Origin of the sequence: Acinetobacter sp. YH12063 (assembly GCF_013419715.1) — a bacterium.
GTDB lineage: Bacteria > Pseudomonadota > Gammaproteobacteria > Pseudomonadales > Moraxellaceae > Acinetobacter > Acinetobacter amyesii.
The window spans coordinates 57672-115342 of sequence record NZ_VOZO01000010.1; the positions used below are offsets into that span (position 1 = coordinate 57672).

The 57671-nt window shown below is 40.3% G+C and carries 48 protein-coding genes, 1 pseudogene and 1 riboswitch (2 of these 50 cut by a window edge); of the genes and pseudogenes, 29 read left to right on the forward strand and 20 right to left on the reverse strand.

Annotated features, from left to right (window positions below):
• The 7 genes from glnE to FTU12_RS11930 all read left to right on the forward strand — a co-directional run.
• Positions 1-918: the 3' portion of a bifunctional [glutamate--ammonia ligase]-adenylyl-L-tyrosine phosphorylase/[glutamate--ammonia-ligase] adenylyltransferase gene (gene glnE / locus FTU12_RS11900; RefSeq protein ID WP_180114446.1), read on the forward strand. It extends 1842 nt beyond the left edge of the window; only the last 918 of its 2760 coding nucleotides appear in the window; its start codon lies off the left edge, out of view; it ends in the stop codon at positions 916-918.
• An 18-nt stretch (positions 919-936) separates the two neighbouring features.
• Positions 937-1863 carry a branched-chain amino acid transaminase gene (locus FTU12_RS11905; RefSeq protein ID WP_078191262.1) on the forward strand — a complete coding sequence of 309 codons (927 nt, stop codon included), beginning with the start codon at positions 937-939 and terminating at the stop codon, positions 1861-1863.
• A gap of 83 nt (positions 1864-1946) precedes the next feature.
• Positions 1947-2840, forward strand: coding sequence for a mitochondrial fission ELM1 family protein (locus FTU12_RS11910; RefSeq protein ID WP_180114447.1), 894 nt, complete (start codon positions 1947-1949; stop codon positions 2838-2840).
• Positions 2841-2927: 87 nt separating this feature from the next.
• Positions 2928-4406 (forward strand): phosphoethanolamine transferase, encoded by a 1479-nt coding sequence (locus FTU12_RS11915; protein WP_180114448.1) that lies wholly within the window; start codon positions 2928-2930, stop codon positions 4404-4406.
• Positions 4407-4577: 171 nt separating this feature from the next.
• Positions 4578-5597, forward strand: a complete 1020-nt coding sequence (locus FTU12_RS11920; RefSeq protein WP_168378742.1) for a glycosyltransferase — start codon at positions 4578-4580, stop codon at positions 5595-5597.
• Positions 5581-6234, forward strand: a complete 654-nt coding sequence (locus tag FTU12_RS11925; RefSeq protein WP_168378743.1) for a YrbL family protein — start codon at positions 5581-5583, stop codon at positions 6232-6234. The genes FTU12_RS11920 and FTU12_RS11925 overlap by 17 nt, the downstream gene beginning before the upstream one ends.
• A 2-nt stretch (positions 6235-6236) precedes the next feature.
• Positions 6237-7229 (forward strand): glycosyltransferase, encoded by a 993-nt coding sequence (locus FTU12_RS11930; protein WP_168378744.1) that lies wholly within the window; start codon positions 6237-6239, stop codon positions 7227-7229.
• Between the two features lies 1 nt (position 7230).
• Here the strand turns inward: FTU12_RS11930 and FTU12_RS11935 are convergent, their stop codons facing one another.
• On the reverse strand, positions 7231-8115 hold the full coding sequence (locus FTU12_RS11935; protein WP_180078744.1) for a hypothetical protein: 885 nt from the start codon (positions 8113-8115) through the stop codon (positions 7231-7233).
• A gap of 101 nt (positions 8116-8216) precedes the next feature.
• On the opposite strand from FTU12_RS11935, the gene FTU12_RS11940 reads away from it, so the two are divergent.
• Entirely contained in the window at positions 8217-8972 is a 756-nt protein-coding gene (locus tag FTU12_RS11940) for a glycosyltransferase family 25 protein (RefSeq protein WP_180022427.1), read from the forward strand.
• Between the two features lie 154 nt (positions 8973-9126).
• On the opposite strand, the gene FTU12_RS11945 is transcribed toward FTU12_RS11940, so the two are convergent.
• The 4 genes from FTU12_RS11945 to FTU12_RS11960 all read right to left on the reverse strand — a co-directional run bounded on the left by FTU12_RS11945 (position 9127) and on the right by FTU12_RS11960 (position 13380).
• Positions 9127-9348, reverse strand: a complete 222-nt coding sequence (locus FTU12_RS11945) for a hypothetical protein (protein ID WP_180022426.1) — start codon at positions 9346-9348, stop codon at positions 9127-9129.
• Positions 9349-9473: 125 nt separating this feature from the next.
• Positions 9474-10340 carry a lysophospholipid acyltransferase family protein gene (locus FTU12_RS11950; protein ID WP_180114449.1) on the reverse strand — a complete coding sequence of 289 codons (867 nt, stop codon included), beginning with the start codon at positions 10338-10340 and terminating at the stop codon, positions 9474-9476.
• A 315-nt stretch (positions 10341-10655) separates the two neighbouring features.
• Positions 10656-12440, reverse strand: a complete 1785-nt coding sequence (aspS, locus tag FTU12_RS11955) for an aspartate--tRNA ligase (protein WP_180114450.1) — start codon at positions 12438-12440, stop codon at positions 10656-10658.
• Between the two features lie 160 nt (positions 12441-12600).
• A complete protein-coding gene (locus FTU12_RS11960) occupies positions 12601-13380 on the reverse strand; it encodes a DUF4184 family protein (protein WP_180114451.1) in 780 nt (259 codons plus the stop codon).
• Positions 13381-13527: 147 nt separating this feature from the next.
• Between FTU12_RS11960 and znuD the strand changes: the two genes are divergently transcribed.
• Positions 13528-15612, forward strand: coding sequence for a zinc piracy TonB-dependent receptor ZnuD (gene znuD / locus FTU12_RS11965; protein WP_180114452.1), 2085 nt, complete (start codon positions 13528-13530; stop codon positions 15610-15612).
• Between the two features lie 109 nt (positions 15613-15721).
• Entirely contained in the window at positions 15722-17188 is a 1467-nt protein-coding gene (locus tag FTU12_RS11970) for a phospholipase D family protein (RefSeq protein ID WP_180114453.1), read from the forward strand.
• Positions 17189-17291: 103 nt separating this feature from the next.
• Here the strand turns inward: FTU12_RS11970 and FTU12_RS11975 are convergent, their stop codons facing one another.
• Positions 17292-17750, reverse strand: a complete 459-nt coding sequence (locus FTU12_RS11975; protein WP_180005494.1) for a hypothetical protein — start codon at positions 17748-17750, stop codon at positions 17292-17294.
• A 183-nt stretch (positions 17751-17933) separates the two neighbouring features.
• On the opposite strand from FTU12_RS11975, the gene FTU12_RS11980 reads away from it, so the two are divergent.
• Complete coding sequence (locus FTU12_RS11980) at positions 17934-18386, forward strand: RcnB family protein (protein ID WP_373684163.1); 453 nt, start codon at positions 17934-17936, stop codon at positions 18384-18386.
• A gap of 68 nt (positions 18387-18454) precedes the next feature.
• Here FTU12_RS11980 and FTU12_RS11985 read toward each other — a convergent pair whose 3' ends face one another.
• A complete protein-coding gene (locus FTU12_RS11985; RefSeq protein ID WP_180059425.1) occupies positions 18455-18952 on the reverse strand; it encodes a phosphate-starvation-inducible protein PsiE in 498 nt (165 codons plus the stop codon).
• Positions 18953-19122: 170 nt separating this feature from the next.
• Here FTU12_RS11985 and FTU12_RS11990 point away from each other — a divergent pair, with 170 nt between their 5' ends.
• Positions 19123-19755 (forward strand): FMN-binding negative transcriptional regulator, encoded by a 633-nt coding sequence (locus FTU12_RS11990; RefSeq protein WP_180114476.1) that lies wholly within the window; start codon positions 19123-19125, stop codon positions 19753-19755.
• Positions 19756-19769: 14 nt separating this feature from the next.
• On the forward strand, positions 19770-20303 hold the full coding sequence (locus FTU12_RS11995) for a GNAT family N-acetyltransferase (protein WP_180114454.1): 534 nt from the start codon (positions 19770-19772) through the stop codon (positions 20301-20303).
• 123 nt (positions 20304-20426) lie between these two features.
• On the opposite strand, the gene FTU12_RS12000 is transcribed toward FTU12_RS11995, so the two are convergent.
• The 3 genes from FTU12_RS12000 to FTU12_RS12010 all read right to left on the reverse strand — a co-directional run bounded on the left by FTU12_RS12000 (position 20427) and on the right by FTU12_RS12010 (position 25130).
• Positions 20427-22208, reverse strand: a complete 1782-nt coding sequence (locus tag FTU12_RS12000) for an acyl-CoA dehydrogenase C-terminal domain-containing protein (RefSeq protein WP_078194153.1) — start codon at positions 22206-22208, stop codon at positions 20427-20429.
• Between the two features lie 193 nt (positions 22209-22401).
• A complete protein-coding gene (locus tag FTU12_RS12005) occupies positions 22402-24204 on the reverse strand; it encodes an acyl-CoA dehydrogenase C-terminal domain-containing protein (protein WP_078194152.1) in 1803 nt (600 codons plus the stop codon).
• Positions 24205-24521: 317 nt separating this feature from the next.
• Positions 24522-25130 (reverse strand): hypothetical protein, encoded by a 609-nt coding sequence (locus FTU12_RS12010; RefSeq protein WP_180114455.1) that lies wholly within the window; start codon positions 25128-25130, stop codon positions 24522-24524.
• A 134-nt stretch (positions 25131-25264) separates the two neighbouring features.
• On the opposite strand from FTU12_RS12010, the gene baeS reads away from it, so the two are divergent.
• The 6 genes from baeS to FTU12_RS12040 all read left to right on the forward strand — a co-directional run bounded on the left by baeS (position 25265) and on the right by FTU12_RS12040 (position 34385).
• On the forward strand, positions 25265-26935 hold the full coding sequence (gene baeS, locus FTU12_RS12015) for a sensor histidine kinase efflux regulator BaeS (RefSeq protein WP_180114456.1): 1671 nt from the start codon (positions 25265-25267) through the stop codon (positions 26933-26935).
• Between the two features lie 12 nt (positions 26936-26947).
• Positions 26948-27634: a response regulator gene (locus tag FTU12_RS12020; RefSeq protein ID WP_180114457.1), complete on the forward strand. Its 687-nt coding sequence runs from the start codon at positions 26948-26950 to the stop codon at positions 27632-27634.
• Positions 27635-27720: 86 nt separating this feature from the next.
• Entirely contained in the window at positions 27721-29127 is a 1407-nt protein-coding gene (locus FTU12_RS12025; protein ID WP_218946169.1) for a hypothetical protein, read from the forward strand.
• A gap of 26 nt (positions 29128-29153) precedes the next feature.
• The gene (locus FTU12_RS12030; protein ID WP_257222989.1) at positions 29154-30245 is read left to right on the forward strand and encodes a hypothetical protein; all 1092 of its coding nucleotides are present in this window, start codon (positions 29154-29156) and stop codon (positions 30243-30245) included.
• 438 nt (positions 30246-30683) lie between these two features.
• Positions 30684-32381: a carboxypeptidase regulatory-like domain-containing protein gene (locus tag FTU12_RS12035; RefSeq protein ID WP_180114458.1), complete on the forward strand. Its 1698-nt coding sequence runs from the start codon at positions 30684-30686 to the stop codon at positions 32379-32381.
• A 648-nt stretch (positions 32382-33029) separates the two neighbouring features.
• Entirely contained in the window at positions 33030-34385 is a 1356-nt protein-coding gene (locus tag FTU12_RS12040; RefSeq protein WP_180022415.1) for an amino acid permease, read from the forward strand.
• 642 nt (positions 34386-35027) lie between these two features.
• Here FTU12_RS12040 and FTU12_RS12050 read toward each other — a convergent pair.
• The 5 genes from FTU12_RS12050 to FTU12_RS12070 form a co-directional block, all read right to left on the reverse strand.
• A complete protein-coding gene (locus tag FTU12_RS12050; RefSeq protein WP_180114459.1) occupies positions 35028-36947 on the reverse strand; it encodes an acyltransferase family protein in 1920 nt (639 codons plus the stop codon).
• 196 nt (positions 36948-37143) lie between these two features.
• Positions 37144-37515 (reverse strand): MmcQ/YjbR family DNA-binding protein, encoded by a 372-nt coding sequence (locus FTU12_RS12055; RefSeq protein ID WP_218955947.1) that lies wholly within the window; start codon positions 37513-37515, stop codon positions 37144-37146.
• A 36-nt stretch (positions 37516-37551) separates the two neighbouring features.
• A complete protein-coding gene (locus FTU12_RS12060; protein ID WP_180109262.1) occupies positions 37552-38157 on the reverse strand; it encodes a murein L,D-transpeptidase family protein in 606 nt (201 codons plus the stop codon).
• A 112-nt stretch (positions 38158-38269) separates the two neighbouring features.
• On the reverse strand, positions 38270-39715 hold the full coding sequence (locus tag FTU12_RS12065) for a YdiU family protein (RefSeq protein WP_180114460.1): 1446 nt from the start codon (positions 39713-39715) through the stop codon (positions 38270-38272).
• A 120-nt stretch (positions 39716-39835) separates the two neighbouring features.
• Positions 39836-40996: an acyl-CoA desaturase gene (locus tag FTU12_RS12070; protein WP_180114461.1), complete on the reverse strand. Its 1161-nt coding sequence runs from the start codon at positions 40994-40996 to the stop codon at positions 39836-39838.
• Positions 40997-41186: 190 nt separating this feature from the next.
• Here FTU12_RS12070 and FTU12_RS12075 point away from each other — a divergent pair, with 190 nt between their 5' ends.
• Positions 41187-41720, forward strand: coding sequence for an META domain-containing protein (locus tag FTU12_RS12075; protein ID WP_180114462.1), 534 nt, complete (start codon positions 41187-41189; stop codon positions 41718-41720).
• Positions 41721-41786: 66 nt separating this feature from the next.
• Here FTU12_RS12075 and FTU12_RS12080 read toward each other — a convergent pair whose 3' ends face one another.
• The 3 genes from FTU12_RS12080 to FTU12_RS12090 all read right to left on the reverse strand — a co-directional run bounded on the left by FTU12_RS12080 (position 41787) and on the right by FTU12_RS12090 (position 45171).
• Entirely contained in the window at positions 41787-42500 is a 714-nt protein-coding gene (locus tag FTU12_RS12080; RefSeq protein ID WP_180005543.1) for a glycerophosphodiester phosphodiesterase, read from the reverse strand.
• 185 nt (positions 42501-42685) lie between these two features.
• Positions 42686-43270 carry a cob(I)yrinic acid a,c-diamide adenosyltransferase gene (locus FTU12_RS12085; protein ID WP_180114463.1) on the reverse strand — a complete coding sequence of 195 codons (585 nt, stop codon included), beginning with the start codon at positions 43268-43270 and terminating at the stop codon, positions 42686-42688.
• 47 nt (positions 43271-43317) lie between these two features.
• Positions 43318-45171 (reverse strand): TonB-dependent siderophore receptor, encoded by a 1854-nt coding sequence (locus FTU12_RS12090; protein ID WP_180114464.1) that lies wholly within the window; start codon positions 45169-45171, stop codon positions 43318-43320.
• Positions 45172-45407: 236 nt separating this feature from the next.
• Positions 45408-45564: riboswitch (cobalamin riboswitch) on the forward strand.
• Positions 45565-45692: 128 nt separating this feature from the next.
• Here FTU12_RS12090 and FTU12_RS12095 point away from each other — a divergent pair.
• From FTU12_RS12095 to FTU12_RS12120, 6 genes and pseudogenes are all read left to right on the forward strand, one after another.
• Positions 45693-47561: a TonB-dependent receptor domain-containing protein gene (locus FTU12_RS12095; RefSeq protein WP_180114465.1), complete on the forward strand. Its 1869-nt coding sequence runs from the start codon at positions 45693-45695 to the stop codon at positions 47559-47561.
• A 160-nt stretch (positions 47562-47721) separates the two neighbouring features.
• The gene (locus FTU12_RS12100; protein ID WP_180114466.1) at positions 47722-48363 is read left to right on the forward strand and encodes a phosphoribosylanthranilate isomerase; all 642 of its coding nucleotides are present in this window, start codon (positions 47722-47724) and stop codon (positions 48361-48363) included.
• Positions 48347-49573, forward strand: coding sequence for a tryptophan synthase subunit beta (gene trpB / locus FTU12_RS12105; protein ID WP_111885382.1), 1227 nt, complete (start codon positions 48347-48349; stop codon positions 49571-49573). The genes FTU12_RS12100 and trpB overlap by 17 nt, the downstream gene beginning before the upstream one ends.
• Positions 49574-49793: 220 nt before the next feature.
• Positions 49794-50519, forward strand: a pseudogene (locus FTU12_RS16595) (CPBP family intramembrane glutamic endopeptidase).
• 23 nt (positions 50520-50542) lie between these two features.
• Positions 50543-51061 (forward strand): DUF1543 domain-containing protein, encoded by a 519-nt coding sequence (locus FTU12_RS12115; RefSeq protein WP_180114467.1) that lies wholly within the window; start codon positions 50543-50545, stop codon positions 51059-51061.
• A gap of 145 nt (positions 51062-51206) precedes the next feature.
• Positions 51207-52199, forward strand: coding sequence for a DUF2804 domain-containing protein (locus FTU12_RS12120; RefSeq protein WP_180109267.1), 993 nt, complete (start codon positions 51207-51209; stop codon positions 52197-52199).
• 51 nt (positions 52200-52250) lie between these two features.
• Here FTU12_RS12120 and FTU12_RS12125 read toward each other — a convergent pair whose 3' ends face one another.
• Positions 52251-53126 (reverse strand): metal-dependent hydrolase, encoded by an 876-nt coding sequence (locus FTU12_RS12125; protein WP_078191325.1) that lies wholly within the window; start codon positions 53124-53126, stop codon positions 52251-52253.
• Between the two features lie 145 nt (positions 53127-53271).
• Between FTU12_RS12125 and FTU12_RS12130 the strand changes: the two genes are divergently transcribed.
• Positions 53272-54300 carry an AraC family transcriptional regulator gene (locus FTU12_RS12130; RefSeq protein ID WP_180114468.1) on the forward strand — a complete coding sequence of 343 codons (1029 nt, stop codon included), beginning with the start codon at positions 53272-53274 and terminating at the stop codon, positions 54298-54300.
• 84 nt (positions 54301-54384) lie between these two features.
• Here the strand turns inward: FTU12_RS12130 and FTU12_RS12135 are convergent, their stop codons facing one another.
• On the reverse strand, positions 54385-55719 hold the full coding sequence (locus FTU12_RS12135; RefSeq protein ID WP_180114469.1) for a Na+/H+ antiporter NhaC family protein: 1335 nt from the start codon (positions 55717-55719) through the stop codon (positions 54385-54387).
• Positions 55720-56082: 363 nt separating this feature from the next.
• Between FTU12_RS12135 and trpA the strand changes: the two genes are divergently transcribed.
• The gene (gene trpA / locus FTU12_RS12140) at positions 56083-56886 is read left to right on the forward strand and encodes a tryptophan synthase subunit alpha (RefSeq protein WP_078191221.1); all 804 of its coding nucleotides are present in this window, start codon (positions 56083-56085) and stop codon (positions 56884-56886) included.
• On the forward strand, positions 56883-57671 hold the 5' portion of the coding sequence (gene accD, locus FTU12_RS12145; protein ID WP_111885388.1) for an acetyl-CoA carboxylase, carboxyltransferase subunit beta. The gene runs 108 nt beyond the window's last position; the window shows 789 of its 897 coding nt (coding positions 1-789); the start codon lies at positions 56883-56885; its stop codon lies beyond the right edge, outside the window. Before trpA ends, accD begins: the two co-directional genes overlap by 4 nt.

Sequence of the window (57671 nt, forward strand, 5' to 3'; positions counted from 1 at the left end):
GCATATCAAATTGTTGCCAAAAAACATGGCTATCCAATCGATGCAGAAGGGCAACGTTGTTCGATTGATCACACGGCTTTTGCGGTAATTGGCTATGGCAAGGTGGGTGGCATCGAGCTGGGTTATGGTTCGGACTTGGATTTGGTGTTTATTCACTATATGGATGAACAAGCCGATACTGATGGACAGAAACCAATTAGTGGCTTTGAATTTGCCATGCGGGTTGCACAAAAATTTATGTCCTTAATGACCACGCAAACCCTAGATGGCCGAGTGTATGAAGTGGATACACGTTTACGACCTTCGGGAGAGGCGGGGTTATTGGTGACTAGCTTAAAAGCTTTTGAGCAATATCAACATAAAAATGCTTGGGTCTGGGAGCATCAAGCTTTGGTACGTGCCAGAACGATTGCAGGTGAGCACAGTTTGCGGATTGAAATTGAAAACTTGCGTTGCAATATTTTGACTCAGCCACGAGATGAGAACAATGTTCGTGCAGAAGTGCTCAAAATGCGCAAAAAAATGAAAGACCATCTAGGTTCTTCTAAAGAGCAGCAAAAAGAAGGAATTTTTCATTTAAAACAAGATGCAGGTGGTATCGTTGACATCGAATTTATGGCACAGTATGCAGTATTAGCATGGAGTGGGTCGAATCCCGATCTCGCCCATTACTCTGACAACGTACGAATCCTTGAGGATGCCGCAAGAACGGATTGCTTATCCAGCGCCGATGCGACAGCATTGATTCAAGCTTATCTCCGTGAACGAGCCGAGAGCCACCGTTTAGCACTTGCGAATCAATCCATGCAAGTTTCAGCTGACGATTGGCACGATACCCGAGTGGTCGTTTGCAAGCTATGGCAAAGATTAATTGATCCAACTGCAACGTTTGCATTGGATAAAAATGACTGTGTATAAAAATTTGGAGTGTGTGCCATGAACTTGGCTGATCGTGATGGTTTTATTTGGCAAGATGGACAATTGGTTGACTGGCGTGAGGCAAAAACTCACGTATTAACACATACATTGCATTACAGCATGGGTGTGTTTGAAGGCGTCCGTGCTTATGAAACTCCGAATGGAACGGCTATTTTCCGTTTAAAAGAACACACTAAGCGTTTATTGAATTCTGCAAAAATTTATCAAATGAAAGTCCCATTTGATCATGCAGCATTAGAACAAGCTCAAATTGATGTGGTTCGTGAAAACAAATTGGCTTCTTGCTACCTACGTCCAATTATTTTTATTGGTTCAGAAAAATTAGGTATCGCAGCAACTGACAATACCATTCATGCCGTTGTTGCTGCATGGAGCTGGGGTGCTTACCTTGGTGATGAAGCTATGGCGAAGGGTATTCGTGTTAAAACGTCTTCATTTACGCACCATCATCCAAACGTGACCATGTGTAAAGCAAAAGCATCTGGTAACTATACTTTGTCCATTCTTGCACACCAAGAAGTGGCACATGCTGGCTATGACGAAGCAATGTTACTCGACCCACAAGGTTATGTATGTCAAGGTTCAGGCGAAAACGTATTCTTAGTTCGTGATGGCGTGATTCATACTCCTGACATCGCGGGTGGTGCACTTGATGGTATTACCCGTCAAACCATTATTACGATTGCGAAAGACCTTGGTTTTGAAGTGGTTGAACGTCGTATTACACGTGACGAATTCTATATCGCTGATGAAGCATTCTTCACAGGTACTGCTGCTGAAGTGACGCCAATCCGTGAATATGATGACCGTCAAATTGGTGAAGGTTGTCGTGGTCCAATCACTGAGCAAATCCAAACTGCATTCTTTAATGCGGTTCAGGGTAAAGACCCTAAATATGCGCACTGGTTAACTTACGTAAAATAAGCTGATCGGTTAAGATGAAAAGGCGAAACTAAGTTTCGCCTTTTTTATTGGCTTGAAGACATTGAATTTTTGGGAAAGTGACTATGCATATTGTTTATGTCAGTGATGGTAAAGCAGGACATCGCTCACAAGCTTTGGGTTTATTTAAAGCCATGCAGCGCCAATCTCAGGAAGCAGTCACATTTCAAGAAATTTCAATTGATGATTTGCCTATAGTGACACTTATTTCTGCGCTATTTAGCCATCAGCTTCATGCCGTAGAACACGAGCCAACTTATATTTTTGGCGTCGGCAGCCATACACATTTTCGAGTATGGCTGTTAGGCAAAGTGTATAACAAAGCCAAAACTATTATTTTAATGAAGCCAAGCTTGCCGTTTGCATGGTTTGATTATGCAGTAATTCCACAGCACGATGGTATTCAGGCATCAAATAAAGTACTGACCACACAGGGTGCGTTAAATCCTATTGTGAATGAGGAGCGGCATCAGCATGGTCGAATCCTGATCGCTTTGGGTGGCTCGTCAAAACGCCATCAGTGGAATGCAGCTAAAGTACTTCATGCAATTGAACAGATAGTCGAGCAGAATCCAAATTCAGAAATCATTTTGACCACTTCACGGCGCACACCACAAGCGTTTTTAGCAGAATTAAAACAGTTAAAGAATATTGAAAAAGTACAGATTTTCCCAGTTGAAGACACCCCGCAAGGTTGGATTTTTGAAGAAATGCAAAAAGCCGAAGCGGTTTGGGTAACTGAAGATAGTGTTTCAATGATTTACGAGGCTCTCACCGCGGGTTGTAAAGTCGGGGTGATTGAAGTGGATCGGTTGAAGGAAGATCGGATTACCAAGTCTGTAGATGAAATTTTAAAACAAGGTTTGGTGTCGTTACAGACCACTTTAACTGATTTGAATCTCGCTACCGAATTTAAAGAAACTGACCGTATCGCCAAAAAGATTGTACTCGGTCCCTAAAGTATAGATAATACCCGACGAAAAATTTCTACCAACATTTCAGTCTAACTAGACAATGTTTGAATAATATTAAAGGGTTGTCAGGTCATGCTAAAAACCTATTTGTTTCCGCTTTTACTTTCGATTGGGTTTTGTATTGGCTTAGGTTTTTGGGACTATTTATCTGAAATCAAAGATGCTCCTTTATTCTTTGTTTTGGTTCTTTCGAGTACGTTTTTTTTCATTGCTGTAAAACAATTACATAGTCGTATTTTTAAGTACATTTTCCTTGCGCTGTTTTTTGTCATTAGCTTGTATATTGCAAGTGGGACGGGGTTCTTACAAGGGCACATGTCTTTGGGAATCGTGGCATCGATGTTCCAAAGCAATACCAATGAAGCCTTTGAATTTTTATCTGTAGTTAATCCTAAATATATTGTTTTTGCCTTAATTATTTTTTTAAGTCTCTGTTTTTATATTTTATTTTTTAATCAAGCTAATCAGGGAAATTATCGCAAGCTGATTTTGGCACTTATCTTTATTGCTAACGGCGTCAGTGTGTTTGGTGTTCAAACTGCACTGGCGACGGTTAAATATAAACAAGAAGAGGCCAAGCTCCTTGAAGATAATGTGCAAGATGTCGATTGGCAAATTCAGCAGGTGAATGCTAGCTATGATAATCAAGTGATTATCATTGGTGAGAGTGTTCAGCGAGATCATTTATCACTTTACGGTGCGAAAGAAGATACCACGCCTTTTTTAAATCAGATGCCACTAGATGTTGTAGATCATTACATCGCGACAGCACCAAATACGGTAACCAGTCTGACTCGAACGCTGACTTTGGTCGATCAAAACCGTGAACCTCAAATTGCAAAAAATGTGGTGACGCTTGCAAAACAAGCTGGCTATAACACCATGTGGATTTCAAATCAGGGATTTATGGGGAAAAATGATACGGCAATTTCTAAAATTGCGATTCATGCCGATCATCAGTTTTTTCTGAAAAGTGGTAACTATATGTCGAGTAATATTGATGACGACAAATTGGTCGAAATATTACAGGCCCAGTTAAAAAAATATGCTAATCAAAAAAATGTAATTTTTATTCATATGATGGGTTCACATCCGGATGCTTGTGAACGTCTGTTTAAGGCACCACGTATGTATGCGAATAAACCTGAAACGATTAATTGTTATTTATCTTCGATCAATAAGTTGGATCACTTTATAGAACAGATATATACCTCTTTGAAGGCTGATCAGCGTAGTTTCAGTGTGACCTATTTTTCTGATCATGGTATGACCGTGGATGAAGATTCATATCATGTAGATAATGAATTTAAAGATAATTATCAGGTTCCATTTTTTGTATTACGTAGCGATGCGCAGGCCAAAAACCACTATAACAAGACTGTGAGTGCCTATGATTATATGCATATTTATGCAGATTTATTGGGGGTGAAAACACCATTATTAGATCCTAAAAAATCGTTGGCGAATATCGAAGACAATCAAAATGTCACCGTTTTTGATTGGGATGATTATGTGCCATATAAAAAATTAAATGAAAGCGAAGCGCAATGATTTACAGCAAAAAATAAAAATGAATTGATTTTTTTTGTTTTATTTGTAAGTCTTAGCAGAATTGATAAATCACTTTTAATTTGTTGTTAGAGGTTATTTATAATTGAATTACCCAGGTAAGATTAAGAAAGAAATTTTAATTATGTTAAAATATGATTGCAGAGTTAACTTATGAAAATATTACATATCAATAATTTTGCTTTTAAAAAATCTGGGGCTGAATTTTATAATACAGACAGAAAAATTTCGGCAGGTTTGATTTTAAATGGTCATCATGTTTATGACTTCTCTTTTCATGATATGGCTTATTATGGCACCATTTGGCGCACTAAAAAAGTTGGTAAAAAATGGGCAAATCAAGAAGTATTAAAAGTTGTAAAAAATTTTGAACCAGATTTAATCCTAATAGGCCATTCATCATTATTGAGTACGGAAACGTTAAAACAAGTTAAAGCACAATATCCCAAAACGAAAGTAGCATTTTGGTATGTTGATTGGATTTGCGTAGATAAGAAAGCGAATTTTATTAAAGAATGGTCGCCTTATTTAGATTGTATTTTTGTCACCACAAGTGGTGAGTTATTAAAGACTTTAGGAAATGGCAATAAAGTGGCTTATATGCCAAATATGAGTCTGGATGCTGTTGATAGTCTAAAAAATTTTGAAAAAAATGAATTTGTGAATGAATTGGTCTTTTGTGGTTCATCTTCTGATGTGGAACGTACTCAATTTATTCGTAGTTTGCAACAAAAAATTAAACATATTCCTACACGTTATTGCGGTTTTGATGAAGATCCAAAAGTTTTTGGTGCGGAATATTTTAAAGTTTTAAGTCAATCCCGTATGGGCTTAAACTATTCACGTGCGAATTCATTAGATTTATATACATCAGATCGTATTACACAACTGACAGGTAATGGGTTATTGACCTTCACACCTCATATTCCTGGATTTGAGACGTTATTTTCAGATAAAGAAGTGGTGTATTTTAGTGATGTTGATGATTTAGCAAATAAGGTTCAATATTATGTGAATCATCCCGAGGAAGCAAAAGTGATTGCTGAAGCTGGTTGGAACAGAACGCATTCTAGCTATAGTTCAAAACGTGTCACAAAGTTCATGTTAGAGACTATTTTCTCACAGCCTTATACCGAAGACTATGAATGGAAGGATCATGTTTTCAGTTGCTAAGTTAGAGTCAGCAGAGTATTTGGGGGCGGGAGCAAATCGTTATTGCGTGATTTCACCTTCCGATCCTCAGGTGTGTTTAAAAATAGATTTACCTCCAGAACAACGTCAAATTAAGAATTTTCGCCAAAAAATCCAACGCTTTTTAAGCGCTCATTTTTATCGGTTTAATGAAAATTACATTGAATGGAGTGCATATCAGCGTTTAAAAAGACGTATTGATGAGCATGAATTACATCAATTTATTGCCTCTTGTTTGAAGTTAGAAGTTGTTCATGCACAACTAATTCTTAGTTGTGAGTTAATTCGGGATGAGCAAGGTGAGGTATCGCTTAGTCTTCATCATTATCTCAAGCATCAAATACCATTGAATATAGAGGCTGTATGTCACTCGATTGATCAGTTAACGGATTGGCTAATTCAACATAATATTCCACTATTTGATTTAAACTCGGGTAATTTAGTTGTTCAACATCATCGAGGTGGACTTAGATTAAAATGTATTGATGTTAAATCAACATTAAAGAGTAAGGAGATTATTCCATGGTCTTATTGGTCTGATTTCTTAATGCATAAAAAACTTCGTCGCCGTGCAGAGCGTCTCAAGCAGTTGATACAAAAAAATATGAAGTCGGAGTAATCATGAAAATTGTACAGGTCATGGCAACGAATGGTGGTATGGGGGGGTTGGAAAAACATACATTAGATTTATGTCGTGGATTGGCGCAAAGTCATGAAGTTCATTTAATTGCAGATCGTTCCTATCAACAAAAACTAAGTGGTCATATCACACTACATCCATTTGATTTTTCTAGAAGTCGCTGGAATCCGTTTCTCATTTATGCGTTAGTTAAACAAATAAAGCAACTTCAACCAGACGTTTTACATGTTCAGGCAAGTAAAGCAGCAAGTATTTTAGCACCGTGGTTAAAGCAGTTTTCTTGTAAAAAGATTGTCACCGTACATGGGATGAAAAGTAATTTAAAACCATTCATGGCGTTTGATGACATCATTGCTGTGAGTGGGAAAATTAAAGCAAAATTTCCGATTTCAAAATCAGTTCATGTGATTTGGAATGGTGTAGATCAAGATATTAATCAAATTAATAATAAAGTGAAATGTGAAAATCAGCCTACCATTGCCTTGGCGATTGGTAGATTGGAAACAGTGAAAGGCTTTCATATCCTGATTGATGCTTGGAAAAATATCAATGCTGAATTATGGATTGTAGGGGATGGGACTCAGTACCAATCGCTGAAAACTCAGATCGACCAACTTAACTTAAATGATCGTGTAAAACTATTGGGTTTTCGGTCAGATATTTCTGATTTACTTGCTCAGGTAGATTGCTTCGTAATTTCTTCTTTAAAAGAAGGTGGTCCTATTACTTTGGCTGAAGCTCTATTGAGTCACGTACCAACTCTATCGACTGATGTTGGGATGGTGCCTGACTTTATTGATGGGCAGTTTATCTGTGAACCGAATTCGAGTGAACAGATGGCGAACTTGATATCGAGGGAATTAAAACCTAGAGCTGAAATGCTCCCTCTATTCGAAGCAGCATTTATAAAAGCAGAGCAAAACCTAAAATTTGAATCAATGTTGCAGCAAACTGAAAATTTGTATCAAAATTAAGTTAAAGTTTTTTAGGGGTTTCACGAATTGCGTCTATCACAATATGTTGGTTAAAAATATTAAAGGTATGACAGCCATTATCATTCGGGTGCCACTCACTATCTAATTTCATCCAAAATTTCTCTTCGTAGTGTTCTGGAGAAAGTTTTGTAACTTCATTGAGGTCTAAGCTGCCACCATAGCGTTTCAGAGAGTCCTGTGATGGGCGGACTAATTTATTGTTGATCATGCTCAAGTGACCACCTGGGCGATATTGCACAATGCCTTTTTTAACTGGGTTTTGAGGATGTGGTTGCCAATCACTACTCAGTAGATTCTCACTGTAAAAAATATGGAGTTCATTACCATATTTTTTTGATTTTTGATTTTTAATCGCGGTAAATAGATACCACATTCCATTTTGATAATACGGTGTAGTATCTGCAGCATTTATATGACTTATTAATGTACGATCAAATTCCCAAGAATATGGAAAATTTGTACATTTCCATAACTCGATACTTTGGTTGGCTGCACTTTCAGGAATCATGTACCAAATATCTTCATGTTTGAATATACAAGGATAAGAAAGGTGATAAGAGCACTGAATAATTGGAGTAGGTGGACTGTATTGACCGTCCTGAAAAACTTCCATGACAGATAAATAACCAACAGGATGCTCAGGTGAAACTTCTTCAATAAAAATATATGTACGTCCATTTTCTTCTACAATAAATGGATCGGCATAAACGTGCCCTTCAGGTGCATGAATTTCATGTAAGGATAGAATTTGCTGGGGTTCAAAAGGCAACTGTAGTTGGCCAAAGCGTAGGTACCATCTAGAGTTAAATTTTAACTCTCTTTTTTTTTGTAGAAATGAAAACCATTTTTTAACAATAAACCGCATATATAACTCTATTTTTAATTAAGATTCTCTAACAATTGAATAGTTAGACATACAAATGATATGATTTAGCTATCAATTTAGCATTTATTTTTAATCAGTTCATGAAAAAATATGTGATTTCTATCGAGAAAGAAAATAGTGAACGACTAGTAGATTTTTTTAAGCAAAGAATATTTAGAAATTCAAGTTCATTTAATAAAATTGGGGTAGTTGGTAAAAAATTAACAGTTGATGAGTATTTTCATTTGGGGGTATTAGGAAAAAGTAGACCTTTAACGCCAGGTGAATTAGGTTGTACACTGTCTCATTTAAAAGCTTATCAAGACTTTTTAGATACAGATGCTAATTTGGCATTTGTATTTGAAGATGATGCAATTTCACTATTAAGTGAGATTGATTTTGATGAGTTCTATTCACATATAGAAAAATTGAGCTTAAATTCTACATTTTTTCTTAGCTTAGGTGGTATTCAACTCAGTTGTGCTAAAAATGTGTATGGTAGATTTATTGAGCAAAAAATATTTGAGCGAAATATATTAAAGATCCATCCTTTATTTATTGAAAATATGACCTCTACATATGCTTATGTTTTAGATCGTAAGATGGCTGAAATTTTACTCCAATATCACAAATCACCCAAATTATGTGATCAATGGGGAGGGGTGATTGTAAAATATCCATATGTAAATTTTTATGCCTCTTACCTTTTTGATCATCCGCCTCTAATAGATGCAGTTACAGATAGTTATTTACAAAAGGAAAGAGAACAGATTCAGTTAATAAAAAATAAGAAAAAAAGTTATGTTAAAAAATATAAAAAGAAAGTTCTGAAAATATTCTTAAGTAAGTATAAATGATTGAATACGAATAATTTATTCTGTTTTTATAAAATTATATCCTACTTTATTTCTAAATAAAATTTCATGTAAATATAAAGTAGGTCAAATTTTTAGTTAACAGTTTATAAAATTTCTATACTATTTAATTTTTTAAAAGAGACTTTAGAGTGTTTTAAGAGTCCTTTTCCGCATTACCCTTTAACACCATGTAAATCAAACCTACAAAAATTAATAATGCACCTGCAAGGCTGCTGACACAAAATAGAACAATGCGGTTATAGGTAGTTAAGTTAAATAATTCGTTGGCTAAAATGTAGCGCATGAACAACCATTGTACGACAGAAAAAACAATCAACACGATTGCACGACGACGGACTTCAGGACGCATAGCCATAGGAGAATCACTTAAAGTGGAAATTGAGGCTATTATGCCACTGTCGATAATTGATCTCAATTAAATAAGATTAATTCAAGCCTGCGGAACACAACTCTAAAGGTTGAGATGTTCTTAGATCACCTTTATTTGCGGTACATATTGATATTGCCAAAGCAGACCCGAAAACGTTTATAAGACCAGATATACTGTTCTGGTGCTTGGTTAATGATGTCTTGCATGGCAATGTTGAGCGTGTCGACAGAACATTGTAAGTCTTTAGATAAAATCTCGTCTGATAAGGTTTGGCAATGCACATCAAAGTACTGTAGGTTAGGTTGTCGGATACAACTTAATCCAATGACATTGCATTGGGTTTTTGCAGCAAGTTTGGAAACCAGCGTGATCGATAAAGTATTTTGCCCAAAAAAATTGGAATAAATACCGCTAGAAGACTTCGGTAAATGGTCTGGTAAAATGACCGTTAGGCCACCTTGTTTCAAATGTTTAAAAATGGCACGGACCCCCGTTTCATCTGTCGGGACTAAGGTTGCATTAAACTTCTCACGTGCTTCTAACAGATACCGATTGATTCCTTTATTTTTATTTGGTTTATACATAATCATGGGTTCTGTATACAGATTCAGCCATGCATTGAGTAGTTCCCAACAGCCAAAATGTGGAACCACAACAATGACACCTTTTTTATTCGCAAGTGCTTCCGTAAGGATCTGTTCACCATAAATGTTTTTCAATAAGCTCAGGCTATAACTCGGCGGCATCCCCCAACATTTAATAAATTCAATATAAGTCAGGCATTGGCTGCGGATACTTTGACTGACGAGCTGTCTCTGCGCTGTCTCTGACAAATCTGGGTAGGCCAGTTGAATATTGATGCTAGTGATACGTTTGATCGATGAATTAAATAGATTAAGAATAAACGCGATCATCAAAGCCAAGTTTTGTAACAGCCAAAGTGGCAATAGCGCGATGATTTTGAATATAAAGTACATGGATCACAAGGTCTCAAAATTTACAGCATGGAATAAAATAAATTTTGCCAAGAGACCGGACTTATTCAGTGAAAAAGTATAAAAAGATCTGAATCTAAAAACAAAATAATTGGAAGTGGAAAATTGAGCTGTCCATTGCTCAAAGGATATGGTGCAACATCATAACGTAGTTGAAGCGTTTTGATATTAGCAAAGTAAATCAAATCTTTAATTTATGTTTTGTAGGTTTTCAACGACCTTTTGTTGGTCGAAATAAAAAACCCTGCTTAGCGCAGGGTTTTTTAAACCTTAAAATCTAAATCTTAAAATGTAAGATTATTTAGATTCTTCAGCTTTTGGTTTTTCACGTAAGCGAATGCCTAAGTCACGTAATTGGTTTGCTTCAACTGGCGCAGGCGCTTGAGTTAAAGGACATTCCGCAGTCTTAGTTTTCGGGAATGCAATCACGTCACGGATAGAAGATGCACCAGTCATCAACATCACTAAACGGTCAAGACCGAATGCCAAACCACCGTGAGGAGGTGCACCGAATTTCAACGCGTTAAGCAAGAAGCTGAATTTCTCTTCTGCTTCTTCTTCAGAAATACCAAGCGCTTCAAAGATCGCTTTTTGCATTTCAAGGTTGAAGATACGAAGTGAACCACCACCGATTTCAGTACCGTTCAATACCATATCGTAAGCAACAGAAAGTGCAGCACCTGGGTTGTTCTTCACTTCTTCAACGCTTGATTTTGGCAGCGTGAATGGGTGGTGAACAGACGTCCATTTACCGTCATCAGTTTCTTCGAACATTGGGAAGTCAACAACCCAAAGTGGCGCCCACTCGCAAGTTGCAAGTTTCATGTCGTGACCGACTTTAATACGTAAAGCACCCATCGCATCATTTACGATTTTTGCTTTGTCCGCACCAAAGAATACGATGTCGCCATTTTCAGCACCAACGCGTTTCAATAGATCAAGTACGATAGGCTCGATAAATTTAACGATTGGAGATTGAAGACCTTCAATACCTTTTTCAAGCTCGTTGACTTTGATGTAAGCCAAACCTTTCGCGCCATAAATGCCAACAAATTTAGTGTATTCGTCGATTTGGCTACGTGGAAGCGCGCCAGCACCTGGTACGCGAAGCGCAACAATACGGCCTTTAGGGTCTTTAGCAGGACCTGCGAATACTTTGAACTCAACGTCTTGCATCATGTCTGCAACATCAACAAGTTTCAAAGGAATACGTAAGTCAGGTTTATCAGATGCATAGTCACGCATTGCATCTGCATACGTCATACGTGGGAACTTGTCGAACTGAACGTTTAGAAGTTCTTTGAACATCTTAACCGTTAAACGTTCCATTAAATCCATGATGTCATCGTCACTCATGAACGATGTTTCAACGTCGATTTGTGTGAATTCAGGCTGACGGTCAGCACGTAAGTCTTCATCACGGAAACATTTAGCAATTTGGTAGTAACGATCAATACCGCCAACCATCAACAACTGTTTGAACAATTGCGGAGATTGTGGAAGCGCATAGAAGCTACCGTTAGAAACACGACTTGGTACTAAATAGTCACGCGCACCTTCAGGAGTCGCACGAGTCAAAATCGGTGTTTCAACGTCTAGGAAACCATTTTCTTCGAAGTAGTTACGAATAAGGTTGGTTAATTTAGAACGGAAACGTAATCGATCTAACATTTCTGGACGACGAATATCGAGGAAACGATATTTCAAACGTACTTCTTCAGAAATATTGGTATTTTCATCATTCAATGGGAATGGAGGAGTTTCAGACGCAGCAAGAACTTCAATTTCTTTGCCTAAAACTTCGATTTGACCACTCACGATATTCGCGTTTTCAGTACCTTCGTAACGACGACGTACACGGCCTGTAATTTTTAATACGAATTCTGAACGTGATTTATCAGCAGTCGCGAAAGCTTCAGGAGTATCAGGGTCAATCACTACTTGAACAAGGCCATCACGGTCGCGCATGTCAAGGAAGATTACACCACCGTGGTCACGGCGACGGTGAACCCAACCGCATAATGTAACGGTTTGGTCGATTTGGGCTTCAGTAAGTGAGCCGCAGTAATGAGTTCGCATCATAGCGTTAGAAATCCAACTATATGGGTTAAGGTCAGCGAATGCGTAAACAGCGCACCGCTTTTATTCGAATAGGGGATTATGCCTCTTTTTGGCTGTTTTGTCACAAGGACTTATTGCTAAAACAGCCAAATTTACAGCAAATTTTTGCTCAATGAAGGGCTTAAGCCGATGACGTAGAAAAAATGTTAGTGCTCTTGCTTAAGATCAGAAATATCAGACTACCAAGGCTAAACGTGGCTAAAAATGCACGGAAAAAATAATTAATAGCCTTGCCGACATAGGCATACAGGTCGTGCACAAATGCATCTGAATAAATACTGTCAGCAAAATAAAAATAACTAGCGATTCCCGCAGCTAAAGACAGGGCCGCTAAACCATATACATAGACTTTGATAGATGCGGGGACGTTTACAGTACTTCGATAGTGAAGATGATGACGATAAATCATCCATGCTAAAACGGGGAGAGCCAAGCCAGATAATCCAATTTGCAACACGCGATGTAGGGGATATGAATGACCAAAAAATTGAATCGGTAGACTCAATAGATCCTTAAATGCAAAGGTACGAAAGTCAACATGGGTCAATCCATCCCAAACAATATGCGTCGAAGTTCCAATGATGAGTGCGAGGATGAGACTGAGCATAAACCCACAGCATTGATTAAGACTCTGTAGATGCAGCGGCTTATTTAAACCAAAAAAAGCAAATAACATCGGGCGATAAAGCACATACCACAGCACACAAAACAGCAAACCTAGGATTAAGTTTGGAACAATTAACCCAGACCATTGATGTGAACCTGCATAGTCAGCATTGGTAAATAAACGGAATAAATCCGGCACCATGCTACCAATTGCGAGTGCTGCAATAGGCAGGCGATTTCCGCTTAATTTGGAAATAGGCGGTGCGAGTACAGCATGGGATATGGTAAAAGGCATTGAACTAAAATAAATAAATGAATAAATACAATGTGGTATCAGTGAGTGTATATGATTTGGGCAGATTAGAATGTTTTTTATTGCAAAATGAATGAAATGTTATATTATAACATTATTCAAAAATAGCCTGATTTGAGTCTCTCCAACATGTCTTTTCATAAGAATTTAATAACTGTTTCGATTTTTGCAGTGATTGCACCCAACCTTTATGCCGATGACCCAGAACAACAGGTACAAAAGCTCGAAGCCATTAATGTTCAGGTCCATCCCTTAAACCAAAGTGCGGCAGATTTTGCTGTTGCCGATAATGTCATTCAACATAAAGCCCTTGCACAAGGTGGCGTCACAATTGGTGATGCGTTAGCCGGACAGCCGGGTGTATATTCAAATCAGTTTGGTGCAGGTTCAAGTCGTCCTGTGCTGCGTGGTCAAGATGGCCCTCGTGTCAAAGTCTTAGAACACGCCTCAGAAACTGCAGATGTTTCGACTTTATCTCCTGACCATGCGGTTACGGTAGATCCGATTTTGGCAAAACAAATTGAAGTGATCCGTGGGCCATCAACACTGTTATACGCGGCAGGCACAGTTGGCGGTTTGGTTAATGTGACGGATCAAAAGATTCCTACCTCTATTCCTGATAAAGGTTATGAAGGGCAAGTTGGGGTTCGTTATAACTCAGGCAGTGATGAAAAATTGGCGAGTGCCGGTGTGACGGCTGCTTTAGGTGAGCAATTTGCCATCCGTGTAGAAGGTTCGAAACGCAAAGCCAATGATTATATTGCACCCAATTATTTCCATGATCATGATGGTGAATTAGAAAAAGAACGCCGCGTTGGCAACACTTTTGCAGAAGGGCAAAATGTCAGTGTGGGCGCGTCATGGATTCATGATCGTGGTTTTGCTGGACTGTCTTATAGCAACCGACAAGACCAATATGGCCTGCCGGGTCATAGTCATGAATATGAAAGCTGTCATCCACATGATGACCATCTACACTGTGATGGTCATGATAACCATGGGCATACCGATGAACATGATCATTCAGCGCATGACGAACATGATCACGATCATGATGCCGCAGGCCCATGGGTCGACTTAAAGTCAGAACGTTATGATTTCCGTACCGAACTTGCGAATCCGTTTGCGGGCTTCCAAAAACTCCGTGCACATGCAAGTTATACCGATTATCAACATGACGAAATTGAAGGTGATACAGCGGCAACGACCTTTAAAAGTCAGGGCTATGATGGTCGTTTAGAGTTGGTGCATAACCCGATTGCGGATTGGGAAGGGGTGATTGGCGCACAATACAATCAACAAAAGCTTAATATCAGTGGTGAAGAGTCACTGATGAATCCAAATAAAACCCAAAAATGGAGTGTGTTTGGTTTAGAGCATAAACAATTTGGTGATTTTCATGTCGAGCTGGGCGCCCGTGTCGATCAGCAGAAAATTCAGATCGATTCTGCACAAAAAGATTATGACGATTATGGTATTTCCTACTCAGGTGCTGTGAACTGGGCGTTTGCACCCAATTATAAATTATCCTTGGTGGGTTCTCATCAAGAGCGTTTGCCATTGGCGCAAGAGCTCTATGCAGATGGTAAGCATTTTGCGACCAATACCTATGAACGCGGAAATGAAAATCTAGATGTTGAAAAATCTAATAATCTAGAATTAGGTTTCCATTATGAAAAAGATCAGTTGGATTATCACGTTCATGTGTACCACAACTGGTATGACAACTACATTTATGCTGCAACCAAAGATAATTTTGAAAACTTCCGCTTAGTTGATTACACCCAAGACAAAGCCAAGTTCTATGGCGCGGAAGCTCAAGTGGGTTATGCCATTAATGATATGTATAAACTCAGTGTCTTTGGTGATTATGTTCGCGGCAAAATTGATGGTGAAAATGCGCCACGTGTGCCTGCAGGGCGCTTAGGAACCAAGGTCGATGTTGACTTTGCCGATGGTTGGTCAGGTCTTGCAGAATATTCACATGTATTCAAACAAGACAAAATCACAGCATTTGAGCGTGAAACAGATGGCTACAACATGGTGAACTTGGGTGTGGCCTATAGTGGTCAGTTGAAAGATCAAAATGATTATCGGGTTTATTTCAAAGCCAATAATTTATTGGATGAAGATGTTTACTCTCACACGTCATTCCTTGCCAATATTCCACAAGTCGGTCGTAATTTTACAGTTGGTCTTGAATTTGGTTTCTAATTGAATTTGCACAGACTTTTCTAAGGAAGTCTAGGTGAAGTCACAGAAATCCTCTTGAAAAATCAATGAATAAAACCTAATCTGAGCGCATTAGACTAGGTTTTTTCTTATGCGCATCATTCAACGAATACATCACAAGCTCAATTGGTCACGCCGTCGCTATGTGGGTGTGGTCATCGGTTTATTGGTTTTAGGTTATTTGGCATCGGCAACCTATCACACGCTAAAACCACTCCCTGAAGGGCTGAACTACACGGGGAAACTTCGCCATGCTGAAGTGAACTTTTTAGTGGATGAAACCTATATCGATGCGCAAGGAAAGCAGCAACAGGAACATCGCATTTTTAAAGAAATGCTGAAAATGATTGAGGAAGCACAGTCGACCATTGTGTTGGATATGTTTCTCTTTAATCCGCAAGTTGGTGACTCTCAATTAAAACATGAACAATTAACACAGGAGTTGACCGATGCGCTGATTTTGAAGCGTCGACTATCTCCTCAAGTGGAAATTTTTGTGATTACTGATCCTGTCAATTCGGTCTATGGCGGCATTCAACCCGAGCATTATCGTCAATTACGACAAGGGGGCATTGAGTTGATGGAAACCAATTTGGTGCCGCTTCGTGCCTCTAATCCAGCATGGTCAGGTTTTTGGTATATCTGTTGTCAAGATATTGGCAATAATCCTGAAAAAGGCTGGTTACCGAACCCATTGGGAACCGAGAAAGTGACGATCCGCAGTTATATGGATCTTTTCAACTTTAAAGCCAATCATCGTAAAACCTTGGTGGTCGATACCGTTGACGGTTGGAAAGGTTTAGTCACCTCTATGAATCCACATGATGGTAGCTCACGACATTCCAATGTGGCCTTAACCGTCAAAGGCATGACCGCGATTGACTTGTTAAAGACTGAGCAAGCCGTAGGTATGATGTCTAAAGCCAATATTCCATTTGTGGTGATTAAGGATGTTGAAGCGGCGAAAACTCAGCCACAGGTTCAAGTGCTGACTGAAAAAGCAATTTATGATGCCACACTCGACTTAATTGATAGCGCGAAGAAAGTTGGAACTGAAATTGATATCGCGATGTTCTACTTGTCAGAACGTAAAATTATCAAAGCACTCATTGCTGCGCATGAACGTGGCGTGAAAGTTCGGGTATTACTCGATCCCAATAAAGATGCTTTTGGTCGAACCAAAAATGGTATTCCAAACCGTCCTGTTGCTTCTGAATTACATGATGCCGGTATTGATGTACGTTGGTGTAATACCCAAGGTGAGCAGTGCCATAGCAAGATGATTTTAAAACGAACAGCCTATCAGGCAGATATGATTTTAGGTTCTGCCAATTTCACAGCGCGTAACCTGAAAAATTATAATTTAGAAACTGATTTGCGCGTGATTGGTTTGAAAGACGCTCAAGTCTTTAAAGAGGCAAATCAATATTTTAATACGGCTTGGTCAAACCGTGATGGTAAGCAAATGAGTGTGGATTACGGCACGTATGCCGATGACTCTAAGTTGAAATATGTGTGGTATCGCTTTATGGAATGGAGCGGATTATCTACTTTTTAATTTTTCCCTCATCCTAACCTTCCCCCAAAGGGGGAAGGAATTCCCTCTCATTTCAGGAGATGAGTAGCACTGCTAAGCAAGGGAGAGGTGTATTTAGCAATTATTAATTCTTCGGTACAGGATTCGGCGGAACGATTTGATCTAAATCTTTATCCGTCATTTGATCCAATTCTTTAATATCGGTTTTGATTTTCCATTTATCTGCATCATCTACCGGTTGTGGCAAACGAGCTTCTAACCAGTCACAGATGACATCTGGTGGAAAATCGGCATGGTTACATTGAATCACCCAAGACAAGAATTGTCTTGCTTCGCCATTCATATATGGTGGCGGAGAAACCGGTAAAAATTGAGTCGGTAAGCGTTCATTTTTAGAAATATAGTTCAATACATGGCCCAATTCTTGAACAGTTTGCCATGCTAAAGGGTGATCTACATTAATTTGAAATTTAAACCACCAAGCAGTTTTACCATCGGTTCCGTACGAGTCAATCAGTTGTTCTTGAATACTTGGAACTTTAGAAAAAAATTGATGAAGTCGGTCAAAACTTAATTCAGACACAGCATTTGATCCACTACGAAATAAAATCAATCTTAGCATAATCCAATGAAAAACAGGCTAGCCTGAAGGTGCGATCAGCTTGGTCGGAAAATTAACAAATTCTTGCACTTGATGGATTTTTATCCATTTTTTCTCCTACAATGGAATTTATACTGAGCGTATAAACCGTCGAGGAGAGCTTAAGTGAAAACCACATTATTCTATGCGATTGCAGGTGTGATGCTGATCAGTGCTTCAGCCAGTACTTTTGCGGAAAACAAATGGGCAAATTACCAAGGTGTAGATACATCAAAACCACAACACCGTCCACCGTCGATGAATCGGCCTGGCTATCCGCAGCATGCGCCGAATTATCCTCATTATCCTAGTCGCCCGCCGGTTTATTCGCAATATCCAAATCGACCTTATCCGCAGTATCCACAAAGTGGCATTAGTATTCAATACAATGCGCCGACCACGATTACTCAAAATTCGCAGAGCTATAGTTGGGTCAATGGCGATCCTGCCAGCGCTAGTATTTCGAGTTCGACCTATACGTTTATCAGTGATTGGCAGCGTTTAGGTTTACCTGCACCCCCAAGTGGCATGTACTGGATCTTTGAAAATGGTCGCTATGTGCTGGTGCCTAATCGATAAGGTTTATAACCTCTCCCTTGCGTAGCAGTGCTACTCATCTCCTAAAAGGAGAGGGAACGATTTAGTGTTTAAGCCAATTCATCATCTTGCGGACGTGGGGTTTTTCCTTCAGGCAGTGGCTTCTCGGAATGCTTATCTCGAATAACCGAAGGGTAAGTCCAAGAGGCATAGCGCACAATTAAAATGGCCACAGCAAGAATGAGGATCGAACCTGTAGTAATGACCAAGCCCATATCCGCTTTATGGTCATGTTGAATGTCCGAAATCAGTAAACGGGTCAGGGCAGTAATAGCAATATAAATCAGGAAGCGTACCGGCATGTGGTTGGTTTTAAAATAAATACCAACCATGGCACCGAGCTCAAGGTAAATAAACAATAATAAAATATCGTCAATTGTAGCGAATTGTTTAACTGTAATAATTTCAAAAATGGTGTGACCCGCAGACCATAAGATCATACAGCCGATGACAAACAGTGCAAGATAATGAAAACCTTCTACAGCAAGATTGCCAAGTCGGTCGAGGAGGGCTTCGATTTTTTCTACTTTAGGATCACGGTGTGTCATATATATTCCTCCTGTGTAAATTGCGTGAATATTCAATGAAGAACAAGTCATTAAATACCAAGCAAATTTCATGCACATGAAGCGCATATGACAAAAATATTTTTTAGGTTTAATAAAGTTTTTAATGTTAAGTTTGAGCTTAAATTTTGTCCTATAAGAATGAAGCGACGATGTATCAACCAACGCATTTTAAACATGATGAACTCCCTGATCTGATTGATCTTATGCGTAAGTATGCTTTGGCGACAGTAATACTGACTGCACCCAATGGTGAGTTGGAAGTGAATCATTTACCACTAGAATATGACACTGAGTCAGGCGAATTGGGTATATTGCGCGGTCATATTGCCAAGACCAATCCAATGTTTGAATTGCTAAATCAGTCAGCGCAAGCCTATGTGATTTTTCATGCCGATGATGCATATATTTCGCCAAGCTGGTATGAAGGAAAACAGGAGCATCATCGCGTTGTACCGACATGGAATTACCGCGTGGTACATGTCAAAGGCAAGATACGTAAAGTTGCAGATGAAAAATATTTACGAGGGCTTCTGGCTCGTTTGACGCGTCAACATGAAGCTAGCCAACCCATGCCATGGAAAATGGGTGATGCACCGAATGATTTTATTGCGGAACAACTGGAAAAAATTGTAGCAATTGAAATCGATATTCAGTCGATGATCGGGAAATTTAAAGTGAGTCAAAATCGCAGCGCTATAGATGCGATGAATGTGGCAAAAGCTTTGGAAAGGTCGAATGCTGAAATGGTGGAGTCGATCAAAAAATTTTATCCCATGAAATAACAGGCTAAAGAAACATGCCCAATAGGATTGAAACTGAACGTTTATGCCTGAGAAAGTATCAGTTAGGAGATGAAATTTCATTATTTGATACATATTTTTCGAATATAGAAGCAACTCGTTATCTGCAGCGGTTGCCACATTTAACGATTCAACAGACTAAGAGTGTTTTAGAAAAGTGGGCAGATCATTATTGGTCGATACACAATCCTGATTTTGCATGGGTGATTAGTGATAAGAATACGCATTTAGCGATGGGCTTACTGTATTTCTTCAATCAAGAAAACCATGGAGAAATACATTTTGGGTTAGGGGTGAATTTTCATGGTTGTGGTTATATGACTGAGGCTTTAATTGGAGGAATTAAGTATTTAAAGCAGAATCATGTCACGAATGTTGTTTCATCTTTTTGTGCTGAGGAACATCTAGCATCACAAAATGTCTTAATGAAGGCCGGATTTAAATTAGATAAAGATAAAACGCATTGGGCTACATTTCCAATGCTAGACGATCAGTTCCATCCTTGTTTTACATATCGAATGGAATTATGAGATTATGAATAAGTAAATATGCTTATGATTTTTTGAAAAAGTTGCACCCAGTGTTTATGTAATAAGAGCAGTAAAATAAAAAAATGCCCGATAAATCGGGCATTTTTGATTTTGTGTATTTAATTAAGCTTGGTTGGTAAAGTAATCTTCAGAGAAGTTCATGATCACTTCAGAACCTGCTTTTACTTTAGCAATGCGTAATGCCAATTCAGGCAAAATACGCTGCGTGAAGTAAAGAGTCAGTGCAAGTTTGTTTTGGTAGAACTCGCCATCTTTGTCTTTCGCTGCATCTGCAATGCGGGCAAACATATAGGCAAAGCTGAGTAAGCCAACAGCATGTAGGTAATCAACGGCTGCTGAGTTCGGGAACTCAATGTTTTCACGAGCAGCTTCAAGTACATATTGAGTCACCGCTTCAACTTCAGCTGCTGCATCTAATGTTGCATCTTTGATGTAGTTCAAGCTGGCATCTAAGTTGTTGGCAAAATCACGAATTTCTTGGATATATTCAGCAATGAATTCACCATTGCACTTAATGGTTTTACGACCAATTAAGTCTTGAGATTGAACGCCGTTGGTCCCTTCGTAAATCTGTGCGATACGCAGGTCACGAATACATTGTTCCATACCCCATTCACGAATAAAGCCGTGACCACCGAAGACCATTTGGGCATCTAGCGTTGCTTGGAAAGCTGTATCTGTCAAATACGCTTTCGCAATAGGTGTTAACAGCGCAACACGGTTATTGGCTGCTTTGACTGCTTCTGGGTCAGTAGAGAACTTAGTAATGTCCAGTTGTTGACCAACATAAACCGCAAATGCACGAGACGCTTCATTGTTGGCACGTGCGTTCAGCAACATACGACGTACATCACCATGAACTAAGATGCTGTCTGCAGGTTTTGCAGGCGATTGAACGCCAGAAGCGCTGCGACCTTGTAAACGATCAGTCGCATATTGCGCTGCATTTTGATAAGCAAATTCAGAAGCACCTAGGCCTTGAATACCCATAGACAGACGTTCGTAGTTCATCATGACGAACATCGCTGCAAGGCCTTCATTTTCTTTACCAACCAGGTAGCCTTTCGCGCCATCAAAGTTCATCACACATGTTGCAGACGCTTTGATCCCCATTTTATGTTCAATAGAACCAGGGCCTACAGCATTACGCTCTCCCAATGAACCATCTGCATTCACCAAGAATTTAGGTACGATGAATAGTGAAATACCGCGTGAGCCCGCAGGCGCATCCGGCGTTTTCGCTAAAACTAAGTGAATGATATTTTCAGAAAGGTCGTGGTCACCGCCAGTGATGAAAATTTTCGTACCTGTAATGTTATAAGTACCGTCTTCATTACGTTCAGCTTTAGTTTTGATAATACCTAAATCTGTACCTGCATGCGGCTCAGTTAAGCACATGGTGCCTGACCATTCGCCTGTATACATTTTTGGCAAATAAGTTTCTTTTTGCTCTTGTGATGCATAGCTGTTTAATGCCATGCCTGCACCCACAGAAAGAAGCGGGTAGAGCATGAATGATGGGTTGGTTGCAAACAGCATTTCGTCAGACAGAACAGTCAGCATTTTTGGCATGCCTTGACCGCCCCATTCTTCATCTGCGCCTAGACCAATCCAACCGCCTTCTGCATATTGTTTAAATGCTTCTTTGAAACCAGCAGGAGTCGTGACATTGCCATTGCTATAGGTTGCGCCTTCTTCATCACCTGTGCGGTTTAAAGGATGAGTGACGTTTTGCGCAAATTTTGCCATTTCTTCAAGAATGGCTTCTGCAGTTGCAGCATCAACGTGAGCAAGATTTTCGTTGTTTTGCCAGAATTGTTCTGCTTTAAAAACATCATTTAAGATGAATTTCATATCTGCAAGCGGCGCATTATAAATTGGCATGTTCGTTCACCTGTTTATTGTTTGAATCTATGGACTTGGGGCAATTTGTATCAACACAAAGCGTGGAGAAAATTGACCAAAGTAAAATTATGAGACTATTTATAAAGAAAAAGGACTGCCAATGCTATGACCGTCCTTTCTCTATTTCTGCACTCAAGAGTACAATTTTTTGAATATGTTTTAGATATTCACATTAGAATGCAAAGTGTTCTGCATCCAATGCCATAAGAGGATCTAGGCCACCTGCGATCACTTCTACATGAGAGCGAACGCGCGGTAAGATTTTCTTGAAGTAGAAGCGAGCAGTCGTTACTTTCGCATTGTAGAAATCAACATCTGTTGTTCCTGCAGCTAAAGTTTCTTGTGCAACTAGCGCCATGCGAGCCCATAAATAAGCAAGCGTTACATAACCAGAGAAGTAGAGGTAATCGACTGCAGCAGCACCCACTTCTTCAGGGTTTTGCATTGCTTTCATACCAATCTGCATGGTTAAGTCGCCCCATTCTTTGTTTAGCGCAGCAAGCGGCTCAACAAATTCTTTCATGGCAGCGTTGTCTTTGTTAGCTTCAACAAATTTATGGATGATCTTGGTGAAGTCTTTCAACATTGCACCTTGAGTACCCAATACTTTACGGCCTAACAAGTCAATCGCTTGAATTTCAGTCGTACCTTCGTACAAGCAAGAGATACGTGTATCACGTACGATTTGTTCCATACCGTGTTCTGAAATGAAGCCGTGGCCACCAAATACTTGAACACCGTGTTTTGCAGATTCAGAACCTGTTTCAGTCAAGAATGCTTTAGCAATTGGAGTTAATAATGACAAGATATTGTCAGAGAACTTACGTTCTTCTTCCGTTGCACCTTGTTCCACGATATCGGCATGGAAAGACAATAAGTAAACCAGAGCACGACCAGCTTCAGCAAATGATTTTTGCGTAAGCAGCATGTTGCGTACTGCAGGGTGAACGATAATTGGATCTGCTTCTTTTTCAGGTGCTTTAGGGCCTGAAAGTGAACGCATTGCCAAACGGTCTTTTGCGTAAGCAAGTGCACCTTGGAAAGCACCTTCAGAAGCTGAAAGACCTTGTACAGCAGTACCGATACGTGCAGTGTTCATGAATGTGAACATGCAGTTTAGACCGCGGTTTTCAGGGCCAATCAAGAAGCCTTTTGCGTTATCAAAGTTGATGACACAAGTCGCGTTACCATGGATACCCATTTTGTGTTCAATCGAACCACAACGTACAGCATTGCGCTCACCAATTGAGCCATCAGCATTTACATTGAATTTAGGTACGATGAATAATGAAATACCTTTCGTGCCTTTTGGTGCACCTGGAAGACGAGCAAGGACGATATGGATGATGTTTTCAGCCATGTCGTGTTCACCAGCAGAGATAAAGATTTTCTCGCCAGAGATTGCGTAGCTACCGTCTGCTTGTGGTTCAGCTTTAGAACGGATAATACCTAAGTCAGAACCTGCATGAGATTCTGTTAAGCACATCGTACCTGTCCATTCACCTGAAACAAGTTTAGGCAGGTAAGTGTCTTTTTGTTCTTGAGAACCGTGATGTTCTAATGTGCGGACAGCACCGTGAGACAGACCAGGGTACATACCCCATGCCCAGTTCGAAGTACCCACCATTTCTGAAATGATGTTGCCTAGTGAAACTGGCAGACCTTGACCACCATACTGTTCTTCAGCAGACAAAGACGGGAAACCGAGTTCGATATATTTTTGATACGCTTCTTTAAAACCAGTTGGTGTTGTTACAACGCCATCATTCCAAGTACAACCTTCACGGTCGCCGACTTGGTTAAGAGGAGAAAGTTCATTTTCACAGAAGTCAGCAGCAGCTTCTAGATATTGGTCAACCAACTCACGGCTTACGGTGTCTGAAAATGCAGGCAGTTGTGCATAGTGATCTTCTGCTTTTAAAAGTTCATGCAGAACAAATTGCATATCACGTAAGGGCGCTTTGTATTGTGGCATATCGTTTTCCTCAATACTGGTTTCTACCAGCGTTAGTAATCCTAAATAAACATTTGAACGTGTCTTCAATGACACGTATTGGAATGGTTCTAATCGTGCAACATCTTCTTATTGGGTACAAGCATTTCAGGGTGATTTGTTGGTGACTGTAAAGTCAAAGAAATATCCCTTGAAAAAGCTAAGTGCTTTGAGTGTAAACGCTTTTAGATGAAAATGAATGACACAAATAGTCAAAAAGCGTAAAAAGATATGTCCAATAAAAAAGGCACTCATGGGAGTGCCTTTTTTACGCAATGATATTGCGATCTAAGTTTGGATTATTTCACTGGTGCTGGCGTCGGGGCAACAGGGGCTTTAGGTTGGAAGCGAACTTCACATTTACCATTGATCTGCTGTTCGCCAACTTTAATCGCAACCCCGCTGCCATCGGTTTTGCCTTGGCATGCTTTCATAATCGCTTGTTGTTTGGCTTGGCGTTCCGCTAAACGCTGATCAAACTGTTTAGTCAGCTCTGCACGTTTTGCATCAGTCAGTGGCTCACCGCGTTGCATCTGACCACGTATGTCGCCACGCATTGGACGATGTTCACCACGTGCTTTTTTCATGTCTTGACGGTCTGCTTTGAACACCATGGTACATGTACCATCAATATTTTTATCGCCAGCTTTTACTTGAATTGTTGAACCTGTAGCCTTACCATCGCAGGCTTTTTGCATATCAGCAAACACTTGACGTTGCTCGGCACGCATTTGTTTAAAATGTTCACGTTGCTCAGGTGACATACGACGATCGTGATCACCATGATGTTGTTTCATTATACGGCCATGATCGTTATCTTTTGGTGCGGTTGTCGATTGACAGGCAATTAATGCACCCATGCTCAGTACGCTTGCACCGATTAAAGCAATTTTGGTCATTTGTTTCATAGTCTTTACCCCACCAGATTAGATCTTTTTCCGATGGTTAAAGATTAAATAATAAAGATGTAGAAACAATGGAGAGTTTTTTAGTTGCGTGTTCGCTACAATAATGAATATAGAAGAAAAATGAGAGTTCTCTTTTGAAAATACGTCGTATCCCGATTGCCCTACGCTTGTTTCTGACTGTGCTGTTGACGACGCTCGTCATCACAACGGTAAGTCTTGGCGTGTTGCATTGGAATATGCAGCGTAATTTCACCAAATATGTGGCCGATGTCGAGATGCAAAAGCTTGACCATGTCATTGAAAATTTAGCCGATGTGTATACGGTCTATCATGATTGGGGCAATGCGATTCAGGCACAGATTCTGCAAATTGAAGGGCAGGCAGCGCCAGATGACTATGATCGTCTCTCTCGGTGGTGGCTACGTCGTCAATATGACATTGCATTGCAGCAGCGCTATTTCCAAGATCATAGTTTAAATGCAGCATCGATGCTGGCAACACCACAGCATACGGCAGAGCAAAAAATTGAAGAGCTGAAATGGCTGGAACAAAACTTACCATCTGAGTTCCAACCCTTTGAAGGTTTAAAATTTCCTTTAAGTGCGAACCAAAATGTATTCCGTCCAAAAGAGTCGAACACGGATGAAAAAGATGCAGATCAATCCTCACAAAGTAACAGTAATAATGGTGGTAAGAAACAATTTATCCAAATGCCTGACCGCTTGGGCTTGAGTTCGCGTTTATCTTTATATGATGCACATCGCCAATTTGTTGTGGGTGAGCCGACAGATGAACAAATCTCTTATCGTCCGATTATGGTGAATAATCAAATCGTGGGATATTTGGGGCTCAAACCTGTACTCGATCAAGATGATGCGATCAGTATTAACTTCTTTAGTAAGCAAAAACGTTATTTATTATTGGTTTATGTGCTTACGTTTATTGCAAGTTTGATTGCAGCATTGTTATTGGCAACATACTTTAAAAAACCGATTCAGCGTTTGTTAATGGGAACACGTGAGTTAACCAAGGGCAATTATCAACATCAAGTTGCGGTGAACCGTAATGATGAGCTTGGTGATTTATCGAATGAATTGAATCAGTTGGCCGTAATTCTCGATCAGCATGAAACGTCACGTCGTCAATGGGTGGCTGATACTTCACATGAATTGAAAACGCCATTGGCCGTGTTACAGGCTCAAATTGAGGCGATGCAGGACGGTATTCGTAAGCCAACGCCAGAGCATTTTACTTCGATGCTGAATCAAGTCAGTAGTCTGAAAAAATTGACCAAAGATTTGGCAGATTTGGCACAAGCCGATGCACAGCAATTAAATTGTTATCTCACTACGATTAATCCGTGGGATGTCGTTGTGCAGGAAGTTGAAAGCTTTAAGCCGAAGTTTGAGCAAGCAGATTTGAAAATTACCGCAACGGGCGAAGGGACTTCATTACAATTAGATATAGACCGTTTTAAACAGATTATGGTCAACTTATTGGGCAACAGTATTCGTTATACGGAAGCTGGTGGTGAAGTGCATGTACATACTGAGCAGGATGAAACCCAGTGGACCGTGTATGTCGATGACAGCCCATTTGGTTTAACTGATGAACAGTTGGCACGTTTAGGTGAGCGTTTCTATCGCGTGGATGATTCGCGCACGCGTGCAACCGGTGGTACAGGATTAGGATTGGCGTTATCCGTAAAAATAGCTAGAGCATTGGGCGGAGAATTGAGTTTTGATCATTCTCCATTGGGCGGTTTGCGTTGCAAATTGACATTTCCCAAACAGATGAAACATTAAAAGGAAGCATGCATGAAACATATCATGTTGGTTGAAGATGAAGTGGAACTTGCACAGCTAGTGCGTGATTATCTAGAGGCTGCAGGCTTTGAAGTCAGCATGTTTCATGATGGGCAAGAAGCCTATGAAAGCTTCACTCAACGTAAACCGAGTCTGATGATTTTAGACCTGATGGTGCCCCGTATGGATGGCTTAACCATTTGCCGCAAGGTGCGTGAGCAGTCTGATTTGCCAATTATTATGGTGACTGCACGTACTGAAGAAATTGACCGTGTATTGGGGCTCAATATGGGTGCTGACGATTATATCTGCAAACCGTTTAGTCCGAAAGAGTTGGTGGCACGTGTGCAAGCGGTATTACGCCGTTTAGAACGAAAAGCAGAACCCGAAGTCAATGATTTATTCCGTATGGACAAAGCACAGCAGCGCATTTGGTATCAACAAAAAGCGCTGAGCTTAACGCCAACGGAGTTCCGTTTACTAGAGTTGTTCTTGGAGCATGTGGGGCAGGTATATTCACGTGCGCAATTGCTAGATCATATCAACCCAGACAGTTTTGAGGTGGCTGACCGTGTCATTGACAGTCACATTAAAAACCTGCGCCGTAAAATTTCGGATGCTGCTGAAACTGGCAACCGCCATGAGTGGATTCAAGCTGTGTATGGCGTTGGCTACCGTTTTGAATATCCAGAGGATTAATGTTACTTTTTGTTCTTGAATCTTTTTTTAAAAGCCTTTAATTTTTAAAGGCTTTTTTATTTGTATTTTTAAGAGGGAAAAACATAATGATTTTAAAAAAAACCTTATTAGCAATAAGCTGTTCTGTAATTTTAACTGCATGTGGCGGTGGTGGCGGCGGGTCTTCTAGTAGCGGTGGGACTTCAGATAATGGCGGTTCAAATGGGGAAACAGCTAACCCATCAAATCCAGCAACAGATTTAGAGAAAGCTAAAGTATTAATCAAAACTACGAACAATATTATTGCCTATTTTGACAGTTTTAAAGGTTTGCAGTCTCAGTATGAGCCTGCATTTGATGCTGTAAGTAATGCAGGAAATGATATTAGTAATGCTTCTGATCTCATCATTACTTTAGCTTCATTGGCGCAGAAAGATGCTCAAGGTTCCACAAAAGACTATACCGCTGCAGAATTAGAGGCACTTTTAGAGGATGATGCGACCTATGGGGGGATATATTATCCAGATTATATTTTGAGCAAAAATGGTCTTAAAATCAGCGTAACACCGACTTCAGTTTCTGTTAATGGAAGTGTATCGGCTAAATATTGGATGGACTATATTTGGGATAGCAGTACTTTTACTGGAAAAGATGTTTTTAGCGATGCGGTTTTGATTACTGTAAGCAATTTAAAGTTGGATGCGCCATTCACAGCATCTGCAAAACAGCATGATTTTAAAATAGTTTCAGGCGGTAAAATCACAGCTAAAAATGCGGATGGATTAGAATCAAGCTTAGGGTTTAATAGCAACAGTACCGCTCAAGTTGTTTATGATACAGCTATCAAGCTGGAAGACTCAGAAAGTGAAAATGCTCCGGTTACGGCACAATTTAAATTTTTAAATGTTTTGTTAACAACTCAAAACGCGAAGCTGAATTTAACTGAACTTTCAAGCAAAGCTGCTCGAGTTAAATTCAAAAATGGTACTGAAACATTTAATCAAATTATTCCATATGAAATTATTTTGAAAGGTGAAGCTTTAAGCGGAGCAGAAAACTTAGGCTTAGATGCAAATATTAAGCTAAAAAATGATCTGACTAAAACCTTTGATATTACCCAAGGCGAATCTGCGGCTGCATTTATTAATGCAGATTTGACAGTTAATCTCTCTGGTAACGTAAAAGGTGGGGGGGCTGCTGTGAAGCCATTCAGTTTACTGCTTAACGCTAAAAGGAATGATTACCAAAAAGGGATAGCAAATCTTAAAGTTACAGTTGATCAAAATACATTAAATATAGATGTAAAAACTGACAATCTGATCGCGCAATCTCCAATTATCTGGTCAAGAGTATCTCATGCGAATGGTGCATTTGTAGAAATTCCAGATTTAGATCAATTCAGTTCTGCTGATATTAAAGTCGGTACTGTTAGCTACGGTACGATCAATAGAGTATCGAATAGCATTTATTCTGCGAAATTTACCGATAACACTGTGCTAATGATTGCACCATAATAATGAATTAAGGAGAGGGGGTAACGATGTTCCCCCTTTTTTCTATGTTGAAAAAAAAATTAGTATTATTGGGATTATCGCTCCCGTTTTATAGCTATGCACAAGAGGCTATCTATTATCAAGTGCAAGCAGATGTTTATAGTGAACCGTTAGCGATTCATGCATTTACAGATGATTGGGGTGATTCTAAGTTTAAATCAGGAAAAAATGCATTTGCTCATGGTTTAATGCAATTGGGCGTAAAGCAGGGTAATTGGGATTTTAGCTGGATCTGGCGATATGACTATGCGCTCAATTTCAGTGAGGATACAGCAAAGCTTTATTATCAAATACAGAATGAACTGCCTATCGATGCAAACTCAACGTATGACTTGAGGCTTGAAGCACAGCATATTGATACTGTTGGGTCTCGGGCTGCCTATACATGGCCCATTAGTTCGAATTGGAATTTAGAAACGGGTATAACCGCGTTAATTGGGCGTCATTATATTGATGGTCATATTAATGCGCTAGGGGTAACGACAGATCAGCAAGAGCTTATGGACCGCGTCAAATGGCTGAATGGGAGCATAGATTACAGTTATGATCATCCTGCTTTGAAAGAAGATGAAATGGGCTGGAATGAGCAGGCGCATAGCGGGTATGGCTATGCCCTAGATGCGACTTTAAGAGGTGCTATTGCAAAAAATTGGAATTTAAAAATTAATATTCAGGATGCATTGGCATATTTATATTGGCAAGATGCTCCATACACACGATATAACATCAGCTATGATCAAGATAAGCGTCCACGGTTTGATATTCAGGGAGAGTTTGATAAAGATAAGACCTATGCGCAAAAGCTGCCATTTAAAATTTATACGGATTTAAATTATGACTCAGAGCAGGCTTGGAGTTTAGGACTCAGTTCAATCTCAAATGAGTATATAAGTCTTTGGCAGCTCAATGCATATTGGAATACAGGGCTAATGTGGGGAATCCATTTTGAACCCCAAACCAATTCGTTTGGCCTTTCCGTCAAACATGAAAACTTTGGTTTTAAATACATAGCAGATTCATTCAATACCAACCAAGCAAAACGTATGGGCGCGCAAATATATGCGCAATATCTATGGTAAGTGCTGTTGGACCAGCGACTGTAAACAGATTAGCTTCTTTAGAATGTGTAAAGTTTTAAGCAGTTGTTTTATTTAGCCGTATTGATATGTATTAAAAAAAGCTTTGCATTGTCATAATGGAATTTAAATTGTTCGGTTATGGATAAGTTTGAATTTATCTATAACCGATTTTTATTTATATCGTAAATTTTTTATTTTTTAAAGTTTTTATTAGTATTAGATATTTATTAGTATTCCATTTTTGAAGGAATGGGCATCCCTTTACAGCAAAACAATGGCAATTGGATGAATGATAAAAATCACATAAAACGCGAAATTTGCGCATTTAATGAAAATTGGTTATTATTTTGCTGGAATATTCACCAGTATGTTTGGGCTGGCAGAGTTCAATGTAGAGATAACAATTTTTAAAAATGGAAAAGCCAGAGGGCAGAACAGATGAAAAATAACGCATTTGCAAAAATAATAATGGTCACGGGTGTCTTGGGTTTAACGGCATGTGGCGGTAATGATCGTGATGAGACTGGAAGCGTACCGCCAGAGCCAGTTGCCGATGCCATGGTACAGAAAAGCGTAGAAGAGCTGACTTTATTAGATGTGAATAATCTTGCCTTAAATGCATCGTCGATTCAGATTTTAAGTGATGAAGAGTGGCAGAAAGTACAAGCAGGCAGTCTGAAAATAGCAACAAATACAATCACAGCGGATGATTCTGAGCAGCTATTTCCACCGATCAATAGTTTACCGACAGCAACTCATTTTAAAGGTCAAAGTTACCTTACCAATGCCCAAGGCATCGTTAAACTGCCTAAATTGGCTGCAGGCACATATTATGTTTTGGTCACTAAAAATGGACAGTCTGCAGTTTCGGCATTCTTGATCCATCCTAAAAATACCAATAAGAGCATTGTGTTGAATGTGGTTCTCAACTGCTTAGACCAAGACTGTCAGACACTAAGTGATGCACCAGTCAATGATGCAGTGGTCGGAACATTCTCTGGTCAAGTGATTTTTAAAGGGAAACCTTTGGCGAATGCGCAAGTGTCATTGTCTGGCGGTACAGCGACCAATGGCGCATTTGTTAGTGCTTTGACTGATGCCAATGGATATTTCACGCTTTCATTTAATGTGAGCAATGATCTGCTTGAAGCATTGAAAAATGCCACGCTCACCATTAACGGTGCAGGAATTAATACTATTACGAAAAAAGTTACGGTCATTGCTTCTTCTGCATCGGGCTATCAATTTGAAGTGCTACCTGAAACAGCATCTGTAGATGCGGTATGGCGTGAAACTTTTGAAGCGGATTCTGCTACTCGCAATGCATGGACAAGGTCGCAGCCAAGTGTGGCCAATGTTGATTGGCAGTTGCTAAACAAAGGTCACAACATCCGTAATAATCAAGTGAATCAGCGTGTACGCTTAGCGCCGAATGACCAAAGTCAAGGCAAGGTGCCTGAGCCACTGCAAGGTAATACGGCATATTGGTATGGCGACAAAGTAAATGGCAACTTTATTGGTGCTTTAAGTGATTCATCTACGGCTCCAGAGTTTGATGGCGGCACCTCGCAGTATGACAATAGGGGTGAATTGATTTCACCTGCCATTAATCTAAGCCAGTATCAGGCGCCTTTGAGTTTAAGCTTTAAAACATGGTGGGAAATTGAGTCGGTCAATCCAAATAATCAGGGATTCGATTTGATGAATATTTTAGTTTCTACCGACGGCGGCAATAGCTTCAAGACTTTGGCTCGATTAAACCCGCTGGCAGATCCATCCTCGGCATATGAGCGCGCGCCGATTCCATACAGTAATTTAGGCTTTAACCTTGCACCGGCTGCTGTTCAGCAAGAAGCGATCTCATTAGATGAATATGCAGGCAAGACCAATGTTCAACTGAAATTCCAATTCAGAACGGTCGATGGACTTTATAACGGCTTCAGAGGTTGGATGATTGATGATGTGGTGATTCAGAAAAAAGCCGGAACTTTCCCATTATTTGATGGTGCGAGTTTTGATGAAAATTCAGATAGTTTCTCTCAGGACTATAGTGGCGTCGCTGCAAAACAAGCGGGCGTTTTGTTGAAAAGCACGAAGAGTTATGCACGGTGGGCTGACGAGCCACAGCGTAAATAAGCACTTATAGATGTTAATTATCTAAGTTACTGATGTTACGCACGTAAAAGTACTTATGCACTTTTAAAATGATTTTTAAGTCTATTCGACGGAGTCTTACATCTAAGGATTGAATAAAGGGATTAGCCTTCGGCTGGAGGTACTTTTGTTTCGGCAAAAGTACCCAAAACCATTGTCATCCGCAAAACTCGTTCACTACCGTCAAATTATTCAAAGCATCGCAAAAACATTTTTGATTAGAAGTAGTCCTGTCTCAAACACTTGTGGATGACGTTACCGCGTATCGCTGTTTTATTTGAATCAAATTGCACTTCTGGTGTTACTGCGTAACATCAGTAAGTTACATATAAGTGATCAATCACTGCGGATTCGCTTTTAAAACAGCGCTCAATTGGGCGCTGTTTTTATGATGTAGGGCATATTGCTGTGTGATGAAGCCTCAAAAATATTCAATAAAAGTATAAATTTGAAAAAAATAGGCAAAAGATTGTCTTGACCTAAGTTATTTAAACCAATCAATAAAACTTTACATTTGATGCTCATCTGATCTGTAAAAATACCTTTAAGTTAAAATTGTTGGATATCAAGATGTAGTTCTTAGCGGATGCACAGGCTACAATCCACTTTTTTATAAGATGAGAACATGTTGTGAGCAGCGAAATGCCTCAATTGCAGCGCCGATTAAAGAACCGTCATATTCAGCTGATTGCAATGGGTGGCGCAATCGGGACAGGGCTATTTTTAGGCTCTGCGCATATTATTGAGTCGGCTGGACCATCGATAATTCTGGGCTATTTGATTGGTGGTTTGATTGCTTTTCTGATTATGCGCCAGTTGGGCGAGATGATTGTACAAGAGCCAGTCACAGGTTCATTCAGTCATTTTGCTTTTAAGTATTGGGGCAAGTTTGCGGGCTTTTTAACGGGCTGGAACTACTGGATTCTGTATATTTTAGTAGTGATGACCGAGCTGACCGCGATAGGCAAATATGTCAATTACTGGTGGCCGCATGTGCCTGCTTGGGTTTCAGTTTTGGTGTTTTTTGCTGTGATTACGCTAGCCAATTTAGCCAATGTCAAACTGTATGCAGAATCTGAATTTTGGCTGTCGATGATTAAAGTTGTGGCGATTGTTGCCATGATTATTTTTGGTATATATCTGCTACTTACAGCAGGCGCAGACTCTACCGCTTCGATTAGTAATTTATGGGTACATGGCGGCTTCTTCCCGCACGGTTTTGAAGGCTTATTCTACATGCTAGCCTTTATGATGTTTGCTTTTGGCGGCATTGAATTAATCAGCATGGCGGCGGCTGAAACTGAAAATCCTGATCAAAATATCCCGAAAGCGGTGAATCAGACCGTGATCCGCGTGTTCTTATTTTATATCTGTTCCTTGGCGGTACTGCTGTCGCTGGTGCCGTGGAATCAGTTGAAACTTGGCGGTTTGGATCATAGTCCTTTTGTGATGATTTTTAATCAGATGGGGATTGATTGGGCGGCACATTTGCTGAACTTTATTATTTTGACTGCATCCGTTTCGGTCTGTAATAGCGGCATGTATGCCAATAGCCGCATGCTGCTCGGTTTGGCAGAACAGGGCAATGCGCCAAAAACGTTTAAACAGGTAAATAAACACGGCACGCCGATTGCCGCGGTTTTATTTTCTGCTTTGCTGATTTTTGGTTGCGTGCTGCTGAATTATTTCTTGCCTGAAAAAGCCTTAAGTTACCTGATTTATATCGTGGTGAGTGCTGCGGTGCTGAATTGGATGTTAATCAGCTTGATTCATTTGAAGTTTAGAAAAGCGATGCAGCAGCAGGGTATACAGACCAAGTTTCCTGCTTTATTTGCACCGTTTACCAACTACTTTGTCTTAGTGTTCATGCTGATGATTTTGTACATCATGTGGAATCAGGGCTTTATGCTATCGGTGTTGATGCAGCCGCTATGGATTTTACTGCTGTATGTGCTGTTTAAAGTGATGCAAGCAAAGAAGGTTTAATACCATGAAGGCTTAGGGAAGAGCCTTTTGAAGTTTTAAATTCTTGGTTTAAAGTTGTTTAACAACGATTTTGAAAGAGTTTTATTAAATTGCTTGAATTAATAATTTGGTTTATTTAAGTAATTAAAATGTAAGTTAAAATATGTGATTTGTGTTGATTTTAGAATCAATAAATTTCATTTATTTTCTTGAATGATAAGTAAAATGAATAATTTATCAATTAACTCTCCTAATTCTCGCTGGGTTAAATCTTAGTTTTACTTTGGTTGCTTTAAGTTTCTTTGGGCTATCAAAGGAGCTTGCTTTAGCAGGAGTTTCAAGTACTTTAGGATTCTTATGTTTTTGGTGTCTGTGGAGTCAAATGACGGGGGGAATCTATCAAGAATTTTTTAAAGTGGATGATCAAGTGGCGAGTAAGTCTTATACCTATTTAACACTCATTGCTACTCATGAATTTCATGATGATCGATTTATTACCTAATGGATGGTAATAAAAATGAAGCATACTACATTAAGTCTATTTATTTATTTGAATTATATTAAAATATTTAATAATGGAAGCAGAAAAGATTTTAAATTTTAGTTTTAAATTCACCTAAATGACTTCAAAAAATTAAAGTCATTTAGGCGTACTTTCACTTTTTATGGATTGAGGGCTTCTTTAAACATTGGAACTAAAAGCTTATTTCCATATTCACTTAAGTGATTACCATCACGATAAATCGGGCGTCCTTTATACTCAGAAATACATTCATTTCCTTTACATAGATGTAATGCAGGGTCTAAGACTTTGGCCTGACATTGCTCTGCACTTTCTTGAATAATTTTGCGAATCTCTCCTGATCTTTTTAAATATGTGTCGTGTGAAATAAATATTTTTTCATTACGCTTGTAGAATACATTCTTAATGATTCTTTGCGGTAAATTGAAACCAACTTCTGGAATGGGTTGCACGATATAAACAGGATTGGTCTTAGAGGTCTGACACAAAACTTCAGTTAGATTCTTTTGAAATGAAATCATTCGATTCTTTTGAGTGATGTTTGGATTATCATCAAAATAAACAATAGGTTTAGAACTCTTAGCATCCATGATATCAGGGTCATTTTCTCCAATTAAATAGCTTGGGTACCTTGCAATGAAAACCATTGGAATATTTTCATATTTTTTGGATGCAATTAAGTTTAAGCGTTTCTGATTAATTTCTGGGCAAGGACTTTTATCTTTGTAAAACTGTAGATTGGGAATAAATGGGCAGGCAGAAGTTGTAAATGAAATGATACCGTCAGCTTTCAAATTAAAAGTGGTTGCCACAGAGGTGGTCATTGCATCAGCATGGCTATCTCCAATAACAATGGCTTTAATTTTAGTTGGGTTTCCTATAATACATTCATGCAACTCTTGTTGGTCACAATCATAAGGATTGGTATTATTGATTTCTTCATTTGCGATTTTAGCTACTTCTGGAAGTCGAGAATCGACACCATCATTAGATTTGATGAAATGGCCGACGCCTAAAAGGAATAAAGCGAGATAAATTGCTTTCACTTTATAAAGCTTTTTCCAAGATGAATAGCGTGGGAAATGAATCTTTTCAATAGCGTGATAACTTAAGACGCCACATAAAATTGACAGAGGGATTCCGTATATCCACCAATTTTCGAGGCCAAGATAGAAACCCAAAACAACCAAGGGCCAATGCCAGACATAAATTGAATATGACCATTTTCCAACGTGGTTAAAAATTGGATTATTAATCACTATATTTTGCTGATGATTACTCACAATAATTAAATAAGCACCAAATACAGGAATAAGGGCCATATAACCCGGCCAAAGTGTTTCACTAGATATAAAGATATACGATGCTAGAATCAGAACGAGTCCTAAGCATTGTGTCATGAGCTGTGATTTTTTGTTTTTTAGTGACCAAGGATAGAGGAATGCTAAACCACCTATGAGCATTTCCCATGCGCGACTTGTTAGTAGAAAATAGGCAGTTTTGCTGTCTTTATAGGTTGCAAAAATACAATAAATAAAGCTGACTAAAAAGAGCAAAAACACCACGCGTTTTAAATTATGAAGGTTTAAATATTTTTTTAAAAACAAAATGATAAGTGGAAAAACAATATAAAATTGCCATTCAACAGACAAAGACCATGTGTGTAATAACCATTTTGTGTGTTCAGCAGTATCAAAATAGCCACTGCCTTTTGAAAAAAGAATATTGGAAATAAAGAAAGAGCTTTTTTCGACTTGTCGTCCTAAATCCTTGTAATCAACTGGTGCTAAATAGAACCAGCCAAATATGACTAAAATGATAGACATTGTGGCTAAAACAGGAATAATTCGGTTTGCACGCGCTGTATAAAATTTAAATAGATTAAATGTGTTTTTTTCTATGCCATTAAAAATAATGGCGGTCATCAAGAAGCCTGAGATGACAAAGAAAACATCGACGCCTGCGAAGCCGCCGGTTAGCCATTGTGGATTAAAGTGAAATAGTACAACGGCCAATACGGCTATGGCCCGTAATCCATTGATATCGTGTCTGAATTGCATAAATAAAATAGCTAATCATTTAATTTTGGATGATTCTAACTTTAATTGGAGAGTGATCGATTAAAATTTCCATTTTTTTAATTTTTTGTTCAAAACAGGCAGACTGTTTTCCAATTTGATTTGAAATGATTTTAGATCAGTGAGGTGCTGTTTTTATTTTGAGTTTTGAATTAGAAAATAATAGTTAAAAATTAAGCTATAGAAGTTGGAGGAGCTCAATCCTCTGCCGCTGTCCTTTGTTTAACTTCGATACCACCAATTCATAAGAGTTCAGCACCAAATCTTGCAGAAGTTCTTCTTCTAATTCTTCATCTGTAAAAACAGAAATCCAATGCTGCTTATTCATATGCCAGCCCGCACGAATAAAGGGATAAATATCTCTGAGCATTGAGCCATTGTCTGGCAGCACCTTTAAGTTGATGGCCGCTTTGCCTTCCAAATGAAAACTCAGCATAAAGACCTTCTCCATCACTTTAAACACATCACAGCCTTCACCAAAAGGCTGGCTACAGGTGGTTTCAGGCAGGGCTAAGGCCGACTTAGCAGCTACAGTGTGTAATGCAATCATAGGGGATAACCTAAAAATAAGCCTGAGTTTTAAAGCCTAGGGACGAATATGTATAACGGTATCATTATTCACCAATTGCCAAATTTCATCCATATCAATATTACGCACAGCAATGCAGCCCCAAGTCCAATCTTTTTGTGGGAAATAAGTCATCAGTTGTGGTGCAGCTTTCATTTGTAAACTGGTTGCCGAACCATGAATCATAATGTCACCACCTGCAGAAACACCTAAATCTTTAGCCTTTTGTTTATCGGTCGCATTGGGGTAAGAGATATGCAAAGACTTATAAAATGAACTTTGCGGATTGCGCCAATCAATCATATAGCTGCCTTCAGGCGTTTTGCCATCACCTTCTTGAACTTTATGTCCAAGCGGTTGAAAACCCAGACGCATCGGGTAACGCCGAATGACTTGATCCTGATGTTTTAATTCCAAATAACGCTGAGCCTTATGTACCTGAATATTGTCGATCGGTGTTTCTGTGCGAATTTTTTGAATTTGCAAATCACTTAATTCAGGTGGAAAGGCTAGTGCATTGGCAGGTGTAGGTAAATATTTTTCAAATTTTTGATAGGCAAAGCAGGCAGCGACAATACAGACGAGGATAGCGAAACTAAAGATCGTGATATTTTTTCTTGTCATTATTTTTGAGAGGATGAAGTGCTTTCGCAGTCCATCGATTTCTGAATTGTGGATAATGTTTAAATTATCCACAATTATGACCCGAGTGAAATGTGGATTTGTGGATAAATGTTTAAGACGAGCAGCTGACCATCACTTCAGGCACATCACTTGGCAAGGGGCCTAAATCTTCTGTTGTTTCCAGTTCAGGCTGTTTACTAAAGGGCTGACTGAGCAATGTAAACAAACGCTGTACTTCTGAAAAATCATTGCGTTCAGCTAGCTCAATCGCCTTTTGCGCCATATGGTTGCGCAAAATATATTGCGGATTGGCCTTTGCCATTTCAGCATCTAAAGCATCGGTGTCCTGATGCGCACGGATGCTTTCATATTGGGCCAAGAAACCTTCAAATGCGCGACGGTCTAAACAGTCATCTTTAATGGCTTCATATTCATGATTTTGCAGACGAATAAAGCTTTGCGTGTAATCCAGCTGTTCACTTTGCAGAATACGCAAAAAGGCCATGGCGCAGTCAAAGCTGTCTTTATGAAAACTTGGCAAACCCATTTTCTGAGCTAAGCCCAATTTATAATGTTCCAAGAAGGTCAGTTCAAAATGCTCTAAGCACTTAGCTAAATCTTCTTTCCACTGTTCTTTGTCATAGTCCGTAGGGCAGAGCGGAATGAGATTATTCAGCCATTGCCATAAATTCCAATGCCCAATGCTCGGCTGCTGCTGATAGGTATAGCGGCCTTGGTAATCCGAATGGTTGTTGATCCAGTTTGGACGGAAGCGCTCCATAAAGCCATAAGGGCCGAAGTCCAAAGTTGAACCGGTAATATTCAGGTTGTCGGTATTCATCACGCCATGTGCAAAGCCAATCAGCTGCCATTTGGCAATCATCACTGCGGTACGCTGAATGACTTGGGTCGCAAAAGCTAAAATAGGTTGTTCGGCATCCAAGCATTCAGGGTAGTGCCACTCAATACATTTCTGCGTGAATTCAGGCAGTAAATCACCCTGATACTGATTGATCCATTCAAAGTGCCCCAAACGGATATGACAGTCAGATGTACGCAGCATCATTGCACCGAGTTCGAGTTTTTCACGCTGTACGCCTTGCTCAGAACTGGTAAAACCCACGGCATTGCTTGATGCAACACCTAAGCTGTTCAGCGCATGTCCTGCAAGATATTCACGAACTACTGAACGTAGCACTGCACGGCCATCACCCATGCGTGAATAAGGCGTAGAGCCGGCGCCTTTAAGGTGCAGGTCAATGGTTTGCCCATGTTTATCGATGATTTGCCCAATCAATAAGCCGCGTCCATCGCCCAATTGGCCGGCCCATTGTCCAAACTGGTGACCTGCATAGACCATGGCCAAAGGTTCAAATTCAGCAAAGGTTTTTTGACCGCTGCAGATTTCAACCCACGCAGCTTGATCTTCTGCCGACCATTGCAGCTCATCTGCAAGAGCCGCATTAAAATGCCCAGCTTTTGCGCCTTTTAGAGGAACAGGTTGCTGATGATGGTACAGGCGAGGTGGCAGGGTGTTATAGCGGGCATTGAACAGCATAATGATCTTTAAAAATTCAAATTATGTTTAAACTATAGCAAAGACCAGATAGAAAAACTGTAGCTTAAAATCAATAAAGCCTCCACAAGGGAGGCTTTACATTTGAGAGGCTTAAAAGAATTAAGCAGTTTTCTTTTTCAAATTACGCATCAATTGATTCAATGCTTCACGGTGCTGTGACAAACGCTGTTCAACTTGTAGGAATTCAAGTTTGAGTTTGTCATCCATCTGATGAATTTTTTCAGCAACTGCAGTTTTCTTCGCTTGAATTTCCTGTTCTTTTAATTTTGCCCAGTCATTCAAAGTTTGCGAAAACGCATCATATTCTTGAGAAATACGTTGCTTAGCGGTCGCAATATCATCGGTCATGTTGAGACCATAGATCGCAAGGTCTTGTTCCGCATACTTGAACTTCATAGCCAACTCAGCTTTTTTAATATTAAAGCTAGGAATACGGCGTAAATTTTTGGCAAGGCCTAATTTAGAGCAGCTCCAAATTAACCATTTTGTTGGATCGTATTGCCACCATTTCACACCATTACGGTAGTCGTATTGGAAAATGTGGTGATAGTTATGATAACCCTCACCCCAAGTAGCAATAGCGAGCCAGAAGTTATCACGCGCGGTATTTTCGTCAGTATACGGACGTTTACCCCACATGTGGCACAGTGAGTTAATAAAGAACGTCACATGATGGCTCAAGATTAGACGCATTAAACCGCCCAATAATAGAACGCCCCACATGTCGCCAACAACCCAACCAATTGGCACTAAAATCGCTGCATGAACAGCAATCACCAGTGGAATGTAGTATTTATCTTGGAACAAAACGACTTTATCTTTTAACAGATCAGGTGCGTTTTTATAGTTTGGTTCTGCTGCTGGATAATCACGAAGCATCCACCCGATATGGGCATACCAAAAACCACGATTAATCGAGTATGGATCTTGGTCAATATCGTCTACATGACGGTGATGTGTACGGTGACCTGAAGCCCAGAACAAAATACTGTTCTGAACAGCAAAAGTACCCATGAGCATTAAAATGATTTTTAAAGGCAAGGTTGCTTCATAAGCACGGTGTGCCCATAAGCGGTGATAACCTGCGGTAATACCTAAACTGCTGACACCCAGTAAAACAAACATACTGATCCAAGCAGCGGCACTAAAATCATGATTAATGGCATATAACGGAATTGCAATAACTGCGACAATAGGTAAAAACACCAATGCAAAAATAGCAATCCAGTTCATTGGGGCTTTGGGTAGGGGAGCATTCATCTCCAACAGCACTCCTGAAACCTTGGGAGGTATAGATAGGACTAATCCCATTAATTTTTTAAGGGATTTTAAACGTACAGAATAGTAGCACGGGAAAACCCGTTTTCACCACTGTTATTGTACAGTTGTATTGTTCTAAACAGTAACATAATACGACTGAAGTTATTTGACTTTTTGTGGGGTAAAAAAGATGCTAAAAAAACAGCAAAATCGTCAAAATAATCCGCAGCTTTTGGTCAAACACTGTATTTGGGGCGGCTTTCTGATCAGTTGTCTGGGACTCATGGCCTGTCAAAGTTCTCCAACGCAGAAGGTGACTACAAAGTCACAAGGGAAGTCACATGGCAACAGTGTTGAACAGCCATTAAAAGTCATTCGCATGAATGATGGGATACAAGATATTCCATGGGAGATTGTGCAAATTGCAGGGCAAAAAGCCAAGTTCTTTCATCATCAACCTTATCTGCAGTTCAGTTCACAATTTCGCCAAATTCAAGGCAATACGGGATGTAATAACATCAGTGGCACTTATGTGATTGATACCTTAAAACACAGCATTGATTTGAATGCGCGAGCAGGCTATTTCAGTTGTGATTCGGCTTTAGCTCAAGAGGCTGAACTTTCAGATGCATTGCAAGCCGCAACACAGTTTCAAATTCAAGCGAAACAGATGACGATGCAAAACAGTCGGGGTCAAACCGTGTTGGTTTTAGAGCGAAAATAGGCCAGTTGAAAAAGCCACGTGTTGATCGAAGACTGAATTACATAAAACTAGGGGAATAAAGCAGCATTAAAAATGCTGCATCATTAATTTAGGATAGTCGGTAATTAAGCCGTTAATGCCCCAATCTTTAAGCTGTTTAGCACGATCAACGTCGTTGACAGTCCATACGCTCACATTTAATTTTGCCTGCTGCGTGGCCTGAATAATGTCTGAATTGGCGAGTTGGTTCATCCAACCGATTTGGATACAACCTAATTCAAGTGCTTGTTCAATCGCTTTAAATTTTACGTCTGTTTCAACCAAAAGCCCGCGTTTGAAGCCGGATTTTTTTTGTTGCAAAGCAAGATGAATTTTAGGGTCAAAACTGGTGATCACCGCGGAATGTTCGAAACCTTGGAGCTGTTGTTCCAAGGTTTCAGTCAGCGCTTCAGCTTCAGTCTGTGTCTTCACTGCTTTCACTTCGACTTCAATATGATCGAAGTTATGAATAATTTTGAGCGTTTGTTCGAGCAGTGGCGTCGGCTCAACTTTATTCCATTCTGACCATGTCACTGCATGGTTATACGGTTCTAGTTCAGAACTTTCGCATTCATAAAGATACTTATCTTGGCCGGTGGTACGGATGAATTGATCGTCATGCATCACAATTAAGGCGCGATCTTTTAGTTGTCGCACATCAAATTCAACTGAGCGTATGCCTAAATCTTGAATATATTGGAAACCACCTAGGGTATTTTCAGGTGCTTCACCACGAGCGCCACGGTGACCGATTATGCGCATAAAGGGCCTGCAAAATTGAAAGATAAAAACATAGTGTCCTGTAAGAATGACAGGGAGATGACACTGTTATTTTGATCCGATCATCCTGAAATACAAGAATGATCGGACGAAATGTTTCGATTTATTTCAATGTAAAATAGACTTTTAATTGGTCAAAGGATTTGAGCAATTTTTGAATCCAAAACTTATTGATCAATCGTGTCGTTAATATTTTTCTGCCACAGCACCTCAGAACCACCTTCAGCGCGTTGTAATGTACGCGATGCGACAAATAACCAGTCAGAGAGTCGGTTAAGTAGCTGCAATGACGGTGCTTGAATGTTCTGGTCACGGTTATGTACAGCCATTAAACGGCGTTCTGCACGTCGGCAAATTGCACGAGCTTGATGGGTAAAGCTGCACACCAATGTTCCTGATGGCAGGATAAAGTCTTTGAGCATTGGCAGCGCTTCATTCATACGGTCAATGTCATTTTCCAAAAACTCAATTGACACAGGTTGTACCAAGTTGAAGTTTGGAATGCAGACTTCACCGCCAAGGTCGAATAACCAATGCTGAATCAGGCTGAGGGATTTATCCCAAGTCGCTTTGTCTTCAATACTGCTAAGTGCGATGTGCGAACGCAGAATACCAATGCTTGAATTGAGTTCATCGACATCTCCTAAGGCTTCAATGCGTAAATCATCCTTTGCTACACGTGATCCGTCACCAAGACCTGTTGTGCCTGAATCGCCTGTGCGGGTATAAATTTTACTTAAACGGTGGCCCATTTTAATTGTCCATTTTTTGATTAAAAGTTGAATAAATCAGTGTGAAATTAATATCTAACTGTGATGCCAAAGGAAGCCAAACGGCCGCCATTTAAATAGAATTTGCCGTCGAAATTGCCAGCAGAAGCCGTTTTATATTGAACATCGCCGACATTTTGAATATTGGCAAAGAAGCGCAGTTGCTCGTTGGGTTGGTAATAACTATTGAAATCAATCTGAGCATGTCCAGGGATCACATCCTCATCATAATTACTGCTGTCTGAATGGCTGTTCGCACTCAGTGTTGTTGACAGCCCATAATGTTCATCAGCCCAACCAGCTGACAATGCCAGTTTTTGACGTGGGCGGCGGCTCAAATCCAAACCTGTTTTATCATTTTTTGCTTGATTGTAGCTATAACTGGCCTTTGTAAAAAATGCCTCATTGCTCCAATTCACATAGACTTCTGAACCTTGAATGGTCACTGCATCAATATTGGCAAACTTCCAGTTATTGTTGGGATCAGAATCAATAAGGTTATCAATTTCAGTTCTGTAGATAGACAAACCAGTTTTTAGTTGTGGTGTCATTTGTAGGTCTAGCCCAATTTCATAGGATTGACTTTCTTCGGGTTTTAAGTCAGGGTTTGCATAGTCGCCATAATATAAGTCGTTCATGGTTGGCGCTTTAAATGCTGTACCAATATTGGCATAGCTACTAAACAACGGCGTGAAAAAATAACGCGCAGCAACTTGTCCGACCGTGTGTTGACCATATTTTTCATGGTCTTCATGACGAATACCCGCTTGAGTTTTTAATTTATCAGTTTGATATTGGTGCTGTAGATAATAACCCGTACTGTTTAAGTCTTGATGAAAAGACTCTGCAGTTTTTAGCGTTGATGTTTCTAGCTGCCGATGGGTGATGCCTGCAATGATGTTCTGAGACGGCGTCATTTGCTGTTTTGCGGTCAGTTCATATTCAGTGGATTCATAATGGGTCTGTTCAAAGATTTTGAGCTGTTCCAACTCATCTTTAAAATAAGACACGCGAGCATTCAGGGTCAGCTGATCTGTGGGGTTGAAGTGTGACTTCAGGGTTGCAATTTGATTTTTAAAATCTTGCGACTTTTGCTCATATTGCAGTGAATTCCAGCTGTATTGCTCATATTGAGCATTACCTTGGTTTTCAGAATAATCCAATGAAGTGCCAAAGCGTGTTTCTTCATAGCCAAATTTGGTAGACACGCCTTTTTGATTAAAGCTAGAAGCTCTGGCATTTTCATGTTCATGAATCAATGTGCCGTCGGTTTCTAAACGCTGTCCACGAATTTGCGCATAAAAACCTTGCTTGGCTAGGTCTACCCCGACAGTACTTTTATAGGTTTGATTTTCACCTATTTCAGCGCTGATAAAAGCTGCATTTTTTTCAGGGGTTTTGCTAATGATTTGTACCACACCACCAATGGCATTGGTGCCATAAAGGACAGATGCTGGGCCTTTTAAAACCTCAATCTGCTTAATGTCTGTGGTATCTATAAAATTATTTGGCGCTAAACCGCTGGCATCATTATTTAAACGGACACCGTCACGCAATACCAAAGTGTGGTCTGACTCTGTGCCACGTAAAAAAAATGAAGCTTGTTGTCCATAGCCACCCAGCTGCACCATATTGATAGAAGCATCACTCATTAATAAATGTGGAAATGATGCAATTGGTGATTGATCTATGAGCGACTCATCAATAATGGAAATACGTGCTGGCACATTTTCTAATTTTTCTTGTGAGCGTGTTGCAGTCACCACAATGGTATCCATTGTTGGTTGAGCAATGCGCGATTCATTTGCAATACAAGATGTAGAAAAAGCCCAAGCGGCAGCAATGCCTGTAGCGAGTGCTGTAGGGCGAGCTAAAGTTGACATGCGATGCTCCATACATTTACCCCACGTAAATGATTGAGTGATAGAACACAGTGAGCAGGTATCGGACTGGCAAGGTTTCGCTTGCGCACCGTTGCGGGGGCAGTGTTGTAGAAACTTCCCATGCCAACTGTTGTGAATGGTTTAAGTATAGAGAACTCCGATTTATCGAACAATCAAATCTATCGGGCATTTTAGGGTTGCTGCATATTCAGCTTGACTTGCTGTGGGGCAGAAACTAATCTGCCCATGCTTCAGGTGCTTCCTTAATTGAGAAGTGAAACTGGGAAGTCAGTCCAGCAGTATAGAGCTGTTGTTATCTGACACTGCCCCCGCAACGGTGAATCGTTATTTATAACGTAAGTCCGGAGACCGGCCTGATGCAGACCTATTCATAATGCGGCGGGCGTTATAGCGGGATTGCATGCTTTTGTCTGAAAAATGGCAAGCTATCGCTTACCCCAAAACCGCCTCGCGTTATCCAACTTTTAATTCGCACGGGCGGTGCGATCGGGGAATACAGCATGCATTCTTTCTCTAAGACTCTACTCGGGTCGCTTTTTGTTTTATCTCCACTTTCTGCTGCGATGGCAGCAGACCAAGTTCATCAGCTTCCAGTGATTACCAACACGGTTGCCAATATTGTTGAGCAAGACACACAAAAAACTTTGGCAGCAGTGACTGTAATTGACCGTGAAGAAATTGAACGTAAGCAATTTACTTCTTTACAAGAATTGCTTCGTACAGTGCCGGGCGTAACGTATAGCAATACTGGCGGTTTAGGTAAAGTTACAAGTGTTTCAATTCGCGGTACGGGTAATCGTCATGCATTGGTCTTGGTGGATGGTCAAAAGGTGGGTTCAGCAACGCTTGGTGAAACTGCTTTTGAACACTTCCCAATTGATCAAATTGAACGTGTAGAAGTTTTACGCGGTCCGCGTTCAAGCTTATATGGTTCAGAAGCCATTAGTGGTGTGATTCAAATCTTTACCCGTAAAGGTACGCAAAATGGGGTGAAGCCTTTTGCATCTTTTACCTATGGTTCTCATGAAACATATCAGAGCAATGTTGGTTTAAATGTTAAACATGACAATACTTGGGCAACCTTGAGTTTAGCTGGCACCAAAACCCAAGGCATCGACGCGACAAATATTAATGAAGCCAATGATTTAGATAAAGACGGCTACGAAAATAAGTCTGCATCTTTACGTATGGGGCATAAATTCAATGATCAATTTAATGTTGATGCAAGTGTCTTAGTCGTTGATGGTGAGAATGAATACGATAATAGGGATGACTGGGGTTCTCCTTATATTGATGCAAACAATGTGCATAGTAAAATCGAGCAAAATGTTTACAGTATTGGTGCAACCTACAAGCCATTTGATGTGTGGACTACAGGGTTAAAGTTAGGGCGTTCTGAAGATAAATTAGATAGTCGTGATGCAAATCCATCGGTCATTAACACACAGCGTGATAGCTTATCATGGCTGAATACACTGAACTTTAATAAGCAAAATACCTTGATGCTTGGTTTTGATTACCAGAATGATGAAGTGTCAGGTACGAAAGCTTATGCCGTTAAAGAGCGGGATAACAAAGCTTACTTTGCACAATATCTAGGTTCATTTGGCAGCTTTGATGTGCAAGGTGCAGTTCGTCAGGATGATAACGAACAATTTGGCAACCATACGACTGGTAGTGCGACTTTGGGATATCGCTTTAATGATACTGTACAAAGTTATGTCAGTTATGGCACCGCATTTAAAGCCCCGACATTCAATGATTTGTATTGGCCAGGAAGTGAAAATCCTACATTAGTGCCAGAAGAATCTGAAAACTATGAAATTGGGTTCAAAGGTGTGATCAGCAATGTTCAATGGGAGCTAAACGGTTTCTATAATGAAATTGAAAATATGATCGCATGGGCACCAAATGCAACGGGGAACTATGTTCCAAGCAATATAGATAATGCAAAAATTAAAGGTGCTGAATTATCATTCACTCAGCAATTAAATGATTTTGTTTGGAATGTGAATTATACATATCAAGAACCTGAAAACGAGACAGCAGGACTTCATGGCAAGCAGTTGGTCTTAAAGCCAAAGCAAATCTTTAATGCATCAGCTGATTATACGATGGATAAATGGACTGTCGGCGCTTCAGTTCATGCCGAAGATAAGCGTTATACCAATGCTGCAAATACTGATGAGTTGGGTTCTTTTGCCACAGTAGATACGCGAGTAACTTATCACGCAACGCCTGAATTCAGTGTTCAAGCCAAGCTTGCCAATATGTTTGATAAAGAATATTCGACAAACTACAGCAATAGCACTTTATATAACCAAGATGGCCGTACTGCTTGGGTAACTTTACGTTATGCGATGAAATAATCGATTCAATAATTCAAAAAGCCCTGAACATTCAGGGCTTTTTATTTTTGCAGTGGAATCATGCTGAAAATCCACGCAATACTTGAAAATTGCATTACAATGATTCGCCCTTATATTTATAGATAGGCTATGAATAGGGCGGAGTTAGAGCCACAATAATATGCGAACCCGTGCCAAAATCTGCGGAATTACACGTACTCAAGATATCCAATCTGTCGTCCAAGCTGGCGCAGATGCGATCGGATTTGTATTCTTTGCGCCAAGCCCGCGCAGTGTAACGGCAGCGCAAGCTGCTGAGCTGATTCAGCATGTGCCGCCGTATGTGCAGACAGTGGGTTTATTCGTGAATGCATCGGCTACAGACATACAGAATATTTTAAAAATTTCACCTGTAGACATCCTGCAATTTCATGGCGATGAAAGCCCTGAACAGTGCCAAACAATTGCGCAGACCGTTGGACGCCGATGGTACAAAGCCATTCAGGTGAAGCCTGATTTAGATGTGATTAGCGAGATTCAAGCTTTTCAGCAGGCAGGGGCAAGCGCCGTACTGTTAGATGCATGGCATCCTGAGCTGAAAGGCGGTACAGGGCATAGCTTTGACTGGGCACAGTTCCCAAAACTCGATATTCCTTTAATTTTGGCGGGCGGTTTAAAGCCTGACAATATTGAAGAAGCGATTCAAACCACTGGCGCTTACGCCGTAGATGTGAGCGGTGGTGTAGAATCGGCAAAAGGTATTAAAGACCAACAACTCATAGAACGCTTTATGCAAGGAGTCCATCGTGGATCAGCAAAATAAGATTGACTATACCCAATTCCCTGACGCACAAGGGCATTTCGGTATTCATGGCGGGCGTTTTGTGTCAGAAACTCTTATGGCAGCACTTGAGGACTTAGAAAAACTCTATTTCCGCATGAAAGATGATGCACAGTTTTTGGCAGAATTCGACCGTGACTTGGCGTATTACGTCGGTCGTCCTAGTCCTTTGTATTATGCTGAACGATGGTCGAAAGAGTTGGGTGGTGCGCAAATTTATTTAAAACGTGAAGACCTGAACCATACAGGTTCACATAAAGTGAATAACACGATTGGTCAGGCTTTGCTGGCTAAACTTTCAGGTAAAAAACGTATTATTGCGGAAACAGGCGCAGGTCAGCACGGCGTAGCAACGGCAACGATTGCAGCGCGTTTAGGCCTTGAGTGTGTGGTGTTTATGGGTGCTGAAGACGTAAAACGTCAAGCCATGAACGTATACCGTATGCGTTTGCTTGGCGCAACGGTCGTACCTGTGGAAAGCGGTTCAAAAACATTGAAAGATGCGATGAACGAAGCAATGCGTGACTGGGTAACCAATGTTGACTCTACTTATTATGTGATTGGTACTGTGGCTGGCCCACACCCATATCCGCAATTGGTTCGTGATTTCCAATCGATCATTGGCCGTGAAGCGCGTAAACAAATTCAGGAACAAGCTGGCCGTTTACCAGATGCGCTTGTTGCATGTGTAGGCGGCGGTTCAAATGCAATGGGCTTATTCTATCCATTCTTAAATGATGAAGATGTGAAAATGTACGGTGTTGAAGCTGCAGGCTACGGCATTGAAACGGGCAAGCATTCTGCACCATTAAACGCAGGTCATGTCGGTGTACTTCACGGTAACCGTACGTACTTGATGTCGGATGATCAAGGTCAAATCATTGAAACACATTCAATCTCTGCAGGCTTGGACTACCCAGGTGTAGGCCCTGAGCACAGTTTCCTCAAAGATATGCACCGTGTGAACTATGTGCCAATCAATGACACTGAAGCGCTACAAGGCTTCCGTGATTTAACCCAAATTGAAGGTATTATCCCTGCATTGGAAAGCTCACATGCGATGGCTTATGTGACGAAACTTGCGCCGACCATGGACAAAGACCAAATCATTATTGCGACTGTATCAGGCCGTGGCGATAAAGATTTAATGACCGTTGCCCGCATTGATGGCGTGGAAATGGTTGAGATGTAAACTCCTTTAAGCCTCTCCCTTTGGGATGAGAATCTCGGAATATATTCTGAGTTCGCAAGTGGAGAGGGTGAATTAAAAATCGCGCAGAAGCAATTCCGCGCGATTTTTTCTTGCTGAAAATTTTATTGAGGCAAATCACTACAAAATAGATGCAGAATAAAAGTGTGAAATAAATCACAATACTGTGGAAATTTTATTGCTTTAGAAAGACTTTATAACAATGACATTTACCCAATTGGTTCGTGCAGAATCCTTTCCAACCCATATTTCTTGGCAATGGCGTGATACTTTTGCGCTGTGTATTCTTCCGCTGATCTTGCTCAACAGTTATGTCTTAGACCAGTTTTTTGGTGTTTCGGTTCAGGTTGCTTTGGGTGATTCGATCTTTCGCGGCATTTTATTTATTGCTGTATGTTGGCTCTATAAAACGATGTTGTATACACACTGACAAAAGTATAAACAGGCTTTTTGGCGTTCAAGCCTGTTGGTGGTTGTCGGTGCAGTCGCTTTACAAGTGGTGATTTTTTTTACACACAGCCTGTTGCCAGTGGGCGAGAGCATTGAAAAAGAATCAACTATTGATCCCAATACGATTGCCTTTTTCAGTTTGCTGATCATCAGTCTTGGGCCATTATTTACCGCTTTGCTCGAAGATATTATTTTCCGCTATACCTTGCTACAAAAGCTATTTGTACAGCCGTGGCTGTGGCGAGTGATTTTGGTCTTGCTGAACTCAATTTTATTTGGCTTGATTCATTATCATAATTTTGATGGCGATTTGATTGCGACCATCAGTTTTATGGCGGCAGGCCTATTTCTCAACCTGATCTATTTGTGGACGCGTAACATTTGGCATGTTTTACTCATTCATTTCGTCAACAATGCAGTACTCTCTTTAGGCGGCGTGATTTTATTGAAATTGCTTCAGCCCTATGTGGGCAGTTGAAGTCAAAAATAGGGGGGAAGATTGTGTCTAGTTTATTTATGGTGATGCTCGGCGGACGCCATTCAAGAGCAAATATCGAAGTGCATGATGTCATTCTTGCAGTGGGTAACGCATTAGAAGAGGTTTATCCACAACTGAGAACGGCATGGTTTGGTGAGCAAAAAGGCTTACATATTGATGCTTGGGCACAGGTACATACAGTCAGCACTGAAAATCGGCATTATCGTATCCAATTTTGTGATGCCGCGCCCCGAGCTGAAGATGAAAAATTATGGCTGATTAATCTCGGGGGATATGATGCCCGCGAATTTGGTGAATTACATCGTTATGTTTTGGTGACGGGACAAAATGCCAGCGTTGCAAAACAACGGGGCAAGGCTTTTTTTGAGTCACATTGGCAAAAACAACATACCGACCGAACCCTAGATGTTGATGATTGTATTGCGATTGATCATGTCTATGGGCGCTATATCGAATTGGTTGAAACGCCGCATAGCCAGCAAAATTCATGGAAAAATGATTACATCTTAATAAATGAATAATTGTGATGATTAAGAGCTGAAATGTCAGCTTTTATATTTTTTTGTGATATTCGCCTGAAATCAGATGGATTGTCTTTTCAGGCGTTAAATAATAGGCATAATAACATTCAGGATTTAGACCTTAAACCTCAATGGAATGGCGTATATGGATTTAATACGGCCGAATGGACAGCCGCATTATGGGCGTTTTAGTGAACTTCCCAATCGCATCGATTTAAGTAAGTATGAATATAAGACACCGTATGGAAAACGACTTCAAGGTTGGCGTAAGCGTTTAAAATATAAAAAATTTAAATTTTGTTGTATTCAGCATGAACATTATACGATTGGTCTAGCGATTGCCGATATCGCGTGGGCGGGGCACGGTTTTGTCTATGTGTATGACCATATTACGAATGAAGTGTTGGAATGGAATTCGATTAATTTCCTGTCACGTAATACCGTTTTAGATGAACAACCTTTATTTAATCAAAGTCATTTTATTAAGTCAGGGATTCAACTGGACATTCAGCATGCCAATGGTGTGCGATACATTCAAATGTCAAAACATGGCGAACTCAAACTGAGCGCTCGAGTGTTTTGTGCGGGGACTGATCCGCTGAGTATGTGTAGCCCTACAGGAATTAATGGTTGGACCTATACTCAAAAATTGACGACGTTAGGGTGTGAAGGTTTTTTTATCAATAAGCAAGGCAAGACCATTCAATTCCATGACCGGACATTGGTGTCTTTAGATGATACCTGTGGTTTTCTTCGTCCTGAAACCGCATGGTTTTGGTTATCGTGTAACTTTTGGGACAGTCAAAATCGACGCGTTGGGATCAATCTTGCCTCTGGGGTAAATGAAAGCTTTGGTAATGAAAATTGTCTGTGGGTCAATGGACATCTGTATGCCATGTCTGATGTGCTGTTTCAGCAACAAGGCGATAATCAATGGAATATTAGCTCATTAGACAACAGCTTAAATTTGATCGTCAGCACAGGTTGGCGGCGCTATGAAAACCTGAATTTAAGATTGGTCGGTAGTCAGTTCAGTCAATGGCAGGCAAAAATTAGCGGTACAATTCAACGTGATGGCGAAGAAATAGTATTCTTAAATGAATATGGTTTACTTGAGCAGCACTATGCAAAATGGTAAGTCTAAGCCTATAAAAAAGCCGCAATCGATGCGGCTTTTTTTATTCAATTTTTATTTTGCAGCTTGCCAAAACACTTCTGCAGCTTGAATTGGATCATTGGTTTCTTCATAAGTTTTTAACCAAAGATCATAATTTTGCACAATGGGATGCTGACTCGGATGGAAGTCTTTTTTAAACCAATCTCGATATGGCTTGCTCATTCGGGTGAGGGTGCCATTTTTACCAAAGAACCACGGTAAGCCTTTCATATTTAATTTTAAACGTTCAGTGAAACTGAAGCCGTCATGTTTCAGCATCACATTGGCACGGTATAAGGTAAAGCCGAGCATCAATCCACTAGTCCAGACCAAAGTAAATTTCTTTAAATTTTCATCGACCTTAGCCACATCTTTCATCACATCAAAAGCTACATCGCGATGTTCCATTTCTTCTATCGCATGCCAAATAAATAATGCACGGACATAAGGATGCGCAGATTCTAGTACGGACTTTTGGCTACAAAAGGTTTCAGCCATCAGCGCAGTCAAGTGCTCGGCGGAAGCCGTCATGGCAATGTTGTATTCTGGTGAGCGCTTGCTCAGTTCAAATTTAAAAATTTTATTCAGACGTTTAATGAACGCATCGACAGGCATGCCTTGTTGTTTCATCAACATATTCATTTTGTCATGCGCCATACCGTGCTGCGCTTCTTGACGAATAAAGTCAGCGACACGTTGCTGTAAATCAGGGTCTTGAATTTGACTGCGGAACAGACGTACAGATTCAATAAAATAGCGCTCGCCATCAGGAAAGGTCAGGCTCAAGGCATCAAACATACGTGTTAAAAATGGGTCTCCGCCAAACCAATAGCGCGGAATTTCTTCCAACTTAAAATTTAGCTTTGTGCGAACAATGGGTTCGACTTGATATTTGACGATAGCATTCATGATATTTTTTCTGTGCGAGTCGTATTGATTGCAGTATGTCGGAGAAATTGCACTTTGTTTTGACAGATATTGCCAATTTTCATACATTTTACGCCATGATGAAAATATAAAATGTCAGAATTGGCAGGTCAGAAAGAGGGGCGAGATGGCTGAAATTCAGATCCCAAATGGTTACTTCCAACTGTGGAATATGGTCTTACTTGAGCGTGAATTAAACTATACACAGCTCGAATGGATTGCACCGTATGCTGCGCAAATTCAGCATGTGCTGTCTTTGCCGATCGACTCTCAATCGCCGAATTCTTCTTTTAACAGCATCATGCAACTGACTCAGCAGCATCTGGATTGCCCGCAATTGGTTTTTGAAATGGCCAAGTTTATTCGTGCAGAGCATTTTGGGGTGTTAGGCTATATGGCGACACTGAGTAATAGTGTTGCAGATGCTTTGCAATATGTGATGCGCTTTAGTCGTTTGGTGATTGATGGCGCGCAAATTGTGCCGATGAATATGAGCCATCAAGATCATCAAATTATTCTGTCTTGGCCACAGCATGATGATGAATATGCTTTGGTGAATGAATTGACGATGGCCTGTATGGCACATTTGGCCAAGCAAATTTTTCCAGATTCTTTAAAGTTACTCCGCATTCATTTTGCACATGTGCCGCGGATGGCACGTTATCACTATGAAAAGTTTTATGGTTGCCAAATGGAATTTTCGACCCTTAAATATTCATTTGTGATTCATGCAGACAGTTTGGATTTAAAGTCAGAACTTGCTGATCCGTCACTGATGCAATTGTTATTACGTCAAGCCGAAGAGGCGATAGCTGCTCGTTCGCAACATGCAGATCCAATTCAACAGATGCAACAATGCATAGCAGATTATCTCAAATTACAGCAGCAAGCCCCTAAAATAGAATGGTTAGCAGAGGAGTTACATCTGTCAGTCAGAACCCTGCAACGACAGTTAAAGGAGAAAGACACCTCATTTAAGCGGCTTTTGGAGCTGGAACGGATGAAACGCTGTGAATATCTACTTTCACAACAAACCCATTTGACGGATATCGCGTTGCAGTTAGGATATTCAGATCAGTCGGCTTTGGCACGTGCTTTTAAGGCATATAGCGGAGAGACATTATTAGCGCGAAAAAAAGCCTTGAAATTAGAATAAAACGTGCAGATTGCTCGTCAAGAAAAGCCATTCATACAGCATTAAAAAAAGCGGTCAAACGACCGCTTTTCTTTAAAGCCAAACTTATGCCGCAGCTTTTAATTTTGGATACCGAAGTAAAATGGCAAGGATGGCAAAGATTGCCAAGACCCAACAGTAATACACACTACCAATCAGTTCCACAGGCGAAAGTTTTGCGATCGAACAAGCCAGTAACAGCTGTGCACCATAAGGAATGAGACCTTGGACTACGCAAGAGAAAATATCCAAGAGTGCAGCCGCACGTTTAGGGTCTACACCATATTCTTTCGCGACTTCACGTGCCATGTCACCAGATAAAATAATTGCGACAGTGTTGTTTGCCACAAATAGGTTGGAGAAAATCACCAAGAAACTGATACCAATTTCCCCCGCGCGTTCAGCACCAACTTTAAAGCAGCGCGTCATGCTGTAAATGCGTTGAATCAGCCATTCTAAACCGCCTTCTTTTTGCATAATGGCAGAAATACCACCCAAGAAAATAGAAAGCAGGGCAACTTCAAACATGCCGGTAAAGCCGTCATAAATAGAATTATTTAAGCTTAATAAATTAAATTCAGGTTGAATCACCAAACCAATCAAACCAGATAACAAGACACCAATGGTCAGTACAGCAAGCACGTGTAAACGTGAAAAGGCCAAAATAAATACGGCTAAATACGGCAAGATCAGCCAAGCATTATAGGCTTTGTGTTCAATCGCTTGTGAGCCTTGACTCATGAATAAATAAATACAAATACTGACAATCGATGCAGGAACAGCAATCCAGACATTGACCTTAAATTTATCGCGAAGCTGAACTTTTTGACTGTTCGTTGCAGCAATAGTGGTATCTGAAATCATCGACAGATTATCACCAAACATAGCACCACCGACCACAGCACCAATGGCATACACCGCTTCAATTTCGGTGACTTGAGTAAAACCAAAGGCAATTGGTGCACAGGCTGCAATAGTGCCCATGGAGGTTCCCATCGCTGTGGCAATAAAGGCCGCAATAATAAACAGCATGGGCAGCACGAACTCAGGCGCAATCACCGATAGTCCCAACTGCACTGTTGCATCGACACTACCGATGGCACTGCTGACACTGGCAAAAGCACCAGCGAGCATAAAGACCATGAACATTAAGATCAAATTCGGGTGACTGGCACCTTTCATAAATGTATCAATCGCGTCATTGATCTTGCCTCGATAGAGCAAAATTGCCAATACAATTGCAGGAAGAGCAGCGACTGGGGCTTTCACTTGATAGAACGCAAACTCAGTTCCAATGATGGAATGGTAAATACCACTGCCCAAAAAAATGGTCAGAAAAACAATAAGCGGGAGCAGTGCAAATGCCCGAGCAGGCACTTTCACTTGTGAATCGGAGGACATAGGAGATAAAAAAATAAAAGTATGCGGCTAGTATAAAGCAGGTTTTGCAATTTAAGGAAAATTAAAATGTAAATGCTAAGCCTGTTATTTTTAACATTTTTTTGATGATAAAATTAAGTTAGTCTAAAACCTTATAATTTTGCCAGATCCTAAAATTAGGCATCTTTGATCATTGTGAAAAAAACTGAAATATCGGTAAATGATGCTTTCGGGTTGTTCTGGAAAATTATGTTTGCATGAGAAATGCCGACTGAGGATTGTATACCCTGTTCAATGGGTAAAAAATAGCGTTACAATGCGATGTCTTGTATTTCGACAAAACCCACATCATAGTTTTGATTCATTCAAGGAAAGTATAACCCTATGTCACGTTTAGCCACTCGATTTGGAACGCTTAAATCTCAACAGCGTAAGGCCTTGGTTTCTTATGTTATGGCTGGTGACCCTCATCCACAAGTAACGGTACCTTTGTTACATCAAATGGTTGAGGCAGGTGTAGATGTGATCGAATTGGGTCTTCCATTTTCAGACCCAATGGCGGATGGTCCTGTTATTGCACTTGCTGCTGAGCGTGCGCTTGCTGCAGGAACCAATACTCTAGATGCCTTGAACATGGTGAAAGAGTTCCGTAAAAACGATACAGAAACACCAGTAGTACTGATGGGCTATTTAAACCCTGTTGAAGTAATCGGCTATGAAAAGTTTGTTGCCTATGCACATGAATGCGGTGTAGATGGCGTGCTCTTGGTGGACCTTCCACCAGAAGAAGCAAAAGATCTAGATGCAGTATTGAAAAAATACGACATGGATCAAATCTTCTTACTTGCGCCAACATCCACTGATGAACGTATTCAGCATGTGGTGAAACAAGCCAGTGGATTTATCTACTATGTTTCTTTGAAAGGTGTGACAGGTGCAGCGACTTTAGACGTTGCTGAAGCTGCGGCACGTATTCAAAAAATCAAATCGTATACTCAGGTACCTGTCGGCGTTGGCTTTGGTATTAGTGATGCAGCATCGGCGAAAGCCATGGGTGTTGCTGCAGATGCGGTGATTGTAGGTAGTGCTTTTGTTAAACAATTTGCAAACTTAGCGCCAGAACAAGCTGTAATCGAAACAGTGAATAAAGTGAAGGAGCTTCGAGCTGCGCTCGATGAGTTAGTATGAGTCAAGACGCAAAAACAGGCAAAATTCTGAGCGCATCTACGCCATGGACAGAGCGTGCGGTACCAGGTATTCATGTACCTGATGAACAGCAAGCATTAAAGGCGACATTTACTGAGCCGACGATTGAATGTCCTGAGTGTCATGCACTTGTGACTCGTACTGCAATGTCATTTAATGCCTACGTTTGTCCACAGTGTGATGAACACTTGCGAATGAAAGCGCGTGATCGTTTGAACTGGTTCTTTGACCAAGTACAAAAAGAATTGGGTCAAGAATTTAAAGCCAAAGATCCACTGAAATTTGTTGATAGCAAAGCGTATCCAGACCGTATGTCTGAGGCGCAGAAGAAAACCGGTGAAACAGAAGCTTTAGTGGTGATGCAAGGAACGCTGAAAGGCATTCCAATGATTGCGACTGCTTTCGAATTTGATTTCATGGGCGGTTCAATGGGCACTGTAGTTGGTGACCGCTTTGTTCAAGCGGCTGAACTTGCAATTAAATCCAAACAACCACTTATTTGCTTCGCTGCCTCTGGTGGTGCGCGTATGCAAGAAGGCATGTTGTCACTCATGCAAATGGCGCGTACTTCAGCTGCCATCCAAAAAATGAAAGATGCAGGCTTGCCTTATCTAGTGGTGCTGACACATCCAGTTTATGGTGGTGTGACTGCATCATTGGCAATGCTCGGTGATGTTCATTTGGCTGAGCCGAAAGCCATGATTGGTTTTGCTGGTAAGCGTGTAATTGAGCAAACTGTACGTGAAAAATTGGAAGAACCGTTCCAA

Coding starts and splice junctions, on each gene's coding strand:
- FTU12_RS12025 (WP_218946169.1), top strand. CDS start 27,721: ATGATTTTAAAAAAAACCTTATTAGCAATAAGCTGTTCTGTAATTTTA.
- FTU12_RS12065 (WP_180114460.1), bottom strand. CDS start 39,715: ATGCTGTTCAATGCCCGCTATAACACCCTGCCACCTCGCCTGTACCAT.
- FTU12_RS12000 (WP_078194153.1), bottom strand. CDS start 22,208: ATGCCAATTTATAATGCGCCGCTTGCAGATATGAAATTCATCTTAAAT.
- FTU12_RS12070 (WP_180114461.1), bottom strand. CDS start 40,996: ATGAATGCTCCCCTACCCAAAGCCCCAATGAACTGGATTGCTATTTTT.
- FTU12_RS12055 (WP_218955947.1), bottom strand. CDS start 37,515: ATGATTGCATTACACACTGTAGCTGCTAAGTCGGCCTTAGCCCTGCCT.
- FTU12_RS12085 (WP_180114463.1), bottom strand. CDS start 43,270: ATGGGCCACCGTTTAAGTAAAATTTATACCCGCACAGGCGATTCAGGC.
- FTU12_RS11915 (WP_180114448.1), top strand. CDS start 2,928: ATGCTAAAAACCTATTTGTTTCCGCTTTTACTTTCGATTGGGTTTTGT.
- FTU12_RS11905 (WP_078191262.1), top strand. CDS start 937: ATGAACTTGGCTGATCGTGATGGTTTTATTTGGCAAGATGGACAATTG.
- FTU12_RS11925 (WP_168378743.1), top strand. CDS start 5,581: ATGTTTTCAGTTGCTAAGTTAGAGTCAGCAGAGTATTTGGGGGCGGGA.
- FTU12_RS12030 (WP_257222989.1), top strand. CDS start 29,154: ATGTTCCCCCTTTTTTCTATGTTGAAAAAAAAATTAGTATTATTGGGA.
- FTU12_RS11995 (WP_180114454.1), top strand. CDS start 19,770: ATGCCCAATAGGATTGAAACTGAACGTTTATGCCTGAGAAAGTATCAG.
- FTU12_RS11920 (WP_168378742.1), top strand. CDS start 4,578: ATGAAAATATTACATATCAATAATTTTGCTTTTAAAAAATCTGGGGCT.
- FTU12_RS12035 (WP_180114458.1), top strand. CDS start 30,684: ATGAAAAATAACGCATTTGCAAAAATAATAATGGTCACGGGTGTCTTG.
- FTU12_RS11930 (WP_168378744.1), top strand. CDS start 6,237: ATGAAAATTGTACAGGTCATGGCAACGAATGGTGGTATGGGGGGGTTG.
- FTU12_RS11960 (WP_180114451.1), bottom strand. CDS start 13,380: ATGCCTTTTACCATATCCCATGCTGTACTCGCACCGCCTATTTCCAAA.
- FTU12_RS11940 (WP_180022427.1), top strand. CDS start 8,217: ATGAAAAAATATGTGATTTCTATCGAGAAAGAAAATAGTGAACGACTA.
- FTU12_RS12075 (WP_180114462.1), top strand. CDS start 41,187: ATGCTAAAAAAACAGCAAAATCGTCAAAATAATCCGCAGCTTTTGGTC.
- FTU12_RS12090 (WP_180114464.1), bottom strand. CDS start 45,171: ATGTCAACTTTAGCTCGCCCTACAGCACTCGCTACAGGCATTGCTGCC.
- FTU12_RS11950 (WP_180114449.1), bottom strand. CDS start 10,340: ATGTACTTTATATTCAAAATCATCGCGCTATTGCCACTTTGGCTGTTA.
- FTU12_RS11945 (WP_180022426.1), bottom strand. CDS start 9,348: ATGGCTATGCGTCCTGAAGTCCGTCGTCGTGCAATCGTGTTGATTGTT.
- FTU12_RS12080 (WP_180005543.1), bottom strand. CDS start 42,500: ATGCGCATAATCGGTCACCGTGGCGCTCGTGGTGAAGCACCTGAAAAT.
- FTU12_RS11990 (WP_180114476.1), top strand. CDS start 19,123: ATGTATCAACCAACGCATTTTAAACATGATGAACTCCCTGATCTGATT.
- FTU12_RS12020 (WP_180114457.1), top strand. CDS start 26,948: ATGAAACATATCATGTTGGTTGAAGATGAAGTGGAACTTGCACAGCTA.
- aspS (WP_180114450.1), bottom strand. CDS start 12,440: ATGATGCGAACTCATTACTGCGGCTCACTTACTGAAGCCCAAATCGAC.
- FTU12_RS12125 (WP_078191325.1), bottom strand. CDS start 53,126: ATGAATGCTATCGTCAAATATCAAGTCGAACCCATTGTTCGCACAAAG.
- FTU12_RS12135 (WP_180114469.1), bottom strand. CDS start 55,719: ATGTCCTCCGATTCACAAGTGAAAGTGCCTGCTCGGGCATTTGCACTG.
- FTU12_RS12005 (WP_078194152.1), bottom strand. CDS start 24,204: ATGCCACAATACAAAGCGCCCTTACGTGATATGCAATTTGTTCTGCAT.
- FTU12_RS12130 (WP_180114468.1), top strand. CDS start 53,272: ATGGCTGAAATTCAGATCCCAAATGGTTACTTCCAACTGTGGAATATG.
- FTU12_RS11910 (WP_180114447.1), top strand. CDS start 1,947: ATGCATATTGTTTATGTCAGTGATGGTAAAGCAGGACATCGCTCACAA.
- FTU12_RS11970 (WP_180114453.1), top strand. CDS start 15,722: ATGCGCATCATTCAACGAATACATCACAAGCTCAATTGGTCACGCCGT.
- FTU12_RS12050 (WP_180114459.1), bottom strand. CDS start 36,947: ATGCAATTCAGACACGATATCAATGGATTACGGGCCATAGCCGTATTG.
- znuD (WP_180114452.1), top strand. CDS start 13,528: ATGTCTTTTCATAAGAATTTAATAACTGTTTCGATTTTTGCAGTGATT.
- FTU12_RS12095 (WP_180114465.1), top strand. CDS start 45,693: ATGCATTCTTTCTCTAAGACTCTACTCGGGTCGCTTTTTGTTTTATCT.
- FTU12_RS11935 (WP_180078744.1), bottom strand. CDS start 8,115: ATGCGGTTTATTGTTAAAAAATGGTTTTCATTTCTACAAAAAAAAAGA.
- FTU12_RS12120 (WP_180109267.1), top strand. CDS start 51,207: ATGGATTTAATACGGCCGAATGGACAGCCGCATTATGGGCGTTTTAGT.
- FTU12_RS12100 (WP_180114466.1), top strand. CDS start 47,722: ATGCGAACCCGTGCCAAAATCTGCGGAATTACACGTACTCAAGATATC.
- FTU12_RS12010 (WP_180114455.1), bottom strand. CDS start 25,130: ATGAAACAAATGACCAAAATTGCTTTAATCGGTGCAAGCGTACTGAGC.
- FTU12_RS11985 (WP_180059425.1), bottom strand. CDS start 18,952: ATGACACACCGTGATCCTAAAGTAGAAAAAATCGAAGCCCTCCTCGAC.
- FTU12_RS12060 (WP_180109262.1), bottom strand. CDS start 38,157: ATGACAAGAAAAAATATCACGATCTTTAGTTTCGCTATCCTCGTCTGT.
- trpA (WP_078191221.1), top strand. CDS start 56,083: ATGTCACGTTTAGCCACTCGATTTGGAACGCTTAAATCTCAACAGCGT.